This is a genomic window from Paenibacillus violae, from assembly GCF_032461945.1.
Classification (GTDB): Bacteria; Bacillota; Bacilli; order Paenibacillales; family NBRC-103111; genus Paenibacillus_E; species Paenibacillus_E violae.
Genome location: NZ_JAWCUD010000005.1, coordinates 57,672 through 115,342 on the forward strand (window position 1 = coordinate 57,672; position 57,671 = coordinate 115,342).

Below are 57,671 nucleotides of genomic sequence, written 5' to 3' on the forward strand. Positions count from 1 at the left end.
ACCGGTTTTGTGTTCTCGAAAGTACGCTCCTACTGGTTCAAATGGTTATTAGGAGGAACATTCTTTTATGTGTTCTACTATGGAATGATCTGGACTGTGTACCGTTCATCGCTTCAAGTCATAGGAATATACCTCACCTACCAAATGGTGTGTGTGGTGGTTGTGGCATGTTTTCTTGGGTATCTGCTTCGTGCCCGGGAGTACAAGCTGCAGATTCGGCAGGTGGAGCAGGAACTCATTGATATGCTGCGCTTACAGCCGGGGTTTACGTTTAAATTCCATAAGCACCGGGGCCATTTTGTCTATATATTGATTGAGGGTCAATTACTTTATCAGCTGGGTTTGCGGCCGAGTCAATTTATTGGGAAAAAGGCTCATGAAATCAGCATATTAGGGACTAAGTTTCTGGAGTTTCTGCAGCCCTATTATGAGCAGGCTTGGGAGGGCGAAAGAGTCATCTATGAATATGACTGTCAAGGCTTCACGATCCTCGTTACTTTGCAGCCTATCTTTAAGTTTGGCGCGGTTAGTGAGGTCATCGGGTCAGCGGTGGATGTGTCGGAGCATCGTGCAGTGCAGATGAAAGTTAGGGTTAGAGACGAGCAATTCCGGACTTTAGTGGAAAACTCAGAGGACTTTATTCTCCGATTTCGACTGGATGGAAGCGTTGCCTCTGCTAACTCTAAAATGTATCAAACCTACCAACTTACGCCTGAACAGGTAAAAGGAAAGCAATTGACGGAAGTCATTGACATGGATAATCCTTCGAAATGGGAGCGCTCCTTCACCCAATCGATCATCAACGGCAAGACGCAGCAATTCGCCATTAATTTTCTGCTGCCGGACGGTACTGAGCATACCTATAATGTCACGTTATCCCCCCTTTTCAATGAAACAAGGACGGAAATTATTGCGGTCACCGGGACCGTTCACGATATTACGGATCTCAAGAAGCGCGAAGAGGCGGATGAATCCAACCGGGCCAAAAGCCAGTTCCTGGCGAGGATGAGTCACGAAATTCGTACGCCGCTTAACGGTATTCTGGGGCTATCCCTTCTGCTGCAGCGAACCGAGTTAACACCGCTGCAGAAAGATTATTTGAGTAAAATGGACGCCTCTTCCAGTGTTCTGCTGGCGACGATTAACGATATTCTGGATTTTTCGAAAATTGAAGCGGGGAAATTAATTTTGGAGAAAGTCGACTTCTCCTTGGAAGAGTCACTCCAAAAGGTCGCCGACCTGGTGAGCGTTTCCCTCGGCAACAAGCGAATCGAGATTTTGCTGGATACGTCGGAGGATTTGCCGGATATCGTCAGCGGGGACTCTTTTCGATTAGAGCAAGTACTTATCAATTTATCGAATAATGCCATTAAATTTACGGAGCAAGGACATATTCGGCTTCAAGTGCAGCTTGAGGAATATGCGGAGGAAGGCATCATTATATCTTTTGCCGTAGAGGACACGGGGATAGGGATCTCTAAGGAGCAGCTGTCACAGTTATTCTTGCCTTTCTCGCAAGCGGATACATCGACTAGCCGGAGATACGGAGGCACAGGGCTTGGGCTTGTGATCTGCCAGCATTTGGTGCAGTCGATGGGAGGCGTGCTCCGGGTTGAGACTACGTTAGGGGCAGGCAGCCGCTTCTACTTCAGTCTGTTGTTCGGACGAAATCAGCAGACGGAGGATGACATGTACTCTGCTTACAGGCAGCATCTTCTGCCACAAGAAAACAAGCATGTGCTCGTTGCCGAGGATCATCCCATTGCTGCTCGGCACGTATCCGAGTTGCTGGGCTCCTTCCACCTGGAGGCAAAGACGGTGCTGTCGGTATCCGACTTATTAGCGGCGTTGGAACAAGGCGAGGGAGGAGCAGGCCAAGCTGCGTTCCGCTATATTTTCTTGGATATGCAAATGGACCCCATGCAGCATCAGGCGATCTGGCAGCGAGTACTGAATGCGGTAGATCGCTCCCAAACTCATGTGATCGCGCTCACGACACTGGAAGGCAGAGAAGAAATGTGCGAGCTGCCTGAAGCGTTGAAGGCGGATGCCGTTCTGGTAAAACCGGTAAGCAGGTTGTCACTGCGCAAGGTTTTGCAGGTTCTGAGCGGGCAGAAGCCATCCCCTAAGAGGTGTGATCGCGATAAGGAGCAGGCTATGGCAGAAGGAGCACTTTTCCAGTCCAAGGGGCACATTTTGGTAGCGGAGGACAATGAAATCAATCAACTGGTCATTACGCAGCTTCTGCAGCAATTGGGCTATGAGGTGGTAATTGCACAAAATGGCTATGAGGTTCTGGAACGGGTGGGTCAGCAAGCCTGGAAGCTTATCCTTATGGATATTCATATGCCGGAGATGGATGGCTATGAGGCAACGCAAAAGCTGAGACAGCTGAAGCCGATGCAGCGGATTCCGATCATTGCGCTTACTGCAAACGGATTCGTGAAAGACACGATGCAAATGCTGAAGCTGGGACTCAATGGCATTTTAGTGAAACCCGTCAATGAGAAGCAGTTGGCCGATATGCTCGATAAGTGGCAGGATTTGCAGTGGTTATTGCGTATTAAGGGGATTGATGCGGAGCGTGTGCTGCGGAATATCGATCAGAAAGTCCATATTTTTCAATACATGATTGAGAAGTTTAAACAAGATTATACTTGTTTCACGGAAAATTTGCTGCCGCCTATCATCCACCAAGAAGATGCTGTTGCTCGCCGCATGGTGCATACGCTGAAAGGAGTGGCCGCAAATTTCTATGCCGAATCCTTGTTGGCGGCTGTCTTGGTGCTCGAGAAAGAGATAGAGCAAGAGATCAACTTGGAGACATGTAAAGAAGAGATTGTGCGCGTGCAGCTGGAGATTGATCAAATTATCGCAACGATTTAGAGCATACAATGAAAAGAACCAGGCAGAAGTGATTGCCGGGTTCTTTTCGCTGCCGCTAGCTGGTTGCAAGGTATGTGAGTCCATAGGATAACCAGACGAAGTGATACACATTGACGACTCCGTAGATGATCACCGTGAGGGATAGGCAGGGCTTGACCCAGGCGCGTTTCCGGATATAAGGGTAAAAGGCCATGAGCAGCAAGGGAAGTATGAGTTTAAGGAAATAATACCCGGCGACATGCCATTCATATACACTTCGTATCAGAGGGTTCAGTTCTTCAATAAAGGACAGATGCAAGCCGATGTCCGTGAATACGGCATCACTCAAGCATAAGAATAACAGCCAAAGGAGTAGCTTGCTCTGGAAGAAATGGCGGATGACAGGCATAGGCTGGACGTCCTCGCTTTCGTCGCATGAATGGATAAGTTCGATAAGTAAGATCATTTTAATGATACACTTTGTATCTAACGAAAGCAACTAAACCCACGACTTTGACTAGGACGGTGCGAGCAAAATCAAGCCGAGAACGTAGACGGAATTCCGTCTGAGGACTGATTATCCAGCGACGGATCTCTTTTACAATGAATGCGGGATATGGTGAACGGTAACGGAGAGAGGGTGAGGATGCTGCGAAATGGGTTGATTAGGCGGGGGCGCCCGTTCTTCCTGCGTTGGACTTATTCGATACATCTTGCACTGATCCTTAGGTTGAGCTGTTTCCTTCGCTGCATACTTATTCACCTGAGTTATATGCAAACGCGGATGTTAAGCGGAGTTTGGCGGGTTCGGAAGCGGCAATGGCAGATTCGGAAGCGAAATGGTAAAAAAGAGGCCCTCCTCAAGTAGAATAATCTACTCGAAGACGGCCTCTTGCTCGATTAGAACACTTTCGTTGTCCAAGACTCGCAATTCCAAGTTTCCGTCACAACATCACGGTAAAATTCCGGTTCGTGGGAAATCAGAAGAATGCTGCCCTTGTAGGCTTGCAGCGCGCGTTTGAGCTCATCCTTGGCATCTACGTCCAAATGGTTGGTCGGCTCATCGAGCACCAGTAAGTTCGTTTCGCGGTTGATCAGCTTGCAGAGACGGACTTTCGCCTTCTCGCCGCCGCTCAGGACGACAACTTTACTCTCAATATGCTTCGTGGTGAGACCGCATTTCGCTAGCGCAGCGCGCACCTCAAATTGCGTGAAAGAGGGGAACTCGTTCCATACTTCCTCGATACAAGTGTTGTTGTTGGAATCTTTGATTTCTTGTTGGAAGTAACCGATTTGCTGGTTATCGCCTTTTTGAACGGAGCCGGATACCGGCTGGATTTCACCCAAAATACTCCGCAGCAAAGTCGTTTTCCCGATACCGTTGGCACCGACCAGCGCAATCTTCTGACCACGTTCCATTCGCAGGTTAAGCGGTCTGGATAGCGGTTGATCGTAGCCGATCACGAGATCTGTCGTTTCAAAAATGAGCTTGCCTGACGTGCGTCCTTCTTTGAAATTAAACTGCGGCTTCGGTTTCTCCTTTGCAATTTCAATAACTTCCATCTTGTCGAGTTTCTTTTGTCTGGACATCGCCATATTCCGCGTCGCCACGCTCGCTTTGTTACGGGCTACGAAATCCTTCAACTCGGAAATTTCTTGTTGTTGGCGTTTGTAAGCTGACTCAAGCTGCTGTTTCTTCATTTCGTGTACTTGTTGGAAGTGATTGTAATCTCCCACATAGCGGTTTAAAGCTTGATTTTCCATGTGGTAGATCAAGTTGATTACGCTGTTCAGGAACGGAATATCGTGAGAGATAAGAATGAAGGCATTCTCATATTCTTGCAAATAACGTTTCAACCATTCGATGTGCTGCTCATCCAAATAGTTGGTAGGCTCATCGAGGAGCAGAATGTCCGGTTTCTCCAGCAAAAGCTTCGCCAGAAGCACCTTCGTCCGTTGACCACCGCTCAAATCGTTCACATCTTTGTCTAAACCAATATCGGTGAGGCCCAGCCCGCGAGCGGTCTCTTCGATTTTGGCATCGATCATGTAAAAGTCTTGATTCGTCAATGTATCCTGAATTGTACCGACATCCTCCAGCATCTGTTCAAGCTCTTCCGGCGTCACATCGCCCATCCGACCGTACATGTCATTCATTTCTTGTTCCATGTCGAACAGATATTGAAAAGCTCCCTTCAGGACATCGCGGATGCTCATGCCTTTGCTCAGAACAGCATGTTGATCAAGGTAGCCAACGCGCATGCGCTTGGACCATTCAACCTTGCCATCATCCGGCTGAAGCTTGCCTGTAATGATGTTCATGAAAGTAGATTTACCTTCCCCGTTAGCACCGATGAGTCCGATATGCTCCCCTTTGAGCAGGCGGAACGAGACGTCGTTGAAGATGGCGCGGTCTCCAAAGCCGTGACTTAATCTTTCTACATTTAATATGCTCATGAAACGACACCTTTTCTTTTAAACTTTTTCTCGTTTTATTATAAGCGTTATGGGATGGAAAACTCAATGAATCAGCGAGCAAAAATGTGACTTGATGGGATACATAATACATCCAAAATAAGGGAACGGTACAAATAGCTAAACCAAAAACAGGGTGATCCTATGTCTACGACTGCCGCTCCATCGCTAACCCCTCATCTGCCTGAAAATATAGCGCAGCTTGTCGAGATTCTGGGGGAAAGCAGCGACATTATAATTAGAGAGCTCGGCATCGGACGATCGGGCGAGCTGCCGATTGCCATTGTTTTCACGGACGGATTGGCCGACCATACTTCGATTCATGAATTATTAGAATCTCTTATGCTGTTCACAGGGGACTTTCGGAACGCGGATGGAAGCTTGATAACAGATCTTCCAGGTGCCCTGGAACGATATATTATTTCGTTAGGCGGCGTGAGGAAAACCGAGCTGATGGAGGATCTTTACGATGCGATCCTATCCGGTGATACCGCTATCATGCTGGATAACTGCCGCCTAGGGCTCATCGTCAGCACAAGAGGATGGGAGTCACGCGGAATTACAGAATCCAATGTGGAAGCTGTCGTTCGGGGGCCTCGCGAAAGCTTCACAGAAACGCTGCGTACCAATACGTCACTCATCCGCCGGAGAATCAAGCATCCTTCGCTTCGAATGGAGAACCTCCGCGTCGGGCGGATATCCAAAACAGATGTTGCCTTCATGTATATCAAAGGGATTGCGGATGACAAAGTTGTGGACGAAGTCAGGAACCGCATTCAGCGGATTGACATCGATGCCATTATGGATACGGGTCAAATTGAAGAACTAATACAGGACGAAACGTTCAGTCCTTTTCCAACGATCTATAACTCTGAACGGCCGGATACGATTGCTGCAGGCATGTTAGAGGGGCGTGTTGCAATTCTGGTGGACGGCTCACCGTTTGTTCTGTTAGTCCCCGTTATTTTCACTCAATTTCTGCAGTCCGCAGAAGATTACTACCAACGATCGGACTTTGGCGTCATACGGATGCTGCGTTATGTGGCGATGCTGATCTCTCTCTTGACACCATCAGTTTATATTGCCGTGACCACCTATCATCAAGAGATGCTTCCAACTACACTGCTGCTCAGTCTGGCAACACAGCGGGAAGGGGTTCCGTTCCCGGCTTTTATTGAAGCGCTGTTGATGGAAACAGCGTTTGAAATTTTGCGTGAAGCCGGAATTCGCATGCCGAGGATGGTCGGCTCCGCCATTTCCATTGTGGGGGCCTTGGTGCTTGGACAAGCCGCCGTTCAAGCGGGTCTGGTATCTGCGGCGATGGTCATCGTTGTTTCGATCACAGCTATAGCAAGCTTCGTCATGCCCGCCTACTCTATCAGTTTTCCGCTTCGCCTGCTGCGGTATCTGTTAATGTTTATTGCGGCTTCCTTTGGCATCTATGGCATCTTCTTAGGTTGTATGTGCATCTTGTTTCATTTGTGCAGCCTTCGCTCATTCGGAGTTCCCTACATGTCCCCCTTTGGTCCCTTTCATGCAGCAGACCAGAAGGATGCGATCTTTCGCTTGCCGCTCTGGGCTATGCACCGCCGGCCATCTTTAATCGGTAAAGAGACTAATCGGACTCGCATTAAAGATAGTAAGCCTAGGAAGCCAATCGATTAGTTCGAAATAAGAAGGGAGGGTTTTCCTGATGTGCAAGAAGATAAGGGTTACTCTCCTGATCATCCTTCTATTAAGCATAACGACGGGGTGTTGGAACCGACAGGAATTAAATCAGCTCTCCTTTGTGATGGCACTTGGCATAGATAAACATGATAACCAAATTGAATTAAGCGCCCAAGTGGCGAATGTCGGCGAAATCGGGATGGACTCATCTTCGGAGCGCGGGACATCCGTTACGAATTTCCATGTCGTATCTCCCACTTTATACGAAGCTCTTCGCAAGATGACGAGCCATGCCCCCAGGGAGCTATACCTTTCCCATTTGCGAATGCTAGTGATTGGTGAGGAGCTGGCAAGGGAAGGGGTGAGGGACGTGTTAGATTTCTTTATGCGTAATGAGCAAATGCGTCCTGATTATTTCGTTGCGATTGCCAAGGACGTACAGGCTAAAGAGATATTAAGCACATTGACTCCAACGGAGAAAATTCCGGCGAATAAGCTGTATTCCTCCTTAAAAACCTCCCAGAACCTTTGGGCGCCTACGATTGCCGTGCATGTAGATGAATTTGTGGCCAATCTGGTTGCTCTAGGTAAAGAACCTGTCTTGACAGGGCTTAAATCCAATGGGGAATTAGCCGTCCTCAACAAAAATAATAAGCTGAAGATGACGGATGCTCCTGTCGGATTGGTCTTTACCCAGTTGGGTGTTTTTCGCGGGGACCGATTAGTTGGTTGGCTGAATGAGCAAGAGAGCAAAGGCTATAATTACATAAGCGGAAATGTGAAAAGCACCGTTGGAAATGTGCTGTTGCCTGATGGCGGAGAAGCGGCTATCCATATTTTAAGAACAAAATCCAAAGTAACGGCAAGCATGAAAGAAGGCAAACCGGTATTTACCGTCAAATTACAGCTGGAAGGGGATATCGGTGAGGTCGAGGGAAGCATTGATTTAACAAAATCAGAGTCGATTTATCTGTTGGAACAGGTCATGGAGAAAAAGTTGAAGGAAAGCTTGCAGGTCGCGGTTTCCAAAGCGCAAAAGCTTGAAGCGGACATTTTCGGCTTCGGTGAAATTCTGCACAGATCAGACCCTGGTTCTTGGAAACAGATGAAATCGGACTGGCCGAGTTATTTTGTAAAATCAGAGGTGATCGTACAAGTGGATGCCAAACTGCGTCGAACAGGGAAAGTAAGCAGCTCTTTCATTGAAGAATTAAAGAAAAAGACAAAGGAGTAGTTGACCCATGGCACTTCTTCCTTTCATCTTCCTTGCGGTTGCTGCCATCGTGCTCATTGAGGTCCCTAGAATGAGGCGAAAGCATCTGAAGAAGGAGCTGTGGTCGTTTTCTGTGCTGCTTGCGCTTGGCACGTCGCTTTGCGCAGCGAAAGCTTTGGGCGCGCATCTGCGAAGCCCATTAGCGTACATTACGTATGTGTTTAAGCCTATGGGCGAACTTCTGCAGAAGATGATGAGTTGATGCAAGAGCTGGAGACGGGATTATGTCTACGGCTTTTTAGTTTGTTTCGGCAGGTGGCGCAGCTTGGCAATCAGCAGCATGAGCAGCGGAAGCAGCAGGGTGACGGTGAGTGCGTAAGCGGGCCAAATTTTGTTCGTGAAAGTGAAGGAGTAAGGGATATTGGGGATTAAAACATTAGCTAAAGGGACTGAAATAACGCCAATCGGGAGCACAAGCGGGCGGTATTCTTTTAAACCTAGTATTTGGGCTAGAATGAGTGTCGTAATATAAAAGTTAATGACCGTATAAAAATATTGCGTGACAAACCAGATAATCGCAATAATGGCTTCGGCGCGCTGTAGAAAATCGCCAATATTGATTTTTTGCGCCATATCATAAGTCGGATAGATGCTTCCCAAAGCTAAAGAAACACCTAAAACGGCAATATTCGTCATCGTCACGATCCATATCACGGTACCGCCGATAACTGTTCCTAGATAATAAGCTTTCTTCGCTTTACTGACATTATTGACATAAGGCAGCAGCATGAGAAAGTTGAAAACGGCTGTGAGCGGAAAACTGAGAAATTGGACGCTGCCTCGAATGGTCGGCTTAATTCCTTCTTCCAGAACTGGGAGAAAATTGGTGGGCTTCATCTGTGGAATCAGCATCAAAATGACAAGAAATAAAAACAACAAGGTCCATGGAAACAGAATTTCACTAACACGGCTAATGGTTTCGAGCCCCAGAATGACGCTGAAGGCTATCATGATGACCGTAATGGAGATGATGACTTCAATAGGCGTTTTGGACAGCATTCTTGTTGCGAGAAAATCGCTAATCCCCCACAAAGGGTACAAGGTGCTGATATAGACAAAAGATAATGCGGCCAAGGCCGCCAACTTTCCGAAGAAGCGGCCTAAAATCTGCTCGCTGTATTGAGCGAAATTCAGGTTAGGAAATTTTCCGCCGAGCGTGCAGTAGAAAACGATGAGGAGCATGCTGGCGAGTAATCCAACGATGATCGATAGCCAGGCATCCTGTTTGGCCAAGAAAATGAGTTGGGGTGGCGAGTAAATAATCGCGTTTCCAATCGTATAAAGGCATAAAAGTACCCCGAATTGTCTGCTTGATATTTGGCCTTTTTCCAACATTCGAAAGTTCCCCCGATTTTGTAGCATCTCAGTGATCTTTCCTATTTTTGCCTGATTGAGAAGGGTTAAACGTGGTGAGGACGGAAAAGACCTGAGGGTTGTTTGCCCTCAGGTCTTAAGATGATTATAGTGCCATCATTATGGCAGGCGAACGGATGCCCTGTATAAGCTGCTGTTCCAGTCCACTTTGCTATTCAGTGACTCCGCAACGAGACGGAGTGGGACGTACATGCGGCTGTCCCCCATAATCTGGAGCGGGACCGGCACGGAGACCGACTTGCCGTTCACCGTCGCTGAGGAGCTCCCGTCCTTCAGCTTCATCGTCACGCCTCCGCTCGTAATAGTAGCCGTTCGGGTTGCGGCATCCCACTGAAAACCGGCATTCATTGCGGTGATGAAGGGGCGGATCGGAACAACGGTCGTCTCATTGACGATGAAGCCGCTATAGTCATACTCAGGCTGACCGTTGATGTCGATTTGCACCTTCGGCTTGTCCATCTTACGCACGACGAGCGCGTTGCTCAGCTCGCGGCCGGGATAGGTCAGCATGGTGCCGTTGGCGTACAGACCGGAGCTGGACCCGCCGTCCATATTCATGGCATCCTTCAGTCCAAGCTGAAGGGTGATGGCGGCGAGCTGGGATAGCGTTGCGCTCGGCACGGTGCCCATCACGAGACGATCAGACCCGTCGATGCCGATGAAGCTGCGCGCAGCAAGGGATTGCGTCACCTTCGGATCGGAGAAGCCATCTCGCGTGACGTCGAGATCGACAGCGCCGCCGGTGACTAGCTTCGGCCCGACCCCGATCGCCGCGAGCCACGACTTGGCGTTCAGAGAGCTTCCGCCTTCGCCTTTGGCCAGCAGCTCTTTCGTGACGCGATCGCCGACGTCTAGATTCGGCAGGATGTGCTGCCGGTTGTTGGCGCTGTTGCCGACAAACAGGACGTAACCGCCGGCAGGAACCTGCACGGAATCGTTCGTGATGCGAGTGATGAGCCCATCTTCGATGACGACCTTGGTCCCGTTCGGGAAGTTGATCCAGCTGCCAAAGTCCGGGGTATACCAGATCACTTGATCGGTGCTGCTTTCACCGTAATACTTGTTAACCCCCCAAGGGTTAATGGTGTAAGTCCCGTTGCCTTCACTGACACGTACGGCGATGTCGAGGTCCACGAACTGAATATCCGGCACTTTATCCCGATTCAGAATAAAGGTCTGATTTTCCCCGGAGTGAAGAGCTTCACCGGCTTCTACCATCGTCCCGTTCGGGTAGCGAATGTAGGGGTTGGACTCATAGGCGTTGAAAAATGTGCCGTTAATCGCGGCAACGGCCCCTTCGCGCTCGGCGATTGCTTGTAATGGAGCGTCATGTCCAATTCCTCCGTCAGCCAAGGCGGGAGCGAGTTCCAAGGTCGGGTCGGTCAAGTCGACCGTAACGACATTTACGTTATAGGTTTTGCCTTGAGCGGTTACTTGCTTGGTAACGGCGTTCACCGAAGGGGAGTATAGTGCGGACGCGGGCGAAGCGCCGGCAAAAAGTGCAGCTGTCAGCAGAAGCGCCGCACCGGGTTTCATGATTTTATAACGAAACATGAGGTAGTCTCCTTTGGGTTCAGTCGAATGCTGCCGAAAATACGCGGCTTACTTATATTATTCGGTTGAGATGAGCTTTTTTGTGACGTCTGGCGGACATTCCAGGAGGAGGGGATGGTTGGTAAAAGGGCAGGCGGCGGTGTAGGTAAAAGAAAACACCGGCTCAGGTGAGCCGGTGCATGGGGAATTAAGCAAGTTTCGCCAAGTACTCGTCGAGTTGATTGAAGGTACCGCCAAAGCCTTGTTCCATGTTCTCAATCATAGACGTGTAGAAAGCAGCTTCTTCTTCGGTTGGGTTAACAGGGCCACCGCTAATTGTGACAACGGTTTTACCATCTTGCTCTTCGAAGGTTACGATATTCAAAATTTCAAGTGGGAAAACCGGGCTGAACGGAGCACGGATCGTGTTCGCGTCCGCATCGGAGAACGAGTTCGTGTAGACGAGTTTATCCGAAGGGGAAACCTCGCTATATACAAATTTGCCCCACATTTGAAAGCCGTCAGGGGATTTCATGCTGAAATGGAACATGCCGCCGGGGCGAACATCACACGTGGATACTTCCAGTTGCATCCCTGTCGGTCCCCACCAGTGACTTAGATGTTCGGGCTTCGTCCAACATTGGAAGACGAGCTCGCGAGGAGCGTTGAACGTGCGTGTAATAACTAACGAGCGGGCGTTTGTCGTTTCGGACATGAGTGAGTACCTCCATAAGTTTAAAATAGTATCGATCTGTAAGAGTGGCAGAAAAGCGGGTCGGGTCTCCCTTCTACTTCGAAGCGGGACCCACGGCAGTCTTGCTGCGACAGCCTAAGGCTTGTCCTCCGAATTTCTTTCTTTGTTTTGCAGTTCTTGCAAATAAGCGTCCAAGCGGTCGAAGCTCAATAGTCGACTTCATGTTTTAAATATACTTTGTTAGGAATATTCCTGTCAAGGAATATATAAATAGCATAGGTGACTGGAGTAGTATGGCCTGATGCGTGGCGGTTTATTTCGGAGAGGATCTTGTGGGTGGTGGATGAGTAACGTTCGAACGTGTGTGAGGGAGGGAACTACAGGGCGTTATTTCAGCCGGATGAACCGGGTTTCACAGTTTAGGGGAACTGGAGGATCTTATTTCAGCTGATAAACAGCCAACTGGCCTGATTATTGAGAAATAGAGGATCACAGTTCCCTTTGATCGGAAAAGAAGCTAATTCGACGGAAATAGAGGCCCATAGTTCCCATTCGCCCCTCTCGCGCCAAATTCAAAAGGCCGCCAAGGAAAGGTATACATACCTTCCATGGCGGCCTTATTATTTTAGGCACCGGGTTGTTTCCCCGTGAGCGCCACTTCAAAAGCATCAATGATGAACAAAAACCTCTCGGCCTCCCGAAACACATGGTCCGCGAGCAGCGGATGGATGATGCTTTTGATTTTACAGGCCTCGATCAAATCTCTGGCCGTCTTCTTGAAGTCGCGGAGCGAGACGACGGAAACGCGGTTCTGATCCAGGAATTGGTCCAGAAGCGGCTCTGTCTGTGATTGCGGCTTCAAGCCGCTCAAGTCGATAGCTTGAAACAACAGCTGATCGAAATCATGGCTGAAATTGCGCGCTTGCTCGACTAATTGACGCTCTGACGGGTCGAGCAGATGCCCGATGAATTTGGCATGATCCGCCATAATGCGCAGGAAGAAAACATTTTCATGAATAACCGCATCGGGCAGCGGATCCAGTCTTCCAGTGTTTAATTCCTCCAGCCGATTCCTGAAATAGTTGGCTTCTCGGCTTGTATGATCAACGAGTAAGGGAAAGTTATTGCCTCCTGGCAGTTTACATTGAATGATTAGTCCAAGAACTTTTCTTTTAAAAGCCCAAATGTGCGTTGCTGCTGCGTGTGCTTCCAAGTTAAAACGCTGGATTTGCGAGGGATCAGTCGCTTCGGTATACGAATGGGCTTTAGCTTCAATTTGCTCAAAAATACTGTAAAATTGATTCGCTTCCTGAATGAGTTGCGTATCTTCGCAGCGGAAACCCAGCTTCAGAAAAAGGGAATGTTCCTTCATAATTCGGGACCAGAATCGCACTTCTTCCAAAGAACGTGCTACAAACGCATTGGACAAGATCAGCACTCTCCTCGCACTTCAAATATACTATGTTAAGTATAATCGCTTGGAGGAGAAGATAGACCATTTTCGGCCTAACTGGGACAGCTCCCTATCCGTTAGCTCACGTTACCCGGCGATGATGCTCCGCCTTGCGATAATCTTTGGGCACGATGCCTTTGCTTTCCCGGAAAATGCGGGAGAACGTTTTGTACGAGCCGTAACCAACCTCGTGCGCAATTTCCGTTACGCTCATCTCTGTGGACACGAGCAGGCTGCAAGCATGACGCAAGCGCAGGTCGTGGAGGAAGTGGACGAACGTTTGGCCAGTCGTCTGCTTGATCACCTCAGAGATCCGCGAGGCGCTCATCGCGAACTTCGCAGCGAGGAACGATAAGGCCAGCTCCTCCTGATAGTTACGATGAATATAATGAATGATAGGCCAAACGGAGTGATGCGTCTTCGCACCGTGAAGTGGGATTGCTGCTGCCTCCGCCAAGGGAGCTTGCTTCCAACGATGGCGGTCGAAGCGGATGAGAATTTCTTTTAGCTTGCCTTTTAAAAGTGTCTGTCTGTATCGTTCGGTGCCGTTATATTCCTGATACATCTCCTCAAGGAGAGCGAGCATCTGCTGCTGATCTTGTCCATGCAGCTGGACATAGGCAGGCAAGGCCGTCATCTCACCCAAAAGCCCCGACAGACCGGGATCGCTCCCTGATTCCATCAACAAATCCATGCTGAACATGCAGTTATACAATACCAGCTTTTGTCCGGGGTCCGTAAAAATTTCATGCACCTGATAAGGCAGCACGAACGTGAAAGTGCCCGTCCTCATCTCATGATTGACATCATTAATGCTTTCCGACCCGGTGCCCTCAATGACATAGGATAACTCGAGGAAATCGTGACGATGTGCGCGAAAGCCGTGCCCCAGCGTATTTTTGCTGATATGAAAAGGGAAGGATGAGTGCATGTTTGGGTACGTTTTCAAATAGTCGGGAAAATACGTCATACTCAGCTAATCTCCTTCGAAGAAATGGGACGTTTTCCGAAATATAGGTACGTTTTTCTACTGCCTTTATTTTATCATAAAAGCAGGTCGTACAGGATGTACTTATGAGGAGGAACAGAACGTGGGAAGCAATAAAATTAGAATTGGTATTATTGGTGCCGGTAACATCGGCGGCGTGCATATACGCGAGTTTTCGAAATTGGCGGATTCCTGTGAAATTACGGAGATTACAGACGCCTATTTGCCTCTAGCACAAGCAAAAGCTCAAGAATACGGCATTGCTCACGTAGCGGCTAGCCCGGAAGAGCTTATTCAAAGCAGTAATGTAGACGCTGTCATTATTGGTGTGCCTAACCAGCATCATGCTTCCCTTGCTGTACAAGCTATTGAAGCCGGCAAGCACGTGCTGATTGAAAAGCCGATGGGCATTAATGCCGCAGCAGCTAAGCAGATTCTGAAAGCCAGCGAGGCTTCGGATAAAGTGGTCATGATCGGCCACCAAATGCGCTGGGAAGCTGTCCCGCAGCTGATCAAAGAGCAGGTTGAAGCAGGTGAGCTTGGTAAAATTTACACAGCCAAAACAGGCTGGTTCCGCCGCAAAGGGATTCCGGGCTGGGGCACATGGTTTACGAAAATGAACGAATCGGGCGGCGGCCCGTTGATTGATATTGGGGTTCACATGTTGGATCTTGCGCTCTACCTGATGGGCAATCCGAAACCTGTCTCCGTCTTTGGCGCTACTTATGCCGAATTCGGTCCTCGCAAGAAGGGGATTGGTACGTGGGGGACGCCAAACTGGAACGGCACGTATGATGTGGAAGATTTGGCCACGGCCCTTATCCGCATGGAAGACGGCAGCACATTGACGTTGGAAGTGAGCTGGGCGGTTCATATGGATACGGATAACACGCCGTTCATTCATCTGATGGGCTCTGACGGCGGTGCAAGTTATAAAGGAGCATCCGGCAAACTGCTGACAGAGAAGTTCAATCGGGCTATCGAGACCGATTTGAAAAAGCCTGAAAATGACGAAGGGGAGCGCCTGCGTCTAAGCAGACATTTCCTAACGTGCATTCGGGAAGGCAAACAACCGATTACATCCGTTTTATCCGGCTACACGAACAATTTAATTCTTGATGCAATCTATGAATCTTCCCGCACAGGGAATGAAGTTAAACTAAACTGGGACATCTAATTCGGGAGGGAAACACGATGCTTAGAGGGTTAACGGGAGCAGGACTTGGCAAGCTGGAGAGCAATGAGCAGTTCATCGAGCTAGCGGCAAAATACGGCTTTGCAGCCGTCGATATCGACGCGCTCGCCTTAGTAGAGAGCCACAGCACGGACGGAGCGCGCGAGCTGCTGAACAAGCATGGCCTCGTTATTGGCTCCATCGGTCTACCGGTGGAATGGCGCGGGTCTGAGGAGCGCTTCCGCGCGGACCTGCCGAAGCTGACTCAAGCAGCTGCAGCGGCTGCAGCGCTTGGCTGTACGAGCTGCTGCACGTACGTTCTGCCATCGACGGATCTGAATGCTGCGCATTTCATGGCGCTGGCCACGCGCAGATTGCGCACTTGCGCGCAAATCCTAGGCGCATACGGCATCCGTCTTGGCCTAGAGTTCGTGGGGCCGCATCACCTGCGCACACGCTGGAAACATCCGTTCATCTGGACGCTCGAAGAGACGCTGGATTGGATTGATGCGATCGGCGAGAGCAACGTCGGTTTGCTGTTCGATGCGTACCACTGGTACACGAACGGGTTAACGGTAGCCGACATCGAGAAGCTGCGCCCTGAGCAGATCGTCCACGTCCACATCAACGACGCGCCGGACGTTCCGGTGGAGGAAGTGCTGGATAACGGACGTGTGTATCCAGGCGAAGGTGTGATCGACTTGGCAGGCTTCCTGCAAGGTTTGGCGAAAATCGGCTATAAAGGCGCTGTTTCGCAGGAGATTTTGACGGCCACGCCTCCGACGGATTCCCCGGAGAGTTTGGTGCAGCGTTCCAAAGCGGGCTTTGATAAGGTTTATGCGGCGGCGGGGCTGTAGGCTTTTGTGTGGTTAGCCCCAAGCGGAGCTGGGCAATACAAGAATGATGAGCCAGAGGACGTAATGTCCTCGGCTTTTTTACTTTTTCAGGGCCGGCATTCTCACGAAATGCCAGAAAGTTTGCCATTCGACAAAGGTTCCCATGAGCCATCCACACAGTCCGACAACATTTTCATGCATTCTCGTTTACTATGTTCCTGTTCTACTAAATATGCCTAAATCAAAATGAAAAGGAGATAAGATCATGCAAATTAAAAAGAAGGATGACATTGGCTTGATTTTGGACAACTTTTCGTCGTATGCGAAGTGGGATCCTTCGGGCCAGAAACTATACCTTGTGTTCGCTGATAACAAGCGTGGGGGGCAGTGGACGCTGATGAACTACAACGATGATCGTTTCAGCGTACATGGTCGCGGTAAAGACTACTTGGATGAAAAAGAAGCGTTCTTTGAGGAACGCAACAGCGTTGTTTCGTTCTTATGGAACAACCGTGCCGCGCTAAAGGCAGCTGTAGATCCAAGCGAGTAGAAAGCTGGACAGCCAGCTAGCTCACCTAGTTTAACGAAGAGGCAAAAGCCTCCGAAACCACCAACGATGCTTGGTGGCTCCGGAGGCTTTTGGCGTTGGGTGCTGCTCGGGTTAAAGAGCAGCGCCCTCTTTTTGCTTATCGCGGTATTGCCCCGGGGTAATACCCTCTTGCTTGCGGAAGGACCGGATGAAGTTTTGCGAATTGTTATAACGCAGCTTGGATGAGATATCCTTGATAGGCATATCCGTCTCCGACAGCCATTTCTTCGCCATGTTGAACCGGTAGGCGGACAAATAATCGCTGAAGGAGCAATTCGTCTCTTTGCGGAAAATGCTGCTTAAATAATTCGCATTGTAATGCAGTCTGGATGCACAGTCCTCCAGCGTGAGGTCGGTATCGTAATATTTTTGCACAAGATCGATAATTTTCTCTGAAATATTGTGATACTGCGCATCCTGTCGGTCACGGTAGATGCGAATCAGCGGGTGGATGACCTCTGTCCAGAACCAGTCTTCGATTTCCGCCGTCATATGCAAATTCAATAGCTCTTCGAAAAGCGAGCCCTTGTTCGGATGAATCTGATTCAAGGAAATGCCGGATTCCTGCATCACCATCAGCAGGTTGTTAAGCAGCCTAGCCAGCGGAATCTGATATTCCTGTGGTGAAAGCGGAGCGGCGAATACAGCTTGCAGGAGCTGTCGCAGCAGCTCTTTGGACTTATCCTTTTCAGCAACCTTGATGGCGTCCATCAATTCATTTTCGAGCGGCTTCGGATAGTTCAGATTCAAGAAATGTTTGCCCGAATTTATATTCTCGTACTGAATGATGATCCCTTCGCCGAGCTTGATCCGATGCTTCAGAGCTTCAAGTCCTTCTTTGTAGGCGATCGACATTTGCGAAAAAGCATGGATGGGAAGGCTCATCCCGATGCTGACATGCAGATTCAGGTAGCTGAAAATGTGCTGCTGCATCTGCTCCGTCAAAGCGTAAACTTTATTGCGGAAAGCGGCAGCTTCGCTGTCTGGACTTCCAATCAAGGTCACCACCGTCTGATCGATAATGACCGGAGCGAGCCGCTGGTCGGAAGGAATAAGCTCCTCAATCATATTGTGCGCGGCGAAAAGCAGCAGCTCCATGTCCCTTTTTTCATAACGGGTATTGTCGATGGAGTCGATCTGCAGGGTAATAACGGACATCGTTTTCCATTCGTCCATATGTTTCGTATAGCCAAATTGGGCTAATTTATCGGGCAGTTCGCTCGTTTTGATATGCCCCTGGAAAGCTTTGATCAAGAAGAAGGTCCGCACCTGGCCAATATGCTGGTGAACCTCACGTTCCAGCTGGGACTTGGATTGGAACAACGTATGGACGTGCTCGCTGATCATCTGGAACTCGTTAGCCTTTCGCTTCTGATTCACGGTAACGAGGCCCCCGATTTGATTGAGCAGGAGCTGGATGGGCGAATACATTTTGCGTGAACCGAGCCAAGCGAGCAGCATGGACAGAAGCAGCATCAGAATACAGACGTAGATGGTGTAGACACCGATTTTACGCGATTCCTTGGTCAAACTGTCGATGGAAGTTAGGGACAAATAAGTCCAGTTATTCAAGTTCGAGTGCAGATAGCTCACGGAATAGCTCTTGTCGTTGATATCCGCCGTGAACTGACCTGTAGGCGCCGTTAGATGGCTTAGATCCTTCAGGCCGGCCTCGGCAATAGGTTTACCAATCAGACTGGCATCCGGATGCATGAGAATTTGATTGTGCTCGTCCATAATCAGAATATCTTCCAGATGTTTGGTATCGCTTTGAATCAAATCCTGCAGGGAACAGGCTGGAATGTTGGCCATCGCCAAGCCGTACTTCTCCAGACCGGTGGTTGGCAGCTTTTTGACCAGTGAGATGCTGTAATCGCAGGTTACACTCCGAGCATTTTCCTCCGTAAAAAACCACTTCGACGGGTTCAAAATCCAGGTGCTGTTCTCCTGCGTGTTCATCAGATTCAGCAATTTATCGTAAAAGGGGTAGCCGTCAAAACGGTACAACCCCGAGTTCTTAATCATCCAGTTCTCGCGGGCATTGATCAAGATGACATCTTCCAGCTTCGTGTCAAAAGATTGCATATACCGGATTTCGCTGCGCAAATCGTCATACATCATGAAATCGTTTACAGTTAGAGGCATATCCATCGCCTTCTTGAGCACGGTGGAGTTGACGACCTGATTAAGTGTATGGTTGACAGTCGTTAATTTCTGCTCTACATTGGAGTTGATTTGGGTGATTAACTGCATTTTTCCTTCGTTGACATTTTTTTGGATCTCATTCGACGAGGTCATGAAGGCAAAAGCGCCGATAAAAATAACCGGGAGCGTGCTGAGCAAGAACCCGAACATGGTCATTTTGCTGAGAAAACTTAAATTGGGCATCGCAGCCAACACCTTATCTTAGGATGATCAATTCTGTATCTAAGTTCTGTATCTATGTATTGTAGTCAAGTCTGTCGTTAAGAGCAATAATCATCTGTCTGGCGGATAATCATTTTCTCTGATTATGACCGCAAAACGCTGCTGCATCAAGGGGGAAGGATCATGAACACACAGGTAAACATGAAAGGTTTTAAGCGCGGTCGTCTCTTTATCTTTGGTCTGCTGATGGTTGTTTTGATCAGTGGTTGCACGAAAGGAAGCACTACGGGAGCCAATGAGGCGAGCAGTGATCGCCCTGTCATTTCGATTATGGCACCGCTTCATTTTCCACATCCGCCTATCCCCGAACTTGTTCAGGAGATCGAAAAGCTTACGAATACGAAGCTGGAATTGAATTGGGTTCCGGATGGCATATACACCGATAAAATGAACACAGCCCTCACCACGAACTCGCTAAAAAAAGCAACCTATGTGAAATATACGGACTACATGTTGATGAAAAATTCGATTCGCTCCGGCGCCTTTTGGGATATCGGACCGTATTTGTCGGCTTATCCGAATTTGAAGCAGTTGAATAAGGAGATTTTGGGACAGGCGGCTGTCGATGGAAAGATCTATGGCTTGTATACCGAGCGGCCGTCCTCCCGGCAAGGGATTATTATTCGCGAGGACTGGCTGAACAATGTGAAGCTGGCTAAGCCTACTACGGTTGATGAGCTGTATCAAGTGTTAAAAGCTTTCACGTATGGCGATCCCGATCGCAACGGCAAGGATGATACCATCGGGCTGACGGACCGAAATGACTTGGTTTTTGGCGCTTTCAAAACGCTGAGCTCCTACTTCGGCACTCCGAATAACTGGGGCGTTGCGAATGGAAAGCTGGTGCCGGAGTTTGAAACGCAGGCTTATGTGGATACGATGAATTTCATGAAAAAGCTGTACGACGAAAAGCTCATTAACTCGGATTTTGCGGTCACTAGTAAAGAAGTGCAGCGTGATAAGCTGATTCGTGGCATTGCGGGCGTCTATATTGGGAGCATGCAGGATGTGCAGCGCCTTTCGGACGAAGTGCAGCTTGTGAATCCTTCGGCCAAATTCACTCTCGTGAATCATATCGAAGGCCCTACGGGATTCAAGATCTGGTCGATTCCGAACTACAGCGCGCTGTACCTGTTCTCCAAAAAAGCGATTCGCACGGAGGCGGAATTGAAGCAGGTGCTGCAATTTTTTGACCGGTCGATGGATAAAGATGTCGCCAACCTGATGAAGTATGGATTGGAGGGACGTCACTACACCACCATTGGGGACAAAGTCCAGCTGCTGGAGGAGACATCCAAGATTCGCGTGAACGAAGTGAATGCGCTGTATGCGCTCATGATCGCGGACTTGAACAACCCGCAGGTGAAGCAGGTCGCGGAGAGCGAGTCCCTGTCACAACTGGCGGATAAGCTCAGCTTGGATAACGAGAAATATATCGTTAAGGACCCGACGCTAGGGTTAGAGTCGAAAACCTACGACGAGCGTGGCGTCGAGTTGTACAAAATCATCTCCGACGCGACGTACAATTATATGCTGGGGAAACTCGATAAAGCTGCTTTCTTGCAGGAGATTGAGCGCTGGAAGCGTAGCGGCGGCGACCAGATTATTGGCGAATATAATGAGGCATATGTGAAGAAGTGAGCTGGCGGGAGTGCCGAGGGCGTCTCGTGGGGGAAATCCGGCGAAAGTGAGCCGAACCTCCTGCGAGAGTGCCGAAAGGGCCGTCTCACGGCGGTGGAACCCGTGGACTCCGGCTGAGCGAGCCTTAAAGGCAGTCTCGTGGGGGAAATTCGGTGTAAATGCACCGAATCTCCTGCGAGAGTGCCGAAAGGGCCGTCTCATGGCGGTGGAACCCGCGGACTCCGGCTGAGCGAGCCTTAGAGGCCGTCTCGTGCCGGAAATTCACCCCAATCCCACTAACCCCAGCTAGCAACCGAAAAATCCTCTCCGCGCCACTATTTCTGTAACGTTGGTTTTCGACGCTAAAGTGTGGGGAATGAGCCGCTAGTTGCAGTTAACGTCTTAAAACAAGCGTAACACTGGCAGAGGATTGCCGCCCCTAGCCCAACCTCATCTGTAACGTTGGTTTTCGACGCTAAAGTGTGGGGAATGAGCCGCTAGTTGCAGTTAACATCGTAAAACAAGCTTAACTTGGTAGGGCCCCCCTTGCCTCTAATCAAATCCCACCTGTAACGTTGTTTTTCGACGCTATAGTGTGGGGAATGAGCTGCTAGTTGCAGTTAACGTCTTAAAACACGCGTAACACCAGAAGGGGAGCCTCGCTCACGCTCAAGGGCGTCTCGACCAACCCCACAAACTGCAAAAAGTGCAGCAATTTGCCTCGTCTTGCCCGTTTCTAGAGATGAACATGCAAAAAGTACATGTAATTCATTGTCTTTTACCCGAAATAGGTGGAAAACGCCAATTTAGCTGCACTTTTTGCATGATTGGAGGGAAAATCAATGATTTCCGCCGATTTAGCTGCACTTTTTGCAGGATGTGTTTTGCCACCGCGTCCCCCACTCGTTCCTGCACCCACACCCACCTTAATCTGCTGTATTCAGCCCCATCAATTCCCCCATCTAGCTACTTAACACCCAAACCGCATCCCCCACTCGCGCCTACATCCACATTCACTTTGACCTCCTGCATCCATCCCCACCATATTCACTCCATCCAACCACCGCAACTCCGTGCCCGCACCCACATCCTACTACTCCAGTGGGAAGCTGTACCTGAGGGCCAATAATCATCTCCCTCCCCAATAATCATCATCTCACATCCTAGAAGAACCAGGTCGAAATGAGTAAATGATTATTTCGGTACCTACATAAGACCTTGTAACGTGGAATTTGTAGCAAACAAACAATTCACGGAGGTCTAAAAAATATGAAGAGAAATTTCGTCTCGATACCGCTCGGCATTCTGCTCGTATCTAGCTTTGCACTTGCAGCCTGCTCAGACGGAGGCAAGGCCACTCCTGCAGCTACGACGGCAGCAGCCGGTACAACAGCAGCACCAAAAGCAACGGCCGATACAACGCCAGCCTCGATCACCATTATGGCGCCACTGAACACAGCACAAACGCCACCAGATACAATCATCAAAGAACTCGAAAAATTAACAAACACGAAGCTGACCTATCAATTTTTCCCTGCTGATACGTACGAGGAGAAGCTAAACACAACGTTCGCGACCGGTGCACTGCCGCAAGTGACGTACTTGAAAAACCAAGCGACTTTCATTCAAATGAAATCCGCCATCCGCGACGGCCAATTCTGGGAAATCGGACCGCTGCTCAAAGACTTCCCGAACTTGAGCAAGCTGAAGTCCACAACGAATGACAATACAAAAGTAGACGGCAAGCTATACACGCTTTATCGTGGCGTAGACATCGCCCGCCAAGGTCTTATCTACCGCAAAGACTGGGCCGATAAGCTGGGCTTGAAGCCACCGTCTAACATGGATGAGCTGTACGCGATGGCAAAAGCCTTCACAGAGCAAGACCCTGATGGCAATGGCAAAAAGGACACCATCGGCCTAACAGACCGTAACGATCTCATCTACGGTGCTTTCAAAACAGCAGCAACTTGGCTAGGCGTTCCGAACAACTGGGGCGTGAAAGACGGCAAGCTGCAACCGGAGTTCATGTTCCCTGAATATGTGAAGTCGATGGATTACTTCAAAAAGCTGCGCGACGAAGGCTTGATGAATAAAGACTTCGCAGCAACAAGTAAAACCGACCAACAAAAGCTGTTCACGAACGGTACGGCAGGGATGTACATCGGAGCTATGACAGACGTTTCTTCCCTGAATAAGGATCTGGTCAAAAACGTGCCAACAGCCGTGGTAGACGTACACAGCATGGTAGCAGGACCTGACGGCAAATTCGCTGCATGGGCGCTCCCAGGTTACGCGAACGTTGTGCTATTCCCGAAATCTGCAATCAAAAACGAAGCTGAGCTGAGAAAAGTCCTCGCCTTCTTCGACAAAATGATGACGCCTGAAGTAGCGAACCTAGCAAACTGGGGTATCAAAGATGTTAACTACAGTGTAATCGACGGCAAAGCGAAAAAGCTGGATGAAGAGAAATGGACACGTGAAGTGAAGCCGTTCACTGACGCAGCCATCGGTGATGAAGATACATCAGGAAGACTGCTCGGTATTCCAACGATCCCTGCTCAAGGCAAAGCGGATGAGCAGAAAATTGCGAATCTGAAATTCGCTGTACAAGACCCTGTGGCAGCGCTTGACTCCAAAACAAACTTGGAAAAAGGCGTTCAACTCCAAGACGTTATCAAAGATGCAACGAACAAATACATCTACGGCAGCATTGATAAGGCTGGATTCGATAAGGCCATCGAGGACTGGAAAAACCGCGGAGGCAACAAAATCATCGAAGAGTACAACGCTTTATACAAAAAATAAGCCGTGGACTGGAAACAAGGAAATCATACTGGTTTCTAATCGGGGAGGCTGCTGATCATCAGGGGCAGTCTTCTCGTTTTTAGGAAACATCGGGAAAGGAAGAGAATTATGCAGGACGTACATGCTGTGCAAAGTGTGGTGGAAAGGAAACATCAGAGCAGTGAGTTAGGCAGGCGGCTATGGAGGAACAAATGGATTTATGTCATGCTGCTGCCGGGTATTTTATATTTTATCGTGTTTAAATATGTCCCGATGTATGGATTGATCATCTCGTTCCAGAACTATAAGCCGTTCAAAGGGGTTAGCGGGAGCGAATGGGTAGGTTTTGAACATTTTCAGCGGTTGTTTACAGAGCCTGATTTCTTAAATATTTTGAGCAATACGTTAATTTTATTTGTGATGAACATCCTGTTTTACTTCCCGATCCCGATTATCATGGCCTTGATGCTCAATGAGGTGAGAGGGGAATTTTTTAAGAAAACGTTTCAAACGATCGTCTATTTGCCGCACTTTATGTCTTGGGTCATCATCGTTTCGATCTCTTTCGTTATGTTGACGATGGACGGCGGGATTATTAACGACATTATTGAATATTTCGGTTTTGAGAAAATCAATTTCCTTTTGGCACCGGAATGGTTTAGACCGATGTACATTCTTCAAGTCATCTGGCGGGAAGCCGGCTGGGGGACGATCATTTATCTGGCGGCGATTGCCTCTATTGATCCTGGATTGTATGAGGCGGCACGTATGGACGGTGCAGGACGTTTGCGCCAAATGTGGCACATTACGCTTCCGGCATTGCGCAGTGTCATTATTGTTTTGTTAATTTTGAAAATTGGTGCGGTTCTCGAACTCGGTTTTGAACATGTGTACTTGCTGCTTAACTCTATGAACCGAAATGTTGCGGAGATCATTGATACTTATGTATATACAGCGGGTTTAAAACAAGGCCAATTCAGCTACAGCGCAGCGATCGGATTATTCAAATCGTTTATCGGACTTGTACTGGTGATGATTGTCAACCGCATTGCGAAGAAAATGGGCGAAGAAGGCGTGTACTAAGCAAGGCAAAGAAAGGCAAAGAAAGGCAGGAGGGCTGCACCATGGTAGAGGATAGAACATTAGCCGGGCGAATGTTTAGCATCATTAACTATTTGCTCTTAACGATTATTGGTTTGATTACCGTGATTCCTTTTGTGCATGTCGTGGCGGGATCCTTTACGACCAGCGCGGAGATGGCGGCGAAGAAGTTCGTCATTATTCCAACGGAATGGAGCATTGAGGCTTACCGGTTTATTTTTTCGACGAATACGATTTTTAAAGCGATGGGCGTTTCCATCTGGACGACGCTGCTCGGAACGATCATTTCGATGTTCATCACAGCACTCATGGCGTACGGCTTGTCCCGCAGAGATGTGGATGGCCGCAAAGTGATCATGTTCATGGTTGTGTTCACAATGTTGTTCCACGGCGGTTTAGTGCCAACGTTCCTGGTTGTAAAAGAATTAGGGATGATCGACTCTTATATGGCTTTAATTTTACCATCGGCTGTTTCAGCGTTTAACTTGATTATTTTGAAAAACTTTTTCCAAAACATCCCGGAAGGTCTGGAAGAGTCGGCGAAAATCGATGGCTGCAGCGACTTCGGCATTTTGTTCCGCATTGTCTTGCCTTTGTCGATGCCGGCGATTGCTACGATTTCCCTCTTCTATGCCGTAACGTACTGGAATACCTACCTGAGCGCAATTCTTTATCTGAATGAGAGCGCGATGTGGCCGATTCAGGTACTACTAAGACAAATTGTCGTTCTCGCAAGCGGAATGGATCATAGCGTGGATCTCGACAGCGTGACGCCGCCTCCGGCTCAGTCCATCAAGATGGCGGTTATCGTTGTAGCGACATTACCAATCCTTGTTGTTTATCCATTTTTGCAAAAGCATTTTGCGAAAGGCGCGATGATCGGTTCCATTAAAGGGTAAAAGAAAGGATTCCAACATGCAGATGTCTAAGCATATCGAAGAGATCCGTGAGCTTCTTGCGGACATGGACGGTTTGTTTGCCGGGTTTCACGACTGGCTATGGGGACAGTACGACGCGGAAAGCGGCGGTTTCTATTATGCAAATAGTTCTAAACAGCTGCCCGCCAGCAGTGGTGTCCCAGACATTGAATCAACGGCGCAAGCGCTCAATATTATGGAGCGCTTCGGCTTACTAAGCAGCCTGCCGGCGGAGATGAAGCGGGGGCTTACACGCTTTTTTCAGAAAAGGCAGGACCCTGTATCTGGGTATTTCTATGATGCGAATCCGCTTATGCGCGAAGATGAAGTGATGGTGGCGCGGGCCATCTCCTACAGCCGTAACGCGCTAAGGAAACTCGGCGGGCAGCCGCTGTATCCGCTGCCCTATGAGGCACAGCAAGCGCCGGCTTATATGGACTCACCGCAAAGCTATCTGGCATGGCTGCAGTCGGTGCCGCTCGTGAACAGCTGGCGTGGCTGCGACCGTCTGTCTACCTCCAGCGTGTACGTGCGGCAGGTAGAACCGGAGGAGCGCAGGGGGGCTTACGCGAAGACGGCGTTTGACTTCTTTGCCGAAAAGCAGGACCCGCATACCGGACTATGGGGCGAAGGTTCCTACTATGTGCGGATATCGGGGACGTTCAAGCTGCACATTTTTTATGATCACTTCGGGATTCCACTGCCGCGCGAAGATCTGATTTACCAAAGCATCCTTATAGCGCTAAGGCAGGAGGAAGCAGCGGATATGTGTTATATCCGCAATCCGATTCACTTGCTTTCGTATATGAAGCTGTCGATCCCAGAGGAAGAGCTGCGCGAAATCATCCAGATTACACTCACGAATATGCGAAGACTGCTGCGCGCTGACGGTGGCTTTTCCCGTGAGCTTGCTCATTCTCCGACAGCGCCTAACGTCGCTCAGGTCAAGCCAGGCGAGTACTATCCCGGCATGCCGAAGGCCGTACACATTGGCGGCGGCAAGGTCGAAGGCGATATGAACGCTGGGACGCAAGCGCTGCTAATTCGCTCCGTTTGCCATCAGTTGGCTGGAAATCCATAAATCTATATAGGAATAGAGAGGGAAACTTACTATGACGGATATTTATGCAAAATCACCTATGGAATGGGCGCGAGCTGCCTGTGATTCCATTATGAGCCAGTATACACCGATGGAACTGCCGCCCGCCGGGCGTTGGCATTATCATCAAGGTGTGTTTTTATGCGGGATGGAAATGCTTTGGGCAGCTGAAAAGGATGATCGCTACGACGCCTACATTCAGGCTTATGTAGATGGCCTGATTGACGATAACGGCAATCTTTACTTTGCTCGCGATGAGCTTGATGCCGTGCAGGCCGGACTTTTGTTGTTCCGTTTGGAGAAGAAGACGGGACGCACGAAATACCGGATCGCTGCCGACAAGCTGAGAAATTTGCTTAACACGATCAACCTGACGTCAGAAGGCGGGTACTGGCATAAAGACAAATACGCCTACAACATGTGGCTCGACGGTTTGTATATGGCGGGTGTCTTCTCGCTGAAATATGCGAATGCTTACGGTGATCTCGCTCTGCGCGATACTGTGCTGCATCAAGAAGGACTGATGCGCAAGTACATGAAAGACGACGCAACAGGGTTGCTCTACCACGCATGGGACGAGAGCCGCAAAATGCCTTGGGCCAATGCCGAAACCGGCTGTTCACCCGAGTTCTGGGGCCGTTCGCTTGGCTGGTACGGTCTTGCCCTCGCGCAGTTCCTGGATGAGCTGCCTGCGGATGAGCCGGGGCGCGAGGTTTTGGTCGACTCCCTGCGGGAGTTCGTTCATGCCTTGATTCGTTACCAGGATGCCGAGAGCGGACTGTGGTATCAAGTCGTAGACAAAGGCGATCAACCGGATAATTGGTTGGAGTCCTCCTGTACAAGTCTGTTCGTTTACACGATCGCCAAGGCGGTTAAACACGGTGTTGTCGGCGGGGAGTGTGCGGCTGCAGCAGTGAAGGGGTATGAAGGCTTGATCCGCACGCTAAAATTCGATGAGCAGGAACGGGTCATCCTGCCTTTGATCTGCATCGGTACGTCAGCCGGCGATTACGAAAACTACGTAACACGCCCAACTAGCGAAAATGACCTGCATGGCGTAGGGGCTTTTGTTATGGCTTGTGTGGAAGTCGAGTCACTCGTTAAACAGACCGTATAGGCATCTAAGAGAAACAGACGTAAGAGCAGAGCATCACCTGTTATTCGTCTGTTTCTTTCTTATGATTATGTAAACGCATACATTTTAATTATCAGATAAAAGGAGAGATACAGCTTTGAATAAACGGCGTATGATTTCGGTATTCATGTCTGTGATTTTGATGTTTTCGATGCTTCCGGTGGCGTTAGCTGCGGATGTGATTCCATGGGAATTCAGTGCCTTCGGCGCAGGGACTAGTAGTATAAATACACCAGTGCCAACCATGAATGCAGACGGTTCCGTTACCCTGTTAGCCAAAGACGGGAAACTGGCTAGCACAGAAGAAGGGATATCTTATTATTTTAAAAAGTTAGAGAAAGATGCCAACCTTGAGATTCGTGCAACAGCGACTGTAGGCAATTTTAATAGTAAAAATCCGCCATCCACACCCAATCAGAAATCGTTCGGGCTGATGCTGCGCGGAAGTTTTGCGCAAGGTAGCGCCAAACAATCATCGAACTATATAGCCATTGGAGGCATGGGGGATAAAGACAATACGCCGAATGTGGTACAAGCTATTTATAAACAAGGCGTTACCGGGACTACTTCCGATGCTGCAAATACGAACAAGAAATTACTATTTAGCGGAGTGAGGGCTCCTGCACCTAAAGAGGTATATAATTTTAAAATCAAAAAATCCGGTGACGCTTTCGAGTTAACTGTCAATGGAGTCACACAAATCTTAACAGTTAATGACCTGTTTGATGGCAATGATCAGCTGTATGCCGGGTTATATGTCGCCAGAGATGCAGAGATCACTTTCAGCAATTATGACATTAAAGTGGATGAGAGAGTACCAAAACAGCTGAAATTAAATACAACTTTTATGAAAAAGGACTACTTTATCAAAGATAACCTCGACCTTACTGGCTTAAAAGTAACAGCCGTGTATGCGGATAATCACGAAGAGGAGCTTTCATTAGGAGATTATCTTGTGACGGGGTTTGATAACAGTGTGGTGGGAACGAATCTCATTACAATCTATTTCAACGGTCAAACAGCCACCATTCCTTTAAACATGAAGAACTTAGTCGTCACCGCCATGGACATCCGCTACAAGCCGGCCAAAACCGACTACTACCCGGAGGAATTCTTCGATCCGCAAGGCCTGACAGTGCTGGGACAATTCAACGGAGGCGACGTTTGGTCCGAAATGTCCGATTCGCAATATACATTTTCCCTTCCGCCAGCGGCTGCAACCGTATCGAACGCAACCTATACACTCAAGACACCGGGAACCCATACCGTTACGGTTAGGTCCACAGTGACCACAACCACCTATGCGACATTCGATGTCACCGTGAAAAACGCCCAGCTAACGGGCTTGGACATCAAACAGCTGCCGCAGAAAACCCAATTTTTCGTTGGCAAAAATTTCGATCCGGCCGGCTTGGTTGTAGAGGCGAAGTACAGCGATGCTTCAACCGTTAGATTATTGCGAAGCGACTACACGCTTTCAGCGCCGGATATGTCGACGGCAGGTACGAAGGAGATTACGGTTACTTATAAAAATGTGCCCCAAACTGATAAGACGGTTAAATTTCCTATTATAGTAAAACAGCGAACGGTTATCGGAAGCCAAGTTACCGGATATCCGAAAACAACCTATGCCATTGGGGAGTCTTTTGACCCGGCAGGTTTAGAGGTGAAGGCGGTTTATGACAGCGGGGATCAGGAACTGTTGGCCGATGCCCAGTTCACGCTAGATACTTCAGCTTTTGACAGCACAAATGCAGGTGTATATTCCATTACGATTACGCCTGTAAATGCAGCCATTCCACCAACCGTACTGCAAGTATCCGTCGTTGAACCTAGAGAGCACGAGTGGAAAGTCATCCGCTTTGGGCAATCCACCTCAAACACGAACAACACGGTTACGGTCGTTGAGCCAGGTAAATCAGCTACACTTGTCGCCTTAGAAGGCGGCGGTAAAGTGACTGGCGACCACGATGGGATTAGCTTTTACTATACGGAGCTGGATGCGGTCAAAGACAACTTTGAATTATCTGCGGATATCAAAGTTGTTGCGTATGCCAAAGATCCGCATGACGGCCAAGAATCGTTCGGCATCATGGCCAGAGACGCGATCGGAACGGCCGGAGACTCCGCCGTATTTGCTTCCAACATAGCTGCCGTTGGCGGATACAGCGGCGGCACAACGAAGCAGAACGGTACGCAGTTGTTCGTCAGAACCGGCGTTACAGCTCCGAATGGCACTGGCAGCCAAGGTGTTCAAAGCAAGATGTTGAGTGCGGTGAAACCAGCCCTCGCGAATACCTATCCAGCGGCTAATTATAAGCTAACGCTGACGAAAACCAATAGCGGTTTCACGGGTCGATTAAACACCGATAAGGCCGAAGAGATTTTTGCGCCGGATATTATGACGGTGCAGGATGGCGACAAGATGTATGTCGGCTTCTTCACCGCTCGTCTGGCAACGATTGAAGTGAGCGGCATAGACCTGAAGGTGACCGCTGCTCAAACGGATGCGCCCAAGAAGGAGCCTGCTCCGGCAGCCATCGATCCGGATATGAGCCTGACCGGGCTGACGAGAACTTCAACGACCGCGTATTCCTTTGGGCTGAAATCCAATGTCAGCGGTGTGGTGACGATCAAGCAAGGATCGAGCTTCCTTGCCCAAAATGCTCAAATTCATGCGGGACAGCCGCTTGTGCTTAACACAACGGTTACGGCTAACACGTATACCAACTTTAGCGCGGCTTTCGTGCCCGACGATACACAATATTTGGCGAACTACGGCAAAATCATGAAAAACTTCACCGTCGATATGAAAACCTATGTGGATAACGGTGACATCTACGTATCGCCGGCAGGAACTGCGAGTGGGGACGGTACAATCAACAACCCTCTCGATCTGGATACGGCCATTGATTATGTGAAATCAGGCCAGACCATCATCCTGCTGGACGGCAGATATGTACGCAGCGCCAAGCTGGAGATCAAAAAAGGCAATGACGGCACGGCCGATGCCATGAAATCTTTGGTCGCGGCGCCAGGGGCGAAGCCAGTGATCGATTTTGACAAAAAGACGGAAGGTGTCGTGCTTAGCGGGAATTACTGGCATGTGAAAGGCATTGATTTCACTAGGTCTGCGGGCAATACCAAGGGCTTCACGGTAGGTGGAAACCATAACATTGTGGAACTTAGCCGATTTTACGATAATGGCGATACAGGTTTGCAAATTAGCCGTACCGATGAGTCCGATTCGGATAAAACGCTATGGCCGTCCTACAATCTCATTCTGAATTGTGAATCTTTTGATAATGTGGACCCATCGAATAACAATGCCGACGGTTTTGCTGCAAAGTTGACTTCTGGTGTGGGCAACGTTTTTCGGGGAGATATTTCCCATAACAATATCGATGATGGATGGGATTTATACACCAAATCAGGGACGGGGGCGATTGGTCCTGTTGTCATCGAGAATAGCATCGCGTATCACAATGGAACTTTAACGAACGGTACGGTAGGTGCAGGGGATAAAAATGGCTTCAAACTCGGCGGCGAAGGCATCCATGTACCGCATGTCATCCGAAACAGCATCGCTTTTGGCAATGGTGCTTATGGCTTTGCGAGCAACAGTAATCCGGGAGTGCGCGCGGAAAGCGGAAATATATCTTATAACAATACCAAAGGCAATCTGAACTTTACGACGTACACGGGTATTCAGACCGACTTTCGTATCGATGGTTTTACTTCCTATCAAAAGGATTTCACGGCCAAAGATAATTATCCGGCAGCCTTAAATTCTGACACCAACTATCTATTTGATGGCTCCAAAAGTGTGAACAAATCCGGCACACAGCTGACGGATGCGAATTTTGCGAGTCTGGTTCCTGCACTTCCGTATCAAAGAGATGCGGAGGGCAATATCATCAGGGGCAACTTCCTGAAGTTGGTTAGTCCTAGCCATCCATCCCGGTCGGATTCAGGGGGCGGTTCATTTTCTAGTAGCGCAGCTCCTAGCAGCACGGTGAAAGAGGTAACGGGTGGTGTTGAACTACTAGGAGTACCTACTGGAGCTACGGTAGATGGGAAAAAAGTATCAACATTTTCAATTACAGCTGATCAATTCAATAAAGCGATCGACCTTCTGAAGAAGGCGAATGGAAATACGATTATTGCTGAAGTAAAAGGCGATGGAACTGTAGCTGCTGTGGAAGTGCCTGCAAGCTCAATAAGCGCAGGAGCGGCAGCCATGCCAAATTTGGAACTTTCGATTAGAGCAGGCGGCATGACTTACAACCTGCCTCTCAAAGCGCTGGATGTAGATGGGCTAGCGGCGAGTTTAGGGACAGATGCGGCAAATGTGAAAATTAGCATTTCCCTTGAGCAGGTAACTGGAGCAGCTGCTGATCCTATAACAGCAAAAATGAAAGAAGCAGGCGTCACGCCGCTAGCCGCACCGGTAGAGTTCAGCATCGTTGCTGAGGGCAACGGCAAGAAGGTGGCTGTCACCGATTTCGGGAGTACCTATGTCACCCGAGTGCTGATCTTGCCATCCGCGGTTGATGCTGAGCAAGCCTCAGCTGTATGGTTGAATCCGGCGACAGGGGAACTGAGCTTTGTTCCGGCGATTTTTAACGTCGTTAACGGTCAAACCGAAGTTACGATGAAACGTACGGGGAACAGTGTTTACGCTGTCGTTTCTTCGGATCAGACCTTTGAGGATCTGACCGGGCATTGGGCCAAAGCGGATGTGGAGCTGCTGGCTTCTAAATTTGTTATCAAAGGCGTTGCAGCTGGCACCTTTGCGCCAAACGCGTCCATTACGCGCGCTGAATTTGCAGCGCTGCTAGTACGCGCATTGGGATTGAATGAAGCGGGCGCCAGCACTTTCTCGGACGTACCTGCGAACAGTTGGTTTGCAGGGGCGGTTGGCGCTTCAGCAAAGGCCGGACTGATTGAGGGATTTGAAGATGGCTCGTTCGGGCCTGGTGAGCAAATCACGAGGGAGCAGATGGCGGTCATGATCACACGTGCCATGAAGTTTGCCGGGCAGCAACCTGTGGTGATGGATGTAGCGCAGCTGGATAAGTTTGGCGACAATGCCGCCATTCATGAATGGGCGAAAGCAGCTGTCGCCGAAGCGGTTAGCGTTGGCATTGTAAATGGCGTAATGGATACGACGTTTGCGCCTGGTGCAGCTGCAACCCGCGGGGAAGCAGCGGTTATGCTAAAAAGATTGCTGCAGAAGCTGCAATTTATGAACTGATCTGAAAAGGCGCCCGCGAGGGCGTCTTTTTTTGCGGGTTGAGGCAGGTGTTAGATGCTTACAGCACTGCAGTTGCTTCTTTCATTGGATGAATTCCAATAGAAAAGTCATTTGGAGGGCGGAATGGTCCGATCCTTTGGACAAATTCCAATGAGACGGGTGAATTCGGTGCCAAATTACCTGGTTTCACCGAGTGCTGTTGGATTTTATCCAAGGAGGAGTGGAAAATACGCCCTCAAAAGGGTAGTTTCATTGGAATTCATCCAATGAGTCGTACGGACGCGGCGCTTACGCATACTCCCGTGACAAGCTCTTTTTGACATCTTCACCGCCTTAAACAGGTAATTACTATGATAAAATAGAATACTAGAGAGACTCATAGGGAAATGAAGCCTGACATCAGGGGGTACAGTAGATGAAAAGAACATTAGTCGTAAGCGATATCCATGGTTGTTTGGAGGAATTCAAGCAATTACTAGTTAAAGTCAATTTCAATGCTGAGGAAGACCAACTTGTCCTGCTGGGAGACTATGTGGACCGCGGTCCGGACAGTCGGGGAACGGTAGAATACGTCATGCGCTTAGTGCGTGAAGAGGGCGCGATTGCGCTCAAAGGCAATCATGATCAGCGGTTCGTAGAAGTGCTGAGCGAGGTAGATCCATTGACGGAGATGAAATTTTTCGAACATGGCGGTATCCAAACGTTCAGAAGCTTCTGCGGTCAGGACAATCTGGATATTAAGCAATCCAAAGAGCGGATTTTGGGGAAGTGTTTGGATCACATCACCTTTCTAAACAACCTTCCGCTTTATTATGAGGATGAGGATCATATTTATGTGCATGCCGGGCTGAATCCCGCATTCGTTGACTGGAAAACGCAGCCAGAACGGGACTTTTTATGGATTCGTGCACCTTTCGTTCAGCAGCCGACAGTTGTGAAAAAGACGGTCATTTTCGGCCACACCCCAGCCAAGGATATTCATGGCAAAGCGGATGTGTGGTTTGACCGCGATAAAATCGCAATTGACGGCGCATGCCCGTACGGCTTTCAACTCAATTGTTTGGAAATCAGGGGGAAAAACGAGTACACGACGTATTCCGTAGCCTCAAGAGGCAGCTGGAAATAGTCGCTGCTTAATATGGCTATTCAGATCGCTGCGCGGAATGATCGGAGTCGTCGCCGGAGTCCTTTTTAGCAAGAAAGATCAAGAAGCAAGACGTTCAATCACGTACACTGTGGATAGCAGCAGGAGGGGGCAATAGACGATGGGCACCGAGTACGATGTGCAAATCCAGGCGACATTGGATTATATTGAAGACCACCTTGCGGAGCCTTTGTCCGTGGAGGGGCTTGCTCGTGTAGCCTGTTTCTCTGAATTCCATTTTCATAGGGTTTTTCAGAGCATGGTTGGAGAAGCGGTAATGGAGTATGTTCGGAAAAGAAGATTGGCGAGAGCCGCCTACCGAATCGCGCATACGGATCAAAGGCTGATCGATATTGCCCTCGACCACGGGTTCCAATCCCATGAGAATTTCACTCGAGCATTTAAAAAGGTGTTTGAGCGAACACCGCTCACCTATCGGAAGCAAGGTATTGTGACACCGTTATATGCCAAAGCGAATGTGCTGCAAAGGAAATTAAATCTAAGTCCCTATTTAGGAGGCATACGCATGGAATATCAATTGAGAACGAAACCGGCTTTTAAGCTAATTGGGTACGAACTGAGGACGACTTGCAAGGATGGGCAAAATCACCGGGACATTCCTGTTTTTTGGAACACGTATCTGCAAGAGAATAAGGGAAGCCGCATAGGCAATCGCGTTCACACGGATTCACCGGTGGAGCTTGGCCTTTGCACGGATTTTAATATGGAGACTGGGGAGTTAACCTATCTGATCGGGATGGAAGCTACAAGCTTCGATGGTGTGCCTGCTGACTTGGTGTGCCGTGAGTTCCCTGAGGCCAGATATGCTGTTTTTACGACGCCCAAAGTGACCCCGGATCAATTCGTCGCCTCGATTCAGAGCACGTGGAAGTCTATCTTCGAGGAATGGTTCCCTCATTCGGGCTTGGAGCACGCAGGCGGCGTGGAGTTTGAGTGGTATGATGAGCGCTGTCATGCTGACAAGCATGATCAGATCCAGATTGACATCTACATTCCGGTAAAAGATAAATAACAGCTTGTAAACAAAATAACCATCATTTGTAATCGAAATGCAATCTTGTTTTCATCTGGGATTAAGGTTCGGGACCTATAATGAAATTCGACCCCCTTTTAATATATATATACTTAAGACCCGCAGCCCGTTGCTGTGGGTCTCTTTTTGTCTACTCCGGTTAAAAGGATACGGACAGATAGCTCAGCGAGCCGACTTCATAGCTGCGGTGGATGACTTGAGGCGTACGAGCCGGGTCGCCGCTGCCCATTGCGATATAGAGCGGGATGAAGTGCTCTGGCCGAGGAACAGCCATGCGCGCATGAGGGGCTTCGGCAGCGTAGTTGAACAACGCGTTCAGGTTCTGAGCGCTCATGTTCTCCACGAGCCAATCGTCAAAAGCGACGGCCCAAGCATCCGGCTCCGTGGCTTCCCAGTTGAGCGCGCGCAGATTGTGCACGGTGGCGCCGCTTCCGATAATCAGGATATCTTCCTGATCGAGGCCGCGCAGCGCTTCCCCAATGCGATACTGCTCAGCAGGTGGCAGGTAGGGGTTCACGGACACCTGGATCACGGGGCAGACAGGTGTAGGGAACATGCGCAGCAGAGGCACCCAAGAGCCGTGATCCAGTCCACGCTGGGCGTCCAAGTTCACTTGGATGCCTTTGGCTTGGAAGCGCTCGGCAAGCTGAGCGGCGAGCGCTTTGCTGCCTTTTGCCGGGTACTTGATTTGGAATAGCTCCTTCGGAAAGCCGCCGAAATCATAGATGGTATCATAGACATCGTCGGTGGAGGAGATGGTAAGGACTTCTGTTTCCCAGTGAGCCGTAAAAATTACGATGGCTTTGGGTGAAACCTTTTTGCCATAGTCCAAAAGGAATTCGGTGCACGCTGTATCTTGAATAGCCATCATGGGGGACCCATGCCCAACAAATATAGGTGATATCATCGTTATCGCTCCTCGTATAGTTACATTTAATAACCTAGTTACTTTATGTAACTTATATTACGCGCAAGTGTCTATCTGGTCAAGTAAGTTATTTACTTTTTGTAAGTTTAGTGGGAGGGAAGGGAGTCATCTCAGGGATAGTATGGCCTTCTTAGCTGAGAACCTTTCAAGAAATGCCTTCGTACCCTACAACGTTGCGCACGGTAGCCTTTCCAGCTACCTCAGCTGAACCTTCTACATGGAGAGTCAAGCTGTAACTGGGCACAGGAGTAGATAGATTACTTTGAGTTAGCGCCCCTGCCCCTATAGATCCACTTTTGCCTTCATTGCACAAACTGCAACCTAGAGAGGTGATCTGGGCAAGTTAAGGCATTTACATTGCACAAAGTACATTCAGTTTCATCCCAAAAGGGCTGAAACTGGGGATTTTTCTTCCCTGCGTTGTACAAAGTGCAATGTAAAGTAGTGATTGGGGCAAATACCAGCGGCTACAATGTACAAAGTACAACGAAGACTAGAGAAGACTAAGACGCAACTCGCCGTGCGCGAATCCTTGGCGCAACCCGCGCCTAAACGCAAAAAAACCTGGCCTAAAGCAGCCAGGTTTTCCTCTAATCGGTCGGGTCGACCAATTCCAACGCGGCAAAGGAGTTGCCGCCATCCTCGTCGTCGGACTCGACGAATCTTTTGAGTGCGTTTAATTTGTTTTCCCAATAACGCTCATAATAGGAAAGCCAGCGCTTGAGCTCCATTAGCGGCTCCGCTTCCAGCCTGTAGCGGGTTTCGCGGCCGACTTTCCGCTCTTTCACCAGCCCCGCATCGGCCAGGATGCGCAAATGCTTGGACACCGCGGTGCGGCTCATCGGAAAATGACCGGAAATCACGGTCACAGGGAGCTCCTGCTCACGAAGCAGCTTTAGCACCTGCCGGCGCGTGGGATCGGCTATCGCTTGAAACACATCATGTTTCTGCGAGGGGGAGGGGGCTGACATCTTAAGCCTCGATGTAGGCCGTAAGTTTCTTCGCGATACCAGTCCAGCCGTTCGCCATCATCTCGCGTACAACGGAATGAGGTTGGTTGAATTCCGTAACTTTGTCCGCATCCCAACCAGAGTGGATGAGAGTGAATTCTGTTTTGCCATCCACATCTTTCAATTCAAATGTAAGCGACCAGTCTTTACCCCATGCAAAAGAAAGGCGGTTAGGCGGTGTAACGTCCGTAACTTTGCAAGGGGAGTTGCCGAAAGGTCCGGCTTCCAAGTGAAATTCATACCCGGCCTCCGGTTTGAAATTATTCGGCATGAACCAAGCCGCGATGCCCTCGGAAGTCGCAACGGCATCCCATACTTTTTGAATCGGCGCGTTAAAAACGACAGTTTGTACAATGTCCGGTAGTGTGTTTGTTTGATTGCTCATTTTAAAATTCCTCCAATGAAATGATGTGTTGTTAGTTCGAATTTATTGCTGATTTTGCACTTCACTTGAATCATGTGTTGTTAACCCTTGCTCTTCACCTTATCCAGATGACGGAAGCGGAGTGCGGACCATGTCTCATCCACAGCCACATTACTAACCGCACGATACTCAGAGATGCTTGAAACCAAGGTAAACAGGCTGTCACGGTTAATATTCGTCTTGACCTTCGAGCTTTGCTTCGGATAAGTGATCCAGAACAAAGCGTCGTCTTTCAGATACTGCATCGCTTTAGGCGTCCATTCTTCAACTTCAGCTGCGTCCTTGACAAATAGCTGGACGAAATCGTAAGACCCATTCGGCTCCCCAGGCTCTTCAATACCGAGCGCATAACCTTCGGGCGCATGGAGTACGAGAGCTCGTCCTTGCTTGTAGTGCAGCTTTTTAAGTAATGCTTCTTGCATCGCTTGCGCCTGCCTTTCCTTTCCATGCCTAGCTTACTTGTAGGTTGTCCTAAAAGACATTCGCTCATGAAATACGAAACCAAATGGTTACATGTTGGATTATACGAAACCTTTTGGTTTCACGTCAAGAGGAAAAAAAGCAGCTGCTCTCTATGAGAGCAGCCGCTTTTATTTACCAAGCGTAAGCTTCCGGAGCCGCTTTACCGGGACCAGGGAAGATTTCATCCAACTTTTTCAAAGTCTCTTCACTTAGTGAAACCTCAGGTACGCGTAATGAGTCCTGAAGCTGCTCGATAGTTCTTGGTCCGATAATCGGTGAAGTAACAGCCGAATGCGATAGAACCCAAGCCAAAGCAACAACGTCTTCTTTTTCGCCGATTTCTTTGCAGAGTGCGGAGAATTGCTCCAATTGGCTCCGATGCTTCTCAACCCGTTCGGCAGAGCGTGTGCTGCGAGCACCAGTACCTGCCAAGGCGTTACGGCCGAGCAAGCCTCCGGCAAGCGGACTCCACGGAATGACGCCTAGACCGAGCTTCTCAGCAGCAGGAAGCACTTCCAACTCTGGCAATCTGGCAAGCAGGTTGTACAGATGCTGCTCGGAGACTAAGCCCAAGAAGTGGCGGGCTTTCGCTTCGGCTTGGGCACAGGCTATGTGCCAGCCTGCAAAGTTGCTGGAGCCAATATAGTCGACTGTGCCTTGGTTAACCGCGGATTCGAACACACCCCACAGCTCATCCCAACTCACGTTACGGTCAATATGATGCATTTGGTAAAGCTCAATGTGGTCGGTCTGCAGTCTTTTGAGGGAAGCGTCCAAATGACGTCTGATTTTGTAAGCAGACAATCCACGTTCTGAGTTAGGTCCATCATGAGGATCATTCATATCGCCATAGGCTTTGGTCGCAAGAATAACTTTCTCTCTGCGCCCACCGCCTTGCTTAAACCAACGGCCGATAATTTCTTCCGTCCAGCCCCTTCTTTCAACGCCACCGTACACATTAGCTGTATCGAAAAAATTAATTCCCGCATCCAATGCGGCATCCATAATTTTAAAAGCTTCTTTTTCCTCAGTTTCCGGTCCAAAGTTCATGGTTCCTAGACATAATTGACTGACCTTTAAGCCGGATTTCCCTAAATACGAATACTTCATGATTCATCCTCCCACATTCCTCTTGATATTAGTAAGCACTAATTGTTGAAGACTTGTACGTCGTGATGATAGTTTCTATTTTATAGAAGTTTCTACATCAGTGAAAGTAGTGAAATTCTTTACAGTTGGTGACTTGAAAGTAACTTTCTATAGAAGAAGTTACTAACTAACTCGATCAATTGGAATTGTATACCAAATACATTTTTATCCTTTCCCTCTCTTTAAAAATCTGTTAAAATGACATTGAAATCGCTTACAATTTTCGTTGGGAATGACGTAGAAACTTAAAAAATTGAGGTGATAGCCACATAAGAAGAGATCCTTCACGTGATTAATGAAATGTTTTAGGCTGAAAATTACCATTCTTAGGTTGCGCTGCAGTACCGGAAACAACATGCGTCATGTTTTATAACACTATATCCGCGAAATTCATTATTTTTAGACCTGTTTTTAGAATTTTTTTGTATACAATGCACCAAATATCTATTCACATAGAAGAAAATGCGGTATAATTTTCTTCGAAGGTCAAAAAATGATGAATACGGGGGATGCGGATGATTACTTCATCACATGTTGTGTATGCTTTAGTGACATTAAGCGTTATCGTCGTCATGTTGTTAAAACGAGGAGTCGTTATTCCCACCTTAATTGGTACCTTCTTAATCGGATGGATTTATAAGGGGGATGTGATCAGCGGGTTCAAAGCAGTCTACAACGCTAATCTGACTGCAGCCAAAGAATTATTTACGATTTTCTTGATTATTACGTTTATGGTCGCTTTGCTGGCTTCTTTGAGGGATATCGGCGCTGACAAGCGTATGATCACGCCTATTCAGAAGCTAATGGTCAATGGTCACATTGCCTACATTGTTCTAGCTGTTGTTACATATGTTATTTCACTTTTTTTCTGGCCGACGCCGGCCGTTCCGTTGATCGGAGCGCTGCTGATTCCAGCAGCCATTCGCGCAGGATTACCAGCAATGGGAGCCGGTATGGCGATTGCCATTGCTGGACAAGGCATGGCATTATCCTCTGACTATGTCATGCAAGTAGCGCCGATGCTTAGCGCAAAGGGCGCAGGCATTGATACGGCTTCCGTAGCGGACAAGGCGATGATCTTGTCTCTCATCACGGGGGGAGTAGCGCTAACCGGAGCTTATCTCATGAACAGGAAAGCGATCCGCAAGCCGGAAAGCACAACTGCTGAAACTTCAAATCAGGTACAAGCTATCCGTGTTGTACAGACAGCTTCCGAGTTTCCTGAAGCAGCTGCAGCCGTAGAAACGCTTAGTCCGGCCGTTATTCGATGGTCCAAAGTGTTCGCGGTGCTTGTTCCACTTTCCATGCTTGCCGTTATGGTGGTTATGATTCTAAGCAAGCTGGGACATAAAGGCATGAGCGGATTTGAAGGAGGAGATGGCGCCGCGTTTATCGGCGGTGTGGCGGTTATCCTACTCATTTTATCCTGTACATTGTTCTCCAAAGTTCAAGCCTTGGATAAGATCAGCGATCATCTGACAGAAGGCTTCGTTTTTGCATTCAAAGCCATGGGGCCGGTCATTCCGATCGCAGGATTCTTTTTCCTGGGGAATGCAGATTTCTCCAAAAGCATTCTCTCCTTAGGCGAAGGTGATAAAGCGCCGGCGATTCTCTACGATTTGGTGATGTCTGTTCAACATTTGATCCCGTCGAGCGGCATCCTGACTTCGTTTGGATTGTTAGTCATGGGGATTATCGCGGGATTAGAAGGCTCGGGTTTCTCCGGTCTTCCTCTCACAGGCTCGTTGTCCGGTGCTTTGGCGCCGGCAGTAGGTATGGATCCCTCCACGTTGGCGGCTATCGGCCAGATGGGGTCGGTATGGTCGGGCGGAGGGACGCTCATTGCGTGGTCATCGCTCGTAGCGGTTGCCGGATTCGCCGGTGTCTCGGCGATTGATTTGGCGCGGAAGAACTTCTTGCCGGTTATAATCGGCTTAAGTGTTTCTACGATTTTAGCTGTTTTAATATGGTAGGTTAAAAAAAGCGCCAAGCCATTTACGTCGCAGACGATAGATGGTTAGGCGCTTCATTCCCTAATTGAGGAGCAGGCATTAGCTGTGGGATGATGTCTTGACATGATTTCACCAAAAGACGCGAGATCACCGCTGACATTTCATCAATAAACGTAAGGCTTGTGTGCTCCATGACTTTATGGTTGAGCAAGCTGTGGTTGTTAATAATCCCTTTGAGATGAATATGTCCGATAGGCGGAAGCTCTTTATTTAAGCTGACACCGGGCTGAAGCGGTTCTTCCACTAGTTGGAGCGTTCCGATTTTGTAGAACTGGCCAAGAGCGGCATCAACAGCAATCGTGTAAGCTTTATTATGTGATTTGGCAATGTGAGCGATGGTCTTCTGTAAATTGAGTGCATGCACGGGTTTCTCCAGCGTTCCATAAAGATGAACATGACGGTGGCCTTCGAACCGCTCGGATAACCGACTCCCGACCATCGGGCCAAGGGAATCCCACGTGTAACGATTGGTGCCGACGCATATAATGACAATTTCCGTATAGGCCGGTTTTGATAAATAATGATTCGTTAAAGCTTCAGACAAATAGGCAACAGATTTCTTATCAAGGTAATGGATATGGCGCATCATGGGGTAAAATCACCTCTCTTCCGTAAGTAATATACGCCGAGCAGCTGTACAGTATGAGTATACATCCTGAAAGGAAAGAAAATCATAAATGATACTATATCCTAATATAATCTTGGTATACAATATACACAAGTAGAAAAAGGAGAGTGAATGCGATGTCGAATGCTTATATTTTAACACAAATGACATGGCCAGAGGTAGAAGTGGCCCTCAAAACGGTCAAAATTGCCATTATTCCACTAGGCGCACATGAACAGCACGGCCCTCATATGGTTGAAAGCTGCGATGCTGTTCTTGCTGAAGAAATGGGAAAAAGGCTAACGGCAAGGTTATACCCGGAGGCACTTTTAACGCCTACCATTAATATGGGCGTCTCCCCGCATCATCTTCATTTTCCAGGCACAATTTCCTTGGAGCCTACAACCGTTATTGCGATTCTGCGCGATATGATCAAATCATTAAAAAGCCAAGGGATCGAGAAATTCCTGGTCATCAATTCGCATGGCGGTAACCAAGCGACATTAGGCGTCGCGGCGGATATACTGACAGCAGAACTGGGAGTATCCCTCTTTTATGCCAAAACGACGGCATCTGCGAAAGATGTGATGGACAGGCGCATCGCATCCAAGCTGTACGGTCACAGCTGCGATCGCGAGGTGTCCGAAGCGATGTATTTGGCGCCTCATCTGGTCCGTGAGGATAAACTGGAGAAAGGCGACATTCAAGAGGGGCGCTGGAAAAAGCTTCGCCCGGGCAGTCCCCTTCAAGGCTTCTATTACTATGAAGAAATGACGCGCAACGGCTGCATCGGCGATGCGACGAAAGCCAGCCGGGACATCGGAGAGGAGATTGTTGAGACGGCCCTTGAGCGGTTGACTCAAGCCGTTAGAGACATGATATAAACTTATGAAGCAAGCACTGTTTATTGCAGCGATCGCCGCCTATCTTGTCTCTGAAATCTATCCAAGCGAGTGGCTAACTTGGCTCCAATCCGGGCTTAGTCTTGTCATTATTGTCGTCGCATTCCGCTCGATCAAGCCATTCGTGCAGCTATTAGGCACAATTTTCCTAAGCACAGGCGCCATTCTTCTAGCGGTGAACGGAGCTTCATGGACGGATTACTTCCTTAGCTTCGGCAGTATGCTGAACGTATTAAGCTTATTTGTGCTGATTCCGATGATTGCCTTGCCCATCGAGCTCGGACACTACGCGGTGAGAGTACAGGCGATTCTCTACAGCAAGGTGCAGCACTCCGGTATGCTCTATTGTATTACTTCATTATTATCCTATATTTTGAGTTCGTTTATGAACCTGGCCACACTGCCGATGATGTACCACAGTATTCAGCCTTCCCTGCAATATTATCCGATTCAGCAAAAAGACAGATTTATTAGCCGGGCGATTACACATGGCTACAGCATGCCAATTCTGTGGACACCGGTAGCCCCGATTGTAGGGATTATTGTGGAAATGACAGGCGTAAGCTGGAGTGCGATTTTACCCATCGTCATACCGTTCAGCTTATTAGGTCTGGCTTTGGATTGGTTGATGGGGACGTGGGTCGCTAATCGCCGCCTTAAAAAAATCAGTCTGACTACGCTTGAAGAGATTTCTGCTGCCAGGGAAAGTGCGGTCGTTCATCAGCCGAATGCGTCTAATGAGGTCAAAGGGAGCCATCCGTGGCAAATCCTTATCGCGATCGTTGTACTTAATGTGCTGGTTTTTGTATTAGAGCGATTTACGCATATGGGATTCTTGCTGTTAGTCTCGATCATCGTTATTCCATTTGCTTACGTATGGTCTTTGATGTTAGGGAAGGGCATGGCGTTTATTACAAGCAGCCAAACCTTGCTATCGTCTCATGTGCTGAAAATGAAGGATCAATTCTTCATTTTCTTAAGCGCCGGTTTTATGATATCAGCTATTAAATCTACGGGCAGCAACCATGCGATCAACGAAGGGATCATGGCTATTCAACATGCCATCGGGTCTGATCTCTTTCTGCTCATGATCCCGCTAATTCCGTTAGCGCTTGCATTTATCGGGCTGCATCCTGCAGTTGGATTGGCTCTGGCAGCGGAGTCATTGCATCCGCAGGCGCTAGGTATTTCCGTGCAGCTGATGGCGATCGCTATGCTTACGGGGGCGGCCACGGCATTCTTAATGGGGCCTTACAACGCTACCGCCGGGATGATGTCTAATTTGATAGGGAAGAGTTCGTATAAGGTATCAAACTGGAATGCACCTTTTACAATTGCGTATTTAATGATGTCGATGATCTTGCTGTTAATCTTAAAAAAAGTGGGTTGACAGGGTAGCCCAATCTAAGTAATAATAAGTCCATGAAATCATTTTGGTATACCATATACCAAATACCAGAACAATCGACGAGTTGATCTACTACGACACTTTACATTTTGAGAGGAGAGTTTTATATGACAACAGCAGCAACTGAATCCCGTTTGATGAACAAAGAGGAATTCCGCTATGCACTTGAGCAAGCCATTGAAGGCAATGCCGTTTCAAAAGCTCCTTTTACAACAATGTGGGCAAATGGTGAATTGAAGAAAGAGCATTTTGCCAGATGGGTAGAACAGCATTACGCGTATGTAGGTCCATTCGCAGAGTACTTGGCTTATATCTATGCCAACTGTCCGCATGAGGACGCAAGAGACTTCATCCTGCAAAACATGTGGGAAGAGGAACTCGGCGGCGACCGTCACACCGATTTGTTAATTCGTTTTGGTGAAGCTTGCGGAACGACGCGCGAACGCGTGGAATCCATGCAGCACCTGCTCCCTGAAACCATCGGCTTGCAATCCTGGTGTTACCGGATGGCTTTCAAAGAAAATTTCTTATTCGCAACAGCAGCGTTAGTTGTAGGACTTGAATCTCAAGTGCCTGCCATCTACCGCAGACAAACGCCAACGCTTCGCAATCACTACGGTTTTACAGATGAAGAAGTGGAATTCTTCGATTTACATATCGTATCCGATGAGATCCACGGAGAGCGTGGCTACCAAATCGTACTTGAATACGCTAGAACACCTGAAGATCAACAACGCTGTATCAAAATTGTAGAAGAAGCTACGAAAATGCGCAGAATGTACATCGCAGCAATCTCCCGTGAATTTTGCTTAGAATAGTCCTTATCTTTTATAAATGTTCATAGAAAATAGAAGTTAAACCGTTCCCGGGAAGTTGTATTCTCGGGAATTGGTCTAACTGGCATACAGACCCTGCTTTTGAGCCGAAATTGGTCGTTAAAGAGAAAGGGGATTGACATGGCAGCAACAGAAACAGCCGTACAGACTTTCAAAAACCTGATTAACGGGGAATGGGTAGAGGCCGCAAGCGGTGAAACCTTCTTGACCATTAACCCGGCTAATGTGAAAGATAGCGTAGGAAGATTTCAAGCTTCGACAGAAGAGGATGTCATCCAGGCTATGGAGGCTGCTGAGCAAGCTTTCAAAACTTGGCGTCACGTTCCCCCTACCAAGCGAGCGGAAATCTTGTACAAAGCAGCGGACTTGCTGGAAGCAGGTTTGGAGCAATATGCGGAAGAACTGACTCGCGAGGAAGGAAAAACGATGGCGAGCAGCCGGATGGAAGTGAAACGTTCCGCCCAAACGCTCAGGTATTACGCTTCTGAAGGATTAAACGTTTCTGGCGAAACGCTTCCATCAGATGATGCAACTACTTTTGTATACACACGCAAAGAACCATTAGGTGTTATTTCCGTCATTACACCTTGGAATTTCCCGATTTCCATTCCAGTACGCAAGATCGCTCCTGCCTTAGTTACTGGCAACACCGTGGTCTTCAAACCGGCATCGAACACGCCGTTGATTGCTTATCGGTTAGTGGAGGCGCTTCATCAGGCTGGACTTCCAGCGGGCGTGATCAACTTCGTGACAGGCTCCGCATCCAAAACAGGCGTGCCGCTAGTCACACATTCCGCCGTCAAAGCGGTTACTTTCACGGGTTCCACGGGTGCAGGTGAGAAGATCAATCGTCAGGTACGATTATCCACTCGTGTGCAGCTGGAGCTAGGCGGTAAGAATCCGTTGATCGTGATGGATGACGCGAATATCGATCATGCGGTGGAGCTCGCCGTGAAAGGCGGCTTCGAATTAACGGGCCAAGCTTGCACGGGCACGAGCCGGGTCATCATCATGGATGCGGTGCATGATGAATTTGTTGAGAAGCTTGTAGAGAAAACCAAGCAGCTCAAAGTTGGCAACGGGTTAAGCAAAGGTGTTGAAGTCGGTCCTCTCGCGAATGAAAGCCAACTTCGCAATGTGCTCGATTACGTCGCCATCGGAAAAGCGGAAGGTGCTGAACTGGTCGTAGGCGGCGAGCAGCTAACCGACGGCGATTACGCCAATGGTTACTACGTAACGCCAGCCGTATTCGTAGGTGTTGCACCTGACATGCGCATCGCGCAGGAAGAGATTTTTGGACCGGTCATCTCCGTGATCCGTGTTAGCAGCTTCCAAGAAGCGATGGACATCGCCAATGATGTGGAGTTCGGACTTTCCGCAGCGATTTGTACATCCGAGTCCGGCCGGATTCAACATTTCATCCAGAACATCGAGACTGGCATGGTGAAAATTAACCGACCCACGACGGGGAATGCCTACAACGCGCCATTTGGCGGCGTGAAGATGTCCAGTACAGCAACGTATCGCGAGTCCGGTCGTGCGGCACTTGATTTTTACACGCAAATCAAAACGGTCTACCACGGCATCTAAACGATAGATTCATAACGGAGGATCTGACATGAAATCGGTCTTAAAGCTGGAACTGGAAGAAGCAAAAGTGATGATAGAGGCAGCTAAAATAGCGGCGGAAGAAGTTAAAGCTTTGGAATCCATCTGTATCGTGGATGACGGCGGTTATATCATTGCACTGGAGCGCATGAACGGCGGGCGAATTACAGGTCCTGAGATCGCAACGTCCAAAGCTTTTACAGCAAGTGGCCACAAGCGTTCCACGCATCTGTTCAACCAACCGGGAGGACCTGCGACAACAACCGGAGAAGCGTTCGGTATTCACGTGATGATGCCAGGTAAGTTCGCGATCTTCGTTGGCGGATTCCCGATTGTCGTGAATGGCGAAGTCATTGGAGGCGTCGGCGTTAGCGGAGGGAACGGGGAGCAGGACACAGCGGTCGGCACCGCGGCGTTAAAGGCTTTGCAGCAGCATTTGGGCAGCGAATATGAAGTAATGACCCAAGCGGATATTAAAAAATAATCGCGGTTCGTTCCTTGTGAAACTAGCTGCACATGGAGAGGGAAGAGGGAAGATGGTGTACTGGAATCTGTTCCTCGGTTTTTTTCGAATCGGTCTCCTGGGGTACGGCGGAGGGCCAACCATGATTCCATTGGTTCATGCGGAAGCTGTTCAGAAGTACCAGTGGATGACGGACGATGAATTTACAGATGTACTTGCTATGGGAAATGCATTGCCTGGGCCAATCGCTACGAAAATGGCGGGGTATATCGGCTACAAGGTGAAAGGCTACTTAGGCGCATTTATTGCGATAGCAGCTATGGTCATTCCCGTGCTTGTAGGTATGATTTTACTTCTTGGTCTCATCTATAAGTTAAAAGATTCCGGTATTGTAGGCGGCATGACACACGGAATTCAGCCTGTTATCGGTGTAATGATGGCGGTTATGGCTTATGACTTTTTCAAAAAAGCTTGGCAAAGTTGGGTGAAGAGCAAAACGCTGGCGTGGACACTCATCTCGATTATTGCGCTGGTTCTGCTTAACTTGAATCCGGGCTTGCTGATTGGCATCGCGCTTGCTTACGCGTTCACGGAGTCAACTTACTTGGCTAACAAAAAGAAGCGCAACCAGCAGCAACGCGATGCAGACAGGGGTTTTTCAGCATGAAGCTTTTAGAAATATTTTGGGCTTTTTTTGTTCCAAACATATTAGGCTACGGTGGCGGGCCGCCGATTATCCCGCTGCTGCAGGCTGAGGTAGTTGATCATTACGGATGGATGAACGTGGAAGAGTTCGGTAACGTGCTGGCGCTCGGCAATGCACTGCCCAGTCCGATCGCCACTAAACTTGCCGGGTATATCGGGTATCAGGTTGGCGGTATCCTTGGCGCGATTGTTGCGCTAATCGCTACCATTCTTCCCACGGCGCTTGCGATGGTCCTGTTGTTCAAGTTTATCAACTTCTTCAAAGGAGCTCCGCAAGTTATGGCGATGACGCTGATCGTGCGCCCGATCGTTGCTGTTCTTCTCGGTACGTTGGCTTTGCAGTTTTTCAACAGTGCGTATCAATCGGCGGGGATTTGGCAGACGGCATTCCTGGCAGCGGCTAGCTTTATTGCTTTGGAAAAATGGAAAGTACATCCCGCAGCTGTTGTAGGATTAGGTTTAGTGTATGGGGCTTTTGTACTGGGCTGATTCGGCGGTAGACCTCCGTATTTTAAAAAGTTGATTGGTTATGGTGTATCGATTACACTGTAAGAAAACGCATTCGCGGAGGTATACCATATGCCGGACAATCCAGTTGTTTGGAAAGATGAGGAATTAAGCCCTATTCGGGATAAAGTGTTTCAATATATTAAACAAGCTATTGTACAAGGTGTATACAAATCCGGTGACCGGATTATCGAGAGAGAGTTGGCCGATCAATTAAACGTCAGCCGAACGCCCATCCGGGAAGCCTTATTCCGGCTTGAATCACAGGGTTTTGTCAAGACGCTTCCCCGTAAGGGCGTGGTGGTCTCCAGACTTTCACCGGAAGAAATCATTGAAATATTCACGATTCTTTCTTCGTTGGAGAGTTTGGCGGTTAAGCTCGCTGTGAAGAAGTTGGAACAGCAGCAACGGGACGAACTCAACCAAATCGTTGTCGAGATTGACACGGCGTTAGCGAAACCGACGTTTGAGCAGTCGGACTGGAAATACCATTTTGAAGCGAATGAAATTATATTCCGTGCTGCTAAGAGTCCGAGACTAACGCAAATGTTGGATGGTTTATCCGACTATATTCGCGCCTTCGTTCATGTAGGCTATGAGCTCCCTGGACGCCAACGCAAAGCGATGGAGGAGCATAGGGAAATTGTCAAAGCCGTACTGAACGGTGAAGCGGAGTTTGCAGAAAATTTAACGAAAATTCACGTTGAAAACTCGAAGAAAGCTTACATGGAAGCTTTGGAAAGAGAATAATTGCCGTATTTGCCTACGCTCATGCTGCTGTATGGAGGTTGTGAAATGCCGAATGTGACATTGCACCAAAATGGCCAAGTTTATCAGCAAGAGGTTACTGAGAATAGTAACTTGGTGGTTTTAGCGGGGGTTAAGAAATTCCCTCATCTGAAGTATGGCTGTGGTATGGGGAAATGCACGAAATGTATGGTGAAAGTGGTTACCGGTGGCGATAAGCTTCAAGAACCCAATTGGAAAGAAAATAAGATGCTGGGCGATAAAATTAACGAAGGCTTCCGCTTAGCATGCCAGTTATATATTTCGGAAGATATTGAGCTTTGTCAGGAATAGATCGGCGAGACAGCAGTAAATATGGGGTAGGGGATGACTTATTGTGCAAATTTATGGACAAGTTGAAGCCAAACTCGAAGAACTGAACATTCTGCTGGACTCTCCGCCTAAACCAAGTGGCAATTATCTACCCTACACCATGGTGCCGCCTTTGATTTATTTGAGTGGTGTAACTCCGAAGGTGGGTGGAGTGCTTCAATATAAAGGCAAAGTAGGACAAGAGCTTTCGAAAGAAGAAGGATATCAGGCAGCCAGGCAATGTGTGATTAATCAATTAAGCACATTAAAGGCTATTTTGGGAGACCTGAATCGGGTTACCAGTATTATTAAAATGGAAGGCTTCATCAATGCGGAAGCTGGGTTTCAGGATCTGCCTTTTGTATTGAATGGCGCTTCTGATTTGCTAGTTGAAGCATTTGGGGATAAGGGCTTGCATGCCCGTTCTGCTATAGGTGTTGCTGCATTGCCCGGAGGGGCGGCAGTGGAAGTAGAACTAATTGTGGCTTATAAATAAAAAAAATGAGCGGAGGGCTTCATATGAGCGAATATATTCTAGTATCCACAACGGATCGTTACCGTACCGTAACAAATAACCCGAATTTAGAGTTAGTGGCCGCATATGAGTATTACTTCTTCGGCAAGAAAAAAACACTTTTTGAAGTATGCAAAATCGTTGGTGACGATGCGAGAATCATCATTCAAGGGGTTTCCGAGAAATTCGCAGATAACAGCATTCCGCTCAAAGTATTTCCCAAATTCGATTCCACCGCTCAAATAGAGAAAGAGATCTATGAATTGGATATCGACAAGGACAGTAAAATTGTTAAAACGGCATAAGGTAAAGGCGCAGGCTCTTGGAGCTTGCGCTTTTTTTATGGGCAGGGAGCGGCGGATGTGCGATTTGAGCTGTAACGGACTCAGATGACGTTATTTATTGAATTTGCTGCTATTTGAGGTAGTTTCTTGGCCAATAGCGGCTCTGGAGTCCGTTAGCTGCAATTTTTATCCAAAAAGCAGCAAATAAGGTCATCTCAGTCCGTTAGCCAATCAACCCAGCCTACCTAACAAACACATAAAAAAAGCAGCCCCCAAGGACTGCTGCCATCGTTCCTGCTATTGAGCTGCGTTAATTCTTCGCTGAGCGATTTTGCCGAGGCGATTGAGATCTTCTTCGCCCCAGGAGATAGTCACATCACCGGTGACGAAGGTTTGGCAGGCAAGGCGGAAGCCTTGATCGAGCTTTTCCTGGCCGAGTCTGTCGACTTCCTTTTTCATAATTTTGCTGAGGTGTTCATGTCCGTCCACGATTTGTACACGGCAAGTTCCGCAAAGGCCACCGCCGCATTTGTAAGGTACAGACCCTTCATAACGGATCGATGTTCTTAAGAGATTAGCGTCTTGTTCGACTTCTATCGTTTTTCCAGATGTTTGATAAGTCACTGATGGCACTTGGCATCCCTCCATGTCTTAGTAGAGTCAGTATATCATATTTAATTGGTTTATGGTATACCAAATACAATATTTTTGATATGATAGAGGGACAAGGCGAGATCATTTGAACCCACATTAGGAGGATCCCTTACATATGTTAAACGTTGGCATTATCGGATATGGAACCATAGGCCAGGATGTAGCCCAAGCTATTTTGCAGGGAAACGCCGGGCAGGTGCAATTAAAAGCGATACTAGTTCGTGACGAAACGAAGTATCCGGATACAAGTTCCCATGGATATGTGATGACATCAAATGAGGAGGTGTTTTTCCGTCAGGGGCTGGACGTTGTGGTGGAGAGCGCTGGACACGAGGCGGTAAGGCATTATGGCGAAAAAGCCTTAGACAATAGAGCGGACCTCATCTTGGTCAGCATTGGTGCGTTAGCGGACGAGCCGCTGCACCTTAAAATTCTCGAGAAAGCACGGCAAACAGGCAGAAAAGTGATGGTTCCTTCAGCTGCAATTGGAGGTTTAGATCGCATCGCAGCAGGAAGTGTAGGCCCGATGGACGAAGTTACATTAGTGACAAGAAAACCTCCTAAGGCTTGGATTGGTACAGTTATCGAGCAGCAGGTGAATTTGGCTGAATTAACGGAGCCGTTTTGCGCATTCGACGGAGTGGCTCGTGATTCCGCTCGCTTGTTTCCGGAGAGTGTCAATGTTTCCGCTGCACTAAGCTTAGCCGGTGTAGGATTTGACCGGACCAAAGTGAAAGTGTTCGTAGATCCTCACATCAGCCACAATACGCATGAAATCGAAGCGAGGGGGAAATTCGGTCAAATCCATTTGCAAATCAGAAATACCCCTTCCGCCGGCAATCCCAAAACCGGCTATATTGTGGCGATGAGTGTTATCAAAACGCTGCGAGATTTAACATCACCTTTTGTCATCGGCATATAAAAAATGTAGAAACGGGGATCTGAATATGGCCTATAACAGTATCATTCTGCGTCTGGAATTAACTCTCAACCAAGTGAGTTTTGGCGATGTTGCTTCAGCCATTAGTAAAGCAGGGGGAGATATTACATCTATTGATATTATTCGCCCAGGGCAGGAAGTAACAGTTCGCGATGTTACGGTTCAAGTAGCTGATACGGCTGAGACCGCCGTTGTTGAAGCGATTAAATCGCTAGAAGGCATCCGTCTTGTCAATGTATCGGACCGCACGTTCCTTGCGCATCTTGGGGGCAAAATTTCTGTACAGCCAACACTGCCGATCAAAAACCGGGATGATTTGTCCATCGTGTATACACCGGGAGTGGCCCGCGTGTGCACAGCCATTCATGAAGATCCTCAGAAAGCGTACTCTCTAACGATCAAAAGAAATACCGTAGCTGTCGTAACGGATGGTACCGCTGTACTAGGCTTAGGCGACATTGGCCCTCATGCAGCTGCACCTGTTATGGAAGGTAAAGCTATGCTTTTTAAACAATTAGCAGGGGTTGACGCTTTCCCGATCTGCTTGGACACGCAGGATACGGAAGAGATCATTCGCACGATTAAAGCGATTAGTCCTATTTTTGGCGGTATTAATTTGGAGGATATTAGCTCCCCACGTTGTTTCGAGATTGAGACAAGGCTTAATGAAGAGTTGGATATTCCTATCTTCCACGACGACCAGCATGGAACGGCTATTGTTGTCATCGCGGGACTTCTGAATGCGCTCAAGGTTGTTGGCAAACGAATGGACCAGGTTCGTGTTGTCGTTAATGGCATTGGTGCAGCAGGCGTCTCTATCTGTAAAATGCTGCTTGCCGCCGGAGTAAAGCGGCTCGTCCCCGTTGATCGGGAAGGGGCGATCATTCGCGGAGGCGAATATGCGCACCACCCGATGTGGGCATGGCTTGCCGAGCAGCCGCAAGTTGAAGCTAACCCTGGCAGCTTGCGCGATATCATTAGAGGCGCTGACGTATTCATCGGCGTGTCGAGAGGCGGATTGCTGAACGGAAGCGATGTGCAAAAGATGGCTCCGAACAGCATCGTCTTCGCCATGGCGAATCCGGTGCCGGAGATTGATCCGAAAGAAGCGCTCCCTCATGTGCGAGTATTTGCTACGGGGCGGAGCGATTATCCGAACCAAATCAATAATGTGCTTGTGTTTCCGGGGATCTTCCGAGGGGCGCTGGACTGCCGAGCACGCGAAATCAACGAACCGATGAAACTTGCGGCAGCACGCGCCATTGCTTCTGTCGTTTCCGAGAATGAGTTGAATGACCAGTACATCATCCCGAGTATTTTTAATGAGCAAGTTGTCACCAAAGTCAGGAATGCCGTAGTTGAAGCAGCTATTTTGACCGGTGTTTCACGCCGTATTCCGCCTGATTTCAGATAAGTGGTACCATGAAATAGGACAAAGAGGCTTGGGGGCTAGATACCCGAGGCACCCCAAGCACCTCAAGCAAAAAGTACCCAACAAAGGGTGCTTTTTTTGCATTCAATTTGCGCGTACCTTTATCAACCATCCCAAATCAGGTATAGTAAAAAGAACAAATTGATGGAACCTGCCACATCACCAACATGTGGAACTACAGTCCGCTATTTCAGCGATATGCAAAAATATAGCCCTCCAAGCGGAACTACAGGGCCTTATTTGCCAACATTGGCCTCCGATTCCACCGAATGCGCCAAAATAGAGGACTGTATTTCTCGCTAACTCGTCAAAGTGACATTTTCTGAGCAAATAGAGGACCACAGTTCCCTCCGACCAGCCAAGCTAACGCCAAAACCTAATCACAAAGGAGACACTATGATACGTTTTGCAGTAATAGGAACAAATTGGATCACAGAAGAGTTCATTCACGCAGCCCGCGAGACGGGAGAATTTGCTCTAACAGCCGTGTACTCACGCACGGAGGACAAGGCGGCGGAATTCGCCAATAAATTCGAAGTCGCACACCGCTTTACGGACTTGGATGCTTTTGCTCAAAGCGATACATACGATGCGGTCTATATCGCTAGCCCGAACTCGCTTCACGCTGAGTACGCCGTTCACTGCATGAATCACGGGAAGCATGTCCTTTGCGAGAAGCCCGCAGCATCCAACTCGGCCGAGTTGTCCGCCATGATTGAGGCAGCGCGCAGCAACAAGGTTGTGTTCATGGAGGCGCTCAAATCCACGTTGATGCCGAATTTCAAAGCCATTCAAGAGAATCTGCACAAGCTTGGACCTATCCGCCGTTATTTTGCGGGTTACTGCCAATATTCCTCGCGGTATGATGCCTATAAGCAGGGTACGGTGCTCAATGCGTTCAATCCTATTTTCTCCAATGGTTCCTTGATGGACCTTGGTGTATACTGCATTTATCCGCTGGCTGTGCTGTTCGGAACCCCTGATCGTGTGCAGGCATGCGGCATGCTGCTGGAATCCGGAGTCGATGGGGAAGGCAGCCTTCTGCTGAGTTATAAAGACATGGATGCGGTAATTATGCACTCCAAAATCGCAAGCTCCTATTTGCCGGCAGAAATCCAAGGCGAGCACGCAACGATGATTATTGATAAAATCAACCAGCCAGAGAAAGTTGAAATCCGTTACCGTGACGGTTCCGTAGAGAATCTTACGCGCGAGCAGAGCGCTAGAACAATGCGATACGAGGCAGAAGAATTCATCCGCCTCATCCAAAGCGGAGCGTCGGAGTCCGAAACGAACTCCCATGCCAATTCCAGCATCGCGATGGCCATTATGGACGAAGCTAGAAAACAAATGGGACTTGTATTCCCGGCAGACCGGAAATAAACGGCAAATAAAAAACCGAGCGATGATCAGGAAAAGGTCCTGAGTTCGCTCGGTTTTTTTTATTTGATAGAACCAGTGGTACGCATAGGTTTGTTTGATATGGCCATGGGAGCGAGGACGGTCCCAGCCCTCTCGGAGCTAACTTTTTTCCGGATCAGATGATACACAATCCCGATCATGAGCCAGACACCGCCCATCCATAAGGCGTCTCGGTCTAGCAGCGATAGCAGATAACCAATGAAGCCGGCTCCGACTAAGGGAAGCGCAAGATACATGATGGTTTGCTTTACGGAGCGTTGGTTTTCTTTGATGTATTTTTGCGCGATGACAGAGATGTTCACGAAGAAGAAGGCCGTTAATGCCCCGAAATTTACGAATTTGACGGCATTGTCCAGGGAGATCACGAGGGCCAGCAGGGAGACACAGCTCACGATCACGATGTTGATGACCGGTGTATTGAACTTCGGATGAAGGAAGGCAAACACACGTTTAGGCAGGATGGAATCGCGCCCCATGACATAGAGCAGGCGGGAAACGCTCGTTACGGACGATAAGCCTTGTGTAAAAATAGCGAGTATGAGCACAGTGATGAACACAGAGCTGAGTGCGGCCCCACCAACAAGTTTAACGATTTCGAAGCCTGCAGAATCTACATTTACGAAGGTTAGGTGTGGATAAATCAGCTGAGTCAAAATAGATGGCACCAAATACAGAATGCTCGCTGTAAGGATGATGATCATGATAGCCCTAGGGATCGTTTTCTCGGCATTCACCGTTTCTTCGGACATGGTTGTGACCGTATCAAAGCCTAGAAAGGAAAAGCAAATAATGGAGGCGCCGGCTAGAATTGTGGAGAACGGCACGTCCGTTTGAAGAAATAATCCCATCGGATGAACATCCCCCGTTAAATTACGGATAAGGAAGAAACAGAACACACCAATAAACAAAATCTGAATCCAAACGAACAATTTGCTAATATTCGCTGAGAATTTAATACCGATAATATTCACGATACCAAGAACGATATTCAGTCCGATGATCCAGACATAAGCCGGGATGGACGGAAACTGTGCATGCAGATAAATGCCGAAGGTAAGACAAGCAATGATAGGAGAGAAGAAATAGTCCAGCAGCAATGCCCAACCAACGAGGAAGCCCAGGTAGGGATGGATACTTTTTTTCGTATACGTGTAGGCGGAGCCTGATGTGGGGAACGACTTGGACATGACGCCGTAGCTGTAAGCTGTGAAGAAGATCGCGATAAAAGCAAGCAGGTACGCCTGTGTCAGCATGCCATGAGCATTCTCGTAAGCTATCCCATAGATGGAGAAATAAATCATAGGTGTCATCCAGGCAAGCCCCATGTAGACGACTTGATACAAGCTTAAGGATTTCCGTAGTTTGACTTCGTTGGTCATGATGGAACACTCCCTTATCGTTGGTGCTGTGGTCGCTGTCAGGGGCTGGTATGCAAAAAAGCCAAGGAGGATATCTAATAAACAGATATCTCCCGGGCTTTTGTCCCTCCGTGAACACAGGGTGAGCTGCGCGTTTTCTCTCGGACCAGACCGAGGCTTATGCCATCGCGGAACCCTAGAAAACTTTGTATGTCATAAATCATTACTTATAAGTTGAAAAGTAACCGTGATGATTCTTCAATGTTAACTATACGTCTTTTATGTAAGTTAATATAACACATTGTAAAGGATATGAGAAGTATTTTGCATGAAAAAGGTAAAATGCATAGAAGTTATTGACACATCCACTGGTCGATGTTATGTTTAATAACACAAACGAATACGATTGTTTACTAGGGTTCCGCCGGCGCAGCGTCGGGCTGGTCCGAGAGTAAACCGTTCCTAACGCAAGGAGCGACACGGAAGGATAAAAACCTGGGAGATATCACCAAGACGATTTACGTCTTGTGATGTCTCCCTTTTTGTTTAAGCAAACTCAGGAGGAGATGGATACGATGGCAAACGTGTGGAACAAGACAATAGGGCCGGGAGGCAAGTGGTCAGGCGTGATTGGTAAAGGGAAGTTGATCCGGTTTACGGCTCTGGAGGCGGGAGCGAATGTGTCCATCCAATTGTTTCACGCGCGGGATTTGACGGAGCGCTATAATATGCCGGATACGCTTAAGGCGCAGTATACCGCCCATCTGACGCGAGGGCATGTGCTGATGAGTGACAATGGGAGAGTGCTCGCAAGCATCGTGGAAGATAGCATAGGCTGGCATGATCCGCTTAGCGGATACACGAGCCGAGCGGTGACGGACGCCAAATATGGCGCCACCAATTATCAAGAGCTGCGAAATGAGTGGCTGCGGAGCGGGCAGGAGAACTTCGCTGTAGAACTTGTTCGCAACGGGTTGAGCATGAGAGATATGATGCCGGTCCTCAACTTATTCTCGAAGGTGATCTGTGATGAGCAGGGCGATATGCATTTCAGTCTAACGCATTGCCCGGCGGGTGCCACTGTCACGCTTCGTACAGAGCTAGATACGCTGCTCGTTCTTTCCAACACACCCAATCCACTTGATCCAAGAACCACTTATCCATCGGTGCCTGTTCACATCGAGGTCCTGCAGGCTAATCCTGTAGGCATGGACGACTTTTGCGTCAATTATCGTTCGGAGAATCGCCGAGCTTTTGAAAATACATGGGAATATCACGCACTGCTTACTTAAAAAAACGGAGGAGGAACGGATATGGCGGTATTTAATCGTGTGGAAAGCCCTCGCAAAGTCGAGGAGGCGATATATAGCGAGATCATTCAAGCGGGGGATGGTTGGATGCATGCGCTGAAGCCGGGTCAAGTGCTGCGTATTGTTGATCTGGAGGGGAATCAAGCGGCGGATACGTTGTTTTACGACGCTGAGA

The 57,671-nt window shown here is 48.6% G+C and carries 50 protein-coding genes and 2 riboswitches (2 of these 52 cut by a window edge); of the genes, 33 read left to right on the plus strand and 17 right to left on the minus strand.

What is annotated here, in order from left to right; genetic code table 11:
• Positions 1-2,886: the 3' portion of a response regulator gene (locus RQP52_RS16250; RefSeq protein WP_315952838.1), read on the plus strand. 399 nt of this gene lie to the left of the window's left edge; only the last 2,886 of its 3,285 coding nucleotides appear in the window; its start codon lies off the left edge, out of view; it ends in the stop codon at positions 2,884-2,886.
• Between the two features lie 55 nt (positions 2,887-2,941).
• On the opposite strand, the gene RQP52_RS16255 is transcribed toward RQP52_RS16250, so the two are convergent.
• Positions 2,942-3,274, minus strand: coding sequence for a DUF5658 family protein (locus RQP52_RS16255; RefSeq protein WP_315952840.1), 333 nt, complete (start codon positions 3,272-3,274; stop codon positions 2,942-2,944).
• Positions 3,275-3,765: 491 nt separating this feature from the next.
• Positions 3,766-5,322 carry an ABC-F family ATP-binding cassette domain-containing protein gene (locus RQP52_RS16260; protein WP_315952842.1) on the minus strand — a complete coding sequence of 519 codons (1,557 nt, stop codon included), beginning with the start codon at positions 5,320-5,322 and terminating at the stop codon, positions 3,766-3,768.
• A gap of 162 nt (positions 5,323-5,484) precedes the next feature.
• Here RQP52_RS16260 and RQP52_RS16265 point away from each other — a divergent pair, with 162 nt between their 5' ends.
• The 3 genes from RQP52_RS16265 to RQP52_RS16275 are packed head-to-tail and all read left to right on the plus strand — an operon-like array spanning position 5,485 to position 8,483.
• Positions 5,485-7,005: a spore germination protein gene (locus RQP52_RS16265; protein ID WP_315952843.1), complete on the plus strand. Its 1,521-nt coding sequence runs from the start codon at positions 5,485-5,487 to the stop codon at positions 7,003-7,005.
• Between the two features lie 28 nt (positions 7,006-7,033).
• Positions 7,034-8,242: a Ger(x)C family spore germination protein gene (locus RQP52_RS16270; protein WP_315952845.1), complete on the plus strand. Its 1,209-nt coding sequence runs from the start codon at positions 7,034-7,036 to the stop codon at positions 8,240-8,242.
• A gap of 7 nt (positions 8,243-8,249) precedes the next feature.
• Positions 8,250-8,483 carry a hypothetical protein gene (locus RQP52_RS16275; RefSeq protein WP_315952846.1) on the plus strand — a complete coding sequence of 78 codons (234 nt, stop codon included), beginning with the start codon at positions 8,250-8,252 and terminating at the stop codon, positions 8,481-8,483.
• Positions 8,484-8,509: 26 nt separating this feature from the next.
• Here the strand turns inward: RQP52_RS16275 and RQP52_RS16280 are convergent, their stop codons facing one another.
• The 5 genes from RQP52_RS16280 to RQP52_RS16300 form a co-directional block, all read right to left on the minus strand.
• Positions 8,510-9,616, minus strand: a complete 1,107-nt coding sequence (locus RQP52_RS16280) for a GerAB/ArcD/ProY family transporter (protein WP_315952848.1) — start codon at positions 9,614-9,616, stop codon at positions 8,510-8,512.
• 138 nt (positions 9,617-9,754) lie between these two features.
• Positions 9,755-11,209, minus strand: a complete 1,455-nt coding sequence (locus RQP52_RS16285; protein ID WP_315952850.1) for a stalk domain-containing protein — start codon at positions 11,207-11,209, stop codon at positions 9,755-9,757.
• Between the two features lie 187 nt (positions 11,210-11,396).
• Positions 11,397-11,903, minus strand: a complete 507-nt coding sequence (locus tag RQP52_RS16290) for an SRPBCC family protein (protein ID WP_127456639.1) — start codon at positions 11,901-11,903, stop codon at positions 11,397-11,399.
• A gap of 604 nt (positions 11,904-12,507) precedes the next feature.
• Complete coding sequence (locus tag RQP52_RS16295; protein WP_315952852.1) at positions 12,508-13,311, minus strand: DUF2935 domain-containing protein; 804 nt, start codon at positions 13,309-13,311, stop codon at positions 12,508-12,510.
• Positions 13,312-13,417: 106 nt separating this feature from the next.
• Positions 13,418-14,305, minus strand: a complete 888-nt coding sequence (locus RQP52_RS16300; RefSeq protein WP_315952855.1) for an AraC family transcriptional regulator — start codon at positions 14,303-14,305, stop codon at positions 13,418-13,420.
• A 121-nt stretch (positions 14,306-14,426) separates the two neighbouring features.
• Between RQP52_RS16300 and RQP52_RS16305 the strand changes: the two genes are divergently transcribed.
• The 3 genes from RQP52_RS16305 to RQP52_RS16315 all read left to right on the plus strand — a co-directional run bounded on the left by RQP52_RS16305 (position 14,427) and on the right by RQP52_RS16315 (position 16,883).
• Positions 14,427-15,500, plus strand: coding sequence for a Gfo/Idh/MocA family protein (locus RQP52_RS16305; RefSeq protein WP_315952857.1), 1,074 nt, complete (start codon positions 14,427-14,429; stop codon positions 15,498-15,500).
• Positions 15,501-15,517: 17 nt separating this feature from the next.
• Positions 15,518-16,354, plus strand: a complete 837-nt coding sequence (locus RQP52_RS16310) for a sugar phosphate isomerase/epimerase family protein (protein WP_315952859.1) — start codon at positions 15,518-15,520, stop codon at positions 16,352-16,354.
• A 244-nt stretch (positions 16,355-16,598) separates the two neighbouring features.
• Positions 16,599-16,883: a hypothetical protein gene (locus tag RQP52_RS16315; protein WP_127456634.1), complete on the plus strand. Its 285-nt coding sequence runs from the start codon at positions 16,599-16,601 to the stop codon at positions 16,881-16,883.
• 111 nt (positions 16,884-16,994) lie between these two features.
• Here RQP52_RS16315 and RQP52_RS16320 read toward each other — a convergent pair whose 3' ends face one another.
• The gene (locus tag RQP52_RS16320) at positions 16,995-19,310 is read right to left on the minus strand and encodes an AraC family transcriptional regulator (protein ID WP_315952860.1); all 2,316 of its coding nucleotides are present in this window, start codon (positions 19,308-19,310) and stop codon (positions 16,995-16,997) included.
• 162 nt (positions 19,311-19,472) lie between these two features.
• Between RQP52_RS16320 and RQP52_RS16325 the strand changes: the two genes are divergently transcribed.
• A complete protein-coding gene (locus RQP52_RS16325) occupies positions 19,473-20,990 on the plus strand; it encodes an extracellular solute-binding protein (RefSeq protein ID WP_315952861.1) in 1,518 nt (505 codons plus the stop codon).
• Between the two features lie 757 nt (positions 20,991-21,747).
• Here RQP52_RS16325 and RQP52_RS16330 read toward each other — a convergent pair.
• Positions 21,748-21,888 carry a hypothetical protein gene (locus tag RQP52_RS16330; RefSeq protein ID WP_315952863.1) on the minus strand — a complete coding sequence of 47 codons (141 nt, stop codon included), beginning with the start codon at positions 21,886-21,888 and terminating at the stop codon, positions 21,748-21,750.
• Between the two features lie 350 nt (positions 21,889-22,238).
• Here RQP52_RS16330 and RQP52_RS16335 point away from each other — a divergent pair, with 350 nt between their 5' ends.
• The 8 genes from RQP52_RS16335 to RQP52_RS16370 all read left to right on the plus strand — a co-directional run bounded on the left by RQP52_RS16335 (position 22,239) and on the right by RQP52_RS16370 (position 35,442).
• Positions 22,239-23,777 (plus strand): extracellular solute-binding protein, encoded by a 1,539-nt coding sequence (locus tag RQP52_RS16335; protein WP_315952864.1) that lies wholly within the window; start codon positions 22,239-22,241, stop codon positions 23,775-23,777.
• Positions 23,778-23,885: 108 nt separating this feature from the next.
• A complete protein-coding gene (locus tag RQP52_RS16340) occupies positions 23,886-24,839 on the plus strand; it encodes an ABC transporter permease (RefSeq protein ID WP_315952865.1) in 954 nt (317 codons plus the stop codon).
• A 41-nt stretch (positions 24,840-24,880) separates the two neighbouring features.
• On the plus strand, positions 24,881-25,756 hold the full coding sequence (locus tag RQP52_RS16345) for a carbohydrate ABC transporter permease (RefSeq protein ID WP_127458688.1): 876 nt from the start codon (positions 24,881-24,883) through the stop codon (positions 25,754-25,756).
• Between the two features lie 16 nt (positions 25,757-25,772).
• A complete protein-coding gene (locus RQP52_RS16350; protein WP_315952866.1) occupies positions 25,773-26,855 on the plus strand; it encodes a hypothetical protein in 1,083 nt (360 codons plus the stop codon).
• A gap of 31 nt (positions 26,856-26,886) precedes the next feature.
• The gene (locus RQP52_RS16355) at positions 26,887-27,990 is read left to right on the plus strand and encodes a glycoside hydrolase family 88/105 protein (protein ID WP_315952867.1); all 1,104 of its coding nucleotides are present in this window, start codon (positions 26,887-26,889) and stop codon (positions 27,988-27,990) included.
• 115 nt (positions 27,991-28,105) lie between these two features.
• The gene (locus RQP52_RS16360; protein ID WP_315952868.1) at positions 28,106-33,265 is read left to right on the plus strand and encodes a bacterial Ig-like domain-containing protein; all 5,160 of its coding nucleotides are present in this window, start codon (positions 28,106-28,108) and stop codon (positions 33,263-33,265) included.
• 415 nt (positions 33,266-33,680) lie between these two features.
• Positions 33,681-34,391, plus strand: a complete 711-nt coding sequence (locus RQP52_RS16365) for a metallophosphoesterase family protein (protein ID WP_315952870.1) — start codon at positions 33,681-33,683, stop codon at positions 34,389-34,391.
• Positions 34,392-34,530: 139 nt separating this feature from the next.
• A complete protein-coding gene (locus RQP52_RS16370; protein WP_315952871.1) occupies positions 34,531-35,442 on the plus strand; it encodes an AraC family transcriptional regulator in 912 nt (303 codons plus the stop codon).
• A gap of 160 nt (positions 35,443-35,602) precedes the next feature.
• Here RQP52_RS16370 and RQP52_RS16375 read toward each other — a convergent pair whose 3' ends face one another.
• The 5 genes from RQP52_RS16375 to RQP52_RS16395 form a co-directional block, all read right to left on the minus strand.
• Positions 35,603-36,370, minus strand: a complete 768-nt coding sequence (locus tag RQP52_RS16375; protein ID WP_315952872.1) for a DODA-type extradiol aromatic ring-opening family dioxygenase — start codon at positions 36,368-36,370, stop codon at positions 35,603-35,605.
• A gap of 611 nt (positions 36,371-36,981) precedes the next feature.
• On the minus strand, positions 36,982-37,362 hold the full coding sequence (locus RQP52_RS16380) for an ArsR/SmtB family transcription factor (protein WP_315952873.1): 381 nt from the start codon (positions 37,360-37,362) through the stop codon (positions 36,982-36,984).
• 1 nt (position 37,363) lies between these two features.
• Complete coding sequence (locus RQP52_RS16385; protein WP_315952874.1) at positions 37,364-37,786, minus strand: SRPBCC family protein; 423 nt, start codon at positions 37,784-37,786, stop codon at positions 37,364-37,366.
• Between the two features lie 80 nt (positions 37,787-37,866).
• Positions 37,867-38,247, minus strand: a complete 381-nt coding sequence (locus RQP52_RS16390; protein WP_315952875.1) for a hypothetical protein — start codon at positions 38,245-38,247, stop codon at positions 37,867-37,869.
• A 172-nt stretch (positions 38,248-38,419) separates the two neighbouring features.
• The gene (locus RQP52_RS16395; RefSeq protein WP_315952877.1) at positions 38,420-39,397 is read right to left on the minus strand and encodes an aldo/keto reductase; all 978 of its coding nucleotides are present in this window, start codon (positions 39,395-39,397) and stop codon (positions 38,420-38,422) included.
• A 548-nt stretch (positions 39,398-39,945) separates the two neighbouring features.
• Here RQP52_RS16395 and RQP52_RS16400 point away from each other — a divergent pair.
• Entirely contained in the window at positions 39,946-41,409 is a 1,464-nt protein-coding gene (locus RQP52_RS16400) for a hypothetical protein (RefSeq protein WP_315952878.1), read from the plus strand.
• Positions 41,410-41,431: 22 nt separating this feature from the next.
• Here RQP52_RS16400 and yyaC read toward each other — a convergent pair whose 3' ends face one another.
• Positions 41,432-42,037, minus strand: coding sequence for a spore protease YyaC (gene yyaC, locus RQP52_RS16405; RefSeq protein WP_315952880.1), 606 nt, complete (start codon positions 42,035-42,037; stop codon positions 41,432-41,434).
• Positions 42,038-42,192: 155 nt separating this feature from the next.
• On the opposite strand from yyaC, the gene RQP52_RS16410 reads away from it, so the two are divergent.
• The 11 genes from RQP52_RS16410 (at position 42,193) to RQP52_RS16460 (ending at position 50,401) form a co-directional block, all read left to right on the plus strand.
• Positions 42,193-42,939 (plus strand): creatininase family protein, encoded by a 747-nt coding sequence (locus RQP52_RS16410; RefSeq protein ID WP_315952882.1) that lies wholly within the window; start codon positions 42,193-42,195, stop codon positions 42,937-42,939.
• A gap of 4 nt (positions 42,940-42,943) precedes the next feature.
• A complete protein-coding gene (locus RQP52_RS16415) occupies positions 42,944-44,347 on the plus strand; it encodes a hypothetical protein (RefSeq protein WP_315952884.1) in 1,404 nt (467 codons plus the stop codon).
• A gap of 125 nt (positions 44,348-44,472) precedes the next feature.
• Positions 44,473-45,183: a TenA family transcriptional regulator gene (locus RQP52_RS16420; protein WP_127456901.1), complete on the plus strand. Its 711-nt coding sequence runs from the start codon at positions 44,473-44,475 to the stop codon at positions 45,181-45,183.
• Between the two features lie 138 nt (positions 45,184-45,321).
• On the plus strand, positions 45,322-46,791 hold the full coding sequence (locus RQP52_RS16425) for an aldehyde dehydrogenase family protein (protein ID WP_315952887.1): 1,470 nt from the start codon (positions 45,322-45,324) through the stop codon (positions 46,789-46,791).
• 28 nt (positions 46,792-46,819) lie between these two features.
• On the plus strand, positions 46,820-47,293 hold the full coding sequence (locus RQP52_RS16430) for a GlcG/HbpS family heme-binding protein (RefSeq protein WP_315952888.1): 474 nt from the start codon (positions 46,820-46,822) through the stop codon (positions 47,291-47,293).
• A 52-nt stretch (positions 47,294-47,345) separates the two neighbouring features.
• Complete coding sequence (locus RQP52_RS16435) at positions 47,346-47,939, plus strand: chromate transporter (protein WP_127456898.1); 594 nt, start codon at positions 47,346-47,348, stop codon at positions 47,937-47,939.
• Positions 47,936-48,466 (plus strand): chromate transporter, encoded by a 531-nt coding sequence (locus RQP52_RS16440; RefSeq protein ID WP_315952889.1) that lies wholly within the window; start codon positions 47,936-47,938, stop codon positions 48,464-48,466. The genes RQP52_RS16435 and RQP52_RS16440 overlap by 4 nt, the downstream gene beginning before the upstream one ends.
• A gap of 90 nt (positions 48,467-48,556) precedes the next feature.
• Positions 48,557-49,234 (plus strand): GntR family transcriptional regulator, encoded by a 678-nt coding sequence (locus RQP52_RS16445; RefSeq protein WP_315952890.1) that lies wholly within the window; start codon positions 48,557-48,559, stop codon positions 49,232-49,234.
• A 45-nt stretch (positions 49,235-49,279) separates the two neighbouring features.
• Positions 49,280-49,564, plus strand: a complete 285-nt coding sequence (locus RQP52_RS16450) for a 2Fe-2S iron-sulfur cluster-binding protein (protein WP_127456895.1) — start codon at positions 49,280-49,282, stop codon at positions 49,562-49,564.
• A 43-nt stretch (positions 49,565-49,607) separates the two neighbouring features.
• Complete coding sequence (locus RQP52_RS16455) at positions 49,608-50,078, plus strand: RidA family protein (RefSeq protein WP_315952891.1); 471 nt, start codon at positions 49,608-49,610, stop codon at positions 50,076-50,078.
• A 23-nt stretch (positions 50,079-50,101) separates the two neighbouring features.
• Complete coding sequence (locus tag RQP52_RS16460) at positions 50,102-50,401, plus strand: hypothetical protein (protein WP_127456893.1); 300 nt, start codon at positions 50,102-50,104, stop codon at positions 50,399-50,401.
• A 276-nt stretch (positions 50,402-50,677) separates the two neighbouring features.
• On the opposite strand, the gene RQP52_RS16465 is transcribed toward RQP52_RS16460, so the two are convergent.
• Positions 50,678-51,013, minus strand: coding sequence for a 2Fe-2S iron-sulfur cluster-binding protein (locus RQP52_RS16465; protein WP_127456892.1), 336 nt, complete (start codon positions 51,011-51,013; stop codon positions 50,678-50,680).
• A gap of 136 nt (positions 51,014-51,149) precedes the next feature.
• On the opposite strand from RQP52_RS16465, the gene nadX reads away from it, so the two are divergent.
• The 3 genes from nadX (at position 51,150) to RQP52_RS16480 (ending at position 54,789) form a co-directional block, all read left to right on the plus strand.
• Positions 51,150-51,956 (plus strand): aspartate dehydrogenase, encoded by an 807-nt coding sequence (gene nadX / locus RQP52_RS16470; RefSeq protein WP_315952892.1) that lies wholly within the window; start codon positions 51,150-51,152, stop codon positions 51,954-51,956.
• Between the two features lie 25 nt (positions 51,957-51,981).
• Positions 51,982-53,388, plus strand: coding sequence for an NAD-dependent malic enzyme (locus RQP52_RS16475; RefSeq protein ID WP_315952893.1), 1,407 nt, complete (start codon positions 51,982-51,984; stop codon positions 53,386-53,388).
• A 414-nt stretch (positions 53,389-53,802) separates the two neighbouring features.
• On the plus strand, positions 53,803-54,789 hold the full coding sequence (locus RQP52_RS16480) for a Gfo/Idh/MocA family protein (RefSeq protein ID WP_315952894.1): 987 nt from the start codon (positions 53,803-53,805) through the stop codon (positions 54,787-54,789).
• Positions 54,790-54,848: 59 nt separating this feature from the next.
• Here RQP52_RS16480 and RQP52_RS16485 read toward each other — a convergent pair whose 3' ends face one another.
• The gene (locus RQP52_RS16485; protein ID WP_315952895.1) at positions 54,849-56,207 is read right to left on the minus strand and encodes an APC family permease; all 1,359 of its coding nucleotides are present in this window, start codon (positions 56,205-56,207) and stop codon (positions 54,849-54,851) included.
• A gap of 87 nt (positions 56,208-56,294) precedes the next feature.
• Positions 56,295-56,397, minus strand: a riboswitch (guanidine-I (ykkC/yxkD leader).
• 191 nt (positions 56,398-56,588) lie between these two features.
• Positions 56,589-56,690: riboswitch (guanidine-I (ykkC/yxkD leader) on the plus strand.
• Positions 56,691-56,761: 71 nt separating this feature from the next.
• On the opposite strand from RQP52_RS16485, the gene RQP52_RS16490 reads away from it, so the two are divergent.
• Both RQP52_RS16490 and RQP52_RS16495 read left to right on the plus strand, forming a co-directional pair.
• Positions 56,762-57,478, plus strand: coding sequence for an urea amidolyase associated protein UAAP1 (locus RQP52_RS16490; RefSeq protein ID WP_315952896.1), 717 nt, complete (start codon positions 56,762-56,764; stop codon positions 57,476-57,478).
• A 21-nt stretch (positions 57,479-57,499) separates the two neighbouring features.
• Positions 57,500-57,671, plus strand: the start of a protein-coding gene (locus RQP52_RS16495) for an urea amidolyase associated protein UAAP2 (protein ID WP_315952897.1). Its footprint extends 479 nt past the window's final position; only the first 172 of its 651 coding nucleotides appear in the window; its start codon is at positions 57,500-57,502; its stop codon lies beyond the right edge, outside the window.

Coding starts and splice junctions, on each gene's coding strand:
- RQP52_RS16255 (WP_315952840.1), bottom strand. CDS start 3,274: ATGCCTGTCATCCGCCATTTCTTCCAGAGCAAGCTACTCCTTTGGCTG.
- RQP52_RS16260 (WP_315952842.1), bottom strand. CDS start 5,322: ATGAGCATATTAAATGTAGAAAGATTAAGTCACGGCTTTGGAGACCGC.
- RQP52_RS16265 (WP_315952843.1), top strand. CDS start 5,485: ATGTCTACGACTGCCGCTCCATCGCTAACCCCTCATCTGCCTGAAAAT.
- RQP52_RS16270 (WP_315952845.1), top strand. CDS start 7,034: ATGTGCAAGAAGATAAGGGTTACTCTCCTGATCATCCTTCTATTAAGC.
- RQP52_RS16275 (WP_315952846.1), top strand. CDS start 8,250: ATGGCACTTCTTCCTTTCATCTTCCTTGCGGTTGCTGCCATCGTGCTC.
- RQP52_RS16280 (WP_315952848.1), bottom strand. CDS start 9,616: ATGTTGGAAAAAGGCCAAATATCAAGCAGACAATTCGGGGTACTTTTA.
- RQP52_RS16285 (WP_315952850.1), bottom strand. CDS start 11,209: ATGTTTCGTTATAAAATCATGAAACCCGGTGCGGCGCTTCTGCTGACA.
- RQP52_RS16290 (WP_127456639.1), bottom strand. CDS start 11,903: ATGTCCGAAACGACAAACGCCCGCTCGTTAGTTATTACACGCACGTTC.
- RQP52_RS16300 (WP_315952855.1), bottom strand. CDS start 14,305: ATGACGTATTTTCCCGACTATTTGAAAACGTACCCAAACATGCACTCA.
- RQP52_RS16310 (WP_315952859.1), top strand. CDS start 15,518: ATGCTTAGAGGGTTAACGGGAGCAGGACTTGGCAAGCTGGAGAGCAAT.
- RQP52_RS16315 (WP_127456634.1), top strand. CDS start 16,599: ATGCAAATTAAAAAGAAGGATGACATTGGCTTGATTTTGGACAACTTT.
- RQP52_RS16320 (WP_315952860.1), bottom strand. CDS start 19,310: ATGCCCAATTTAAGTTTTCTCAGCAAAATGACCATGTTCGGGTTCTTG.
- RQP52_RS16325 (WP_315952861.1), top strand. CDS start 19,473: ATGAACACACAGGTAAACATGAAAGGTTTTAAGCGCGGTCGTCTCTTT.
- RQP52_RS16335 (WP_315952864.1), top strand. CDS start 22,239: ATGAAGAGAAATTTCGTCTCGATACCGCTCGGCATTCTGCTCGTATCT.
- RQP52_RS16340 (WP_315952865.1), top strand. CDS start 23,886: ATGCAGGACGTACATGCTGTGCAAAGTGTGGTGGAAAGGAAACATCAG.
- RQP52_RS16345 (WP_127458688.1), top strand. CDS start 24,881: ATGGTAGAGGATAGAACATTAGCCGGGCGAATGTTTAGCATCATTAAC.
- RQP52_RS16350 (WP_315952866.1), top strand. CDS start 25,773: ATGCAGATGTCTAAGCATATCGAAGAGATCCGTGAGCTTCTTGCGGAC.
- RQP52_RS16355 (WP_315952867.1), top strand. CDS start 26,887: ATGACGGATATTTATGCAAAATCACCTATGGAATGGGCGCGAGCTGCC.
- RQP52_RS16365 (WP_315952870.1), top strand. CDS start 33,681: ATGAAAAGAACATTAGTCGTAAGCGATATCCATGGTTGTTTGGAGGAA.
- RQP52_RS16370 (WP_315952871.1), top strand. CDS start 34,531: ATGGGCACCGAGTACGATGTGCAAATCCAGGCGACATTGGATTATATT.
- RQP52_RS16375 (WP_315952872.1), bottom strand. CDS start 36,370: ATGATATCACCTATATTTGTTGGGCATGGGTCCCCCATGATGGCTATT.
- RQP52_RS16380 (WP_315952873.1), bottom strand. CDS start 37,362: ATGTCAGCCCCCTCCCCCTCGCAGAAACATGATGTGTTTCAAGCGATA.
- RQP52_RS16385 (WP_315952874.1), bottom strand. CDS start 37,786: ATGAGCAATCAAACAAACACACTACCGGACATTGTACAAACTGTCGTT.
- RQP52_RS16390 (WP_315952875.1), bottom strand. CDS start 38,247: ATGCAAGAAGCATTACTTAAAAAGCTGCACTACAAGCAAGGACGAGCT.
- RQP52_RS16395 (WP_315952877.1), bottom strand. CDS start 39,397: ATGAAGTATTCGTATTTAGGGAAATCCGGCTTAAAGGTCAGTCAATTA.
- RQP52_RS16400 (WP_315952878.1), top strand. CDS start 39,946: ATGCGGATGATTACTTCATCACATGTTGTGTATGCTTTAGTGACATTA.
- yyaC (WP_315952880.1), bottom strand. CDS start 42,037: ATGATGCGCCATATCCATTACCTTGATAAGAAATCTGTTGCCTATTTG.
- RQP52_RS16410 (WP_315952882.1), top strand. CDS start 42,193: ATGTCGAATGCTTATATTTTAACACAAATGACATGGCCAGAGGTAGAA.
- RQP52_RS16415 (WP_315952884.1), top strand. CDS start 42,944: ATGAAGCAAGCACTGTTTATTGCAGCGATCGCCGCCTATCTTGTCTCT.
- RQP52_RS16420 (WP_127456901.1), top strand. CDS start 44,473: ATGACAACAGCAGCAACTGAATCCCGTTTGATGAACAAAGAGGAATTC.
- RQP52_RS16425 (WP_315952887.1), top strand. CDS start 45,322: ATGGCAGCAACAGAAACAGCCGTACAGACTTTCAAAAACCTGATTAAC.
- RQP52_RS16430 (WP_315952888.1), top strand. CDS start 46,820: ATGAAATCGGTCTTAAAGCTGGAACTGGAAGAAGCAAAAGTGATGATA.
- RQP52_RS16435 (WP_127456898.1), top strand. CDS start 47,346: ATGGTGTACTGGAATCTGTTCCTCGGTTTTTTTCGAATCGGTCTCCTG.
- RQP52_RS16440 (WP_315952889.1), top strand. CDS start 47,936: ATGAAGCTTTTAGAAATATTTTGGGCTTTTTTTGTTCCAAACATATTA.
- RQP52_RS16445 (WP_315952890.1), top strand. CDS start 48,557: ATGCCGGACAATCCAGTTGTTTGGAAAGATGAGGAATTAAGCCCTATT.
- RQP52_RS16450 (WP_127456895.1), top strand. CDS start 49,280: ATGCCGAATGTGACATTGCACCAAAATGGCCAAGTTTATCAGCAAGAG.
- RQP52_RS16460 (WP_127456893.1), top strand. CDS start 50,102: ATGAGCGAATATATTCTAGTATCCACAACGGATCGTTACCGTACCGTA.
- nadX (WP_315952892.1), top strand. CDS start 51,150: ATGTTAAACGTTGGCATTATCGGATATGGAACCATAGGCCAGGATGTA.
- RQP52_RS16475 (WP_315952893.1), top strand. CDS start 51,982: ATGGCCTATAACAGTATCATTCTGCGTCTGGAATTAACTCTCAACCAA.
- RQP52_RS16480 (WP_315952894.1), top strand. CDS start 53,803: ATGATACGTTTTGCAGTAATAGGAACAAATTGGATCACAGAAGAGTTC.
- RQP52_RS16485 (WP_315952895.1), bottom strand. CDS start 56,207: ATGACCAACGAAGTCAAACTACGGAAATCCTTAAGCTTGTATCAAGTC.
- RQP52_RS16490 (WP_315952896.1), top strand. CDS start 56,762: ATGGCAAACGTGTGGAACAAGACAATAGGGCCGGGAGGCAAGTGGTCA.